The 57,671-nt window shown below is 32.2% G+C and carries 39 protein-coding genes and 1 pseudogene (2 of these 40 running past the window's edge); 29 read left to right on the top strand and 11 right to left on the bottom strand.

Annotation, left to right across the window (positions count from 1 at the left end):
* Window positions 1–633: the 3' portion of a zinc-dependent metalloprotease gene (locus RH82_RS03250; RefSeq protein ID WP_052158188.1), read on the top strand. It extends 2,091 nt beyond the left edge of the window; 633 of the gene's 2,724 nt are visible here — the last part of the coding sequence; its start codon lies beyond the left edge, outside the window; its stop codon occupies window positions 631–633.
* 100 nt (window positions 634–733) lie between these two features.
* On the opposite strand, the gene RH82_RS03245 is transcribed toward RH82_RS03250, so the two are convergent.
* Complete coding sequence (locus RH82_RS03245; protein WP_034058006.1) at window positions 734–1,258, bottom strand: hypothetical protein; 525 nt, start codon at window positions 1,256–1,258, stop codon at window positions 734–736.
* A gap of 228 nt (window positions 1,259–1,486) precedes the next feature.
* Between RH82_RS03245 and uvrA the strand changes: the two are divergent.
* From uvrA to RH82_RS03190, 11 genes and pseudogenes are all read left to right on the top strand, one after another.
* A pseudogene (uvrA, locus tag RH82_RS03240) lies at window positions 1,487–4,323 on the top strand (excinuclease ABC subunit UvrA).
* Between the two features lie 136 nt (window positions 4,324–4,459).
* Window positions 4,460–5,149: an LOG family protein gene (locus RH82_RS03235; RefSeq protein ID WP_034058003.1), complete on the top strand. Its 690-nt coding sequence runs from the start codon at window positions 4,460–4,462 to the stop codon at window positions 5,147–5,149.
* Between the two features lie 233 nt (window positions 5,150–5,382).
* A complete protein-coding gene (locus tag RH82_RS03230; RefSeq protein WP_052158187.1) occupies window positions 5,383–8,220 on the top strand; it encodes a gluzincin family metallopeptidase in 2,838 nt (945 codons plus the stop codon).
* A gap of 162 nt (window positions 8,221–8,382) precedes the next feature.
* Complete coding sequence (locus RH82_RS03225) at window positions 8,383–10,794, top strand: alpha-ketoacid dehydrogenase subunit alpha/beta (protein ID WP_034058001.1); 2,412 nt, start codon at window positions 8,383–8,385, stop codon at window positions 10,792–10,794.
* Window positions 10,795–10,915: 121 nt separating this feature from the next.
* Window positions 10,916–12,106 carry a cytochrome-c peroxidase gene (locus RH82_RS03220; protein ID WP_034058000.1) on the top strand — a complete coding sequence of 397 codons (1,191 nt, stop codon included), beginning with the start codon at window positions 10,916–10,918 and terminating at the stop codon, window positions 12,104–12,106.
* An 81-nt stretch (window positions 12,107–12,187) separates the two neighbouring features.
* A complete protein-coding gene (locus RH82_RS03215) occupies window positions 12,188–13,780 on the top strand; it encodes a class I SAM-dependent methyltransferase (RefSeq protein ID WP_034057998.1) in 1,593 nt (530 codons plus the stop codon).
* Window positions 13,781–13,911: 131 nt separating this feature from the next.
* On the top strand, window positions 13,912–15,105 hold the full coding sequence (locus tag RH82_RS03210) for a hypothetical protein (protein ID WP_156112400.1): 1,194 nt from the start codon (window positions 13,912–13,914) through the stop codon (window positions 15,103–15,105).
* A gap of 2 nt (window positions 15,106–15,107) precedes the next feature.
* Window positions 15,108–16,556 (top strand): hypothetical protein, encoded by a 1,449-nt coding sequence (locus RH82_RS03205; RefSeq protein WP_034057993.1) that lies wholly within the window; start codon window positions 15,108–15,110, stop codon window positions 16,554–16,556.
* Between the two features lie 197 nt (window positions 16,557–16,753).
* On the top strand, window positions 16,754–17,017 hold the full coding sequence (locus RH82_RS03200; protein ID WP_034057992.1) for a DUF202 domain-containing protein: 264 nt from the start codon (window positions 16,754–16,756) through the stop codon (window positions 17,015–17,017).
* On the top strand, window positions 17,017–17,505 hold the full coding sequence (locus RH82_RS03195) for an AAA family ATPase (RefSeq protein ID WP_034057990.1): 489 nt from the start codon (window positions 17,017–17,019) through the stop codon (window positions 17,503–17,505). Before RH82_RS03200 ends, RH82_RS03195 begins: the two co-directional genes overlap by 1 nt.
* 65 nt (window positions 17,506–17,570) lie before the next feature.
* Window positions 17,571–18,041, top strand: a complete 471-nt coding sequence (locus RH82_RS03190) for a hypothetical protein (RefSeq protein WP_034057988.1) — start codon at window positions 17,571–17,573, stop codon at window positions 18,039–18,041.
* Between the two features lie 62 nt (window positions 18,042–18,103).
* Here RH82_RS03190 and RH82_RS03185 read toward each other — a convergent pair whose 3' ends face one another.
* Genes RH82_RS03185 through holA form a run of 3 tightly spaced genes read right to left on the bottom strand, consistent with a single transcriptional unit; the run spans window position 18,104 to window position 19,952 of the window.
* Complete coding sequence (locus RH82_RS03185) at window positions 18,104–18,466, bottom strand: cupin domain-containing protein (protein ID WP_034057986.1); 363 nt, start codon at window positions 18,464–18,466, stop codon at window positions 18,104–18,106.
* Between the two features lie 6 nt (window positions 18,467–18,472).
* Window positions 18,473–18,934, bottom strand: coding sequence for a DinB family protein (locus RH82_RS03180; protein WP_034057984.1), 462 nt, complete (start codon window positions 18,932–18,934; stop codon window positions 18,473–18,475).
* Window positions 18,935–18,947: 13 nt separating this feature from the next.
* Entirely contained in the window at window positions 18,948–19,952 is a 1,005-nt protein-coding gene (holA, locus tag RH82_RS03175) for a DNA polymerase III subunit delta (RefSeq protein WP_034057981.1), read from the bottom strand.
* Between the two features lie 117 nt (window positions 19,953–20,069).
* Here holA and RH82_RS03170 point away from each other — a divergent pair, with 117 nt between their 5' ends.
* From RH82_RS03170 to RH82_RS03150, 5 genes are all read left to right on the top strand, one after another.
* Window positions 20,070–20,522 carry a type I restriction enzyme HsdR N-terminal domain-containing protein gene (locus RH82_RS03170; protein ID WP_034057979.1) on the top strand — a complete coding sequence of 151 codons (453 nt, stop codon included), beginning with the start codon at window positions 20,070–20,072 and terminating at the stop codon, window positions 20,520–20,522.
* A complete protein-coding gene (locus tag RH82_RS03165; RefSeq protein ID WP_034057978.1) occupies window positions 20,515–21,141 on the top strand; it encodes a DUF998 domain-containing protein in 627 nt (208 codons plus the stop codon). Before RH82_RS03170 ends, RH82_RS03165 begins: the two co-directional genes overlap by 8 nt.
* Window positions 21,138–22,127, top strand: coding sequence for a glycosyltransferase family 2 protein (locus RH82_RS03160; RefSeq protein WP_034057975.1), 990 nt, complete (start codon window positions 21,138–21,140; stop codon window positions 22,125–22,127). The genes RH82_RS03165 and RH82_RS03160 overlap by 4 nt, the downstream gene beginning before the upstream one ends.
* Before the next feature lie 93 nt (window positions 22,128–22,220).
* Entirely contained in the window at window positions 22,221–23,078 is an 858-nt protein-coding gene (locus tag RH82_RS03155; protein ID WP_034057972.1) for an OmpA family protein, read from the top strand.
* Window positions 23,079–23,255: 177 nt separating this feature from the next.
* Window positions 23,256–24,608 carry a cytochrome-c peroxidase gene (locus tag RH82_RS03150; RefSeq protein WP_034057970.1) on the top strand — a complete coding sequence of 451 codons (1,353 nt, stop codon included), beginning with the start codon at window positions 23,256–23,258 and terminating at the stop codon, window positions 24,606–24,608.
* A gap of 395 nt (window positions 24,609–25,003) precedes the next feature.
* On the opposite strand, the gene RH82_RS03145 is transcribed toward RH82_RS03150, so the two are convergent.
* Window positions 25,004–25,624 (bottom strand): L-threonylcarbamoyladenylate synthase, encoded by a 621-nt coding sequence (locus tag RH82_RS03145; RefSeq protein WP_034057969.1) that lies wholly within the window; start codon window positions 25,622–25,624, stop codon window positions 25,004–25,006.
* On the opposite strand from RH82_RS03145, the gene RH82_RS03140 reads away from it, so the two are divergent.
* Complete coding sequence (locus RH82_RS03140; RefSeq protein ID WP_241147998.1) at window positions 25,616–26,530, top strand: alpha/beta hydrolase; 915 nt, start codon at window positions 25,616–25,618, stop codon at window positions 26,528–26,530. The genes RH82_RS03145 and RH82_RS03140 overlap by 9 nt on opposite strands.
* A gap of 126 nt (window positions 26,531–26,656) precedes the next feature.
* Here RH82_RS03140 and RH82_RS03135 read toward each other — a convergent pair whose 3' ends face one another.
* The gene (locus RH82_RS03135) at window positions 26,657–29,026 is read right to left on the bottom strand and encodes an ATP-dependent helicase (RefSeq protein WP_034057966.1); all 2,370 of its coding nucleotides are present in this window, start codon (window positions 29,024–29,026) and stop codon (window positions 26,657–26,659) included.
* A 151-nt stretch (window positions 29,027–29,177) separates the two neighbouring features.
* On the opposite strand from RH82_RS03135, the gene RH82_RS03130 reads away from it, so the two are divergent.
* From RH82_RS03130 to RH82_RS03110, 4 genes are all read left to right on the top strand, one after another.
* Window positions 29,178–32,189 carry a sensor histidine kinase gene (locus RH82_RS03130; protein WP_034057964.1) on the top strand — a complete coding sequence of 1,004 codons (3,012 nt, stop codon included), beginning with the start codon at window positions 29,178–29,180 and terminating at the stop codon, window positions 32,187–32,189.
* Window positions 32,182–32,826: a response regulator gene (locus RH82_RS03125; RefSeq protein ID WP_034057962.1), complete on the top strand. Its 645-nt coding sequence runs from the start codon at window positions 32,182–32,184 to the stop codon at window positions 32,824–32,826. The genes RH82_RS03130 and RH82_RS03125 overlap by 8 nt, the downstream gene beginning before the upstream one ends.
* Window positions 32,827–33,035: 209 nt before the next feature.
* Entirely contained in the window at window positions 33,036–36,035 is a 3,000-nt protein-coding gene (locus RH82_RS17650) for a sensor histidine kinase (RefSeq protein WP_156112398.1), read from the top strand.
* A gap of 1 nt (window position 36,036) precedes the next feature.
* Window positions 36,037–36,684 (top strand): response regulator transcription factor, encoded by a 648-nt coding sequence (locus tag RH82_RS03110; protein ID WP_034057958.1) that lies wholly within the window; start codon window positions 36,037–36,039, stop codon window positions 36,682–36,684.
* A 110-nt stretch (window positions 36,685–36,794) separates the two neighbouring features.
* Here RH82_RS03110 and RH82_RS03105 read toward each other — a convergent pair whose 3' ends face one another.
* Entirely contained in the window at window positions 36,795–44,249 is a 7,455-nt protein-coding gene (locus RH82_RS03105; RefSeq protein ID WP_162182443.1) for a BspA family leucine-rich repeat surface protein, read from the bottom strand.
* Between the two features lie 691 nt (window positions 44,250–44,940).
* Between RH82_RS03105 and RH82_RS03100 the strand changes: the two genes are divergently transcribed.
* Together RH82_RS03100 and RH82_RS03095 are read left to right on the top strand one after the other, a co-directional pair.
* On the top strand, window positions 44,941–46,509 hold the full coding sequence (locus RH82_RS03100; RefSeq protein WP_034057953.1) for an FMN-binding glutamate synthase family protein: 1,569 nt from the start codon (window positions 44,941–44,943) through the stop codon (window positions 46,507–46,509).
* Between the two features lie 150 nt (window positions 46,510–46,659).
* A complete protein-coding gene (locus RH82_RS03095; protein WP_034057950.1) occupies window positions 46,660–47,181 on the top strand; it encodes a DUF7935 family protein in 522 nt (173 codons plus the stop codon).
* Window positions 47,182–47,274: 93 nt separating this feature from the next.
* Here the strand turns inward: RH82_RS03095 and RH82_RS03090 are convergent, their stop codons facing one another.
* Window positions 47,275–48,201: a patatin-like phospholipase family protein gene (locus RH82_RS03090; RefSeq protein ID WP_034057949.1), complete on the bottom strand. Its 927-nt coding sequence runs from the start codon at window positions 48,199–48,201 to the stop codon at window positions 47,275–47,277.
* Window positions 48,202–48,289: 88 nt separating this feature from the next.
* Window positions 48,290–50,257, bottom strand: a complete 1,968-nt coding sequence (locus RH82_RS03085) for a M1 family metallopeptidase (protein WP_241147997.1) — start codon at window positions 50,255–50,257, stop codon at window positions 48,290–48,292.
* A gap of 260 nt (window positions 50,258–50,517) precedes the next feature.
* Here RH82_RS03085 and RH82_RS03080 point away from each other — a divergent pair, with 260 nt between their 5' ends.
* Window positions 50,518–51,279, top strand: a complete 762-nt coding sequence (locus RH82_RS03080; protein WP_034057944.1) for a universal stress protein — start codon at window positions 50,518–50,520, stop codon at window positions 51,277–51,279.
* A 78-nt stretch (window positions 51,280–51,357) separates the two neighbouring features.
* Here RH82_RS03080 and RH82_RS03075 read toward each other — a convergent pair whose 3' ends face one another.
* Together RH82_RS03075 and RH82_RS03070 are read right to left on the bottom strand one after the other, a co-directional pair.
* A complete protein-coding gene (locus RH82_RS03075) occupies window positions 51,358–52,629 on the bottom strand; it encodes a peptide-N-glycosidase F-related protein (RefSeq protein ID WP_241147996.1) in 1,272 nt (423 codons plus the stop codon).
* Between the two features lie 39 nt (window positions 52,630–52,668).
* Entirely contained in the window at window positions 52,669–53,004 is a 336-nt protein-coding gene (locus RH82_RS03070; protein WP_034057942.1) for a hypothetical protein, read from the bottom strand.
* Between the two features lie 139 nt (window positions 53,005–53,143).
* On the opposite strand from RH82_RS03070, the gene recG reads away from it, so the two are divergent.
* The 4 genes from recG to RH82_RS03050 form a co-directional block, all read left to right on the top strand.
* On the top strand, window positions 53,144–55,246 hold the full coding sequence (recG, locus tag RH82_RS03065) for an ATP-dependent DNA helicase RecG (RefSeq protein WP_034057941.1): 2,103 nt from the start codon (window positions 53,144–53,146) through the stop codon (window positions 55,244–55,246).
* Window positions 55,247–55,249: 3 nt separating this feature from the next.
* Window positions 55,250–56,323, top strand: a complete 1,074-nt coding sequence (locus RH82_RS03060) for a flavin monoamine oxidase family protein (protein ID WP_034057940.1) — start codon at window positions 55,250–55,252, stop codon at window positions 56,321–56,323.
* 169 nt (window positions 56,324–56,492) lie between these two features.
* Entirely contained in the window at window positions 56,493–57,074 is a 582-nt protein-coding gene (gene miaE / locus RH82_RS03055) for a tRNA-(ms[2]io[6]A)-hydroxylase (RefSeq protein ID WP_034058024.1), read from the top strand.
* Between the two features lie 85 nt (window positions 57,075–57,159).
* Window positions 57,160–57,671 carry the beginning of a DUF5018 domain-containing protein gene (locus RH82_RS03050; protein WP_034057939.1) on the top strand. It continues 982 nt past the right edge of the window, so the window shows 512 of its 1,494 coding nt (coding positions 1–512); its start codon is at window positions 57,160–57,162; its stop codon lies off the right edge, out of view.

Genomic DNA, 57,671 nt, shown 5'->3' with positions numbered 1-57,671 from the left:
ACTACACTAATTACAGATGTTAGAATAAGCGCAAATGTCACCCATTCTTACATAGGAGACTTAATTATGCAATTACAAACGCCTAATGGAGGTGGTTTTTCTAATTTATGGAATAGAAGCTGTAACGACTCACAATATGGAAACATTGATATCACTTTTAAAGATGGGGAAGCTCCAATTGTATGTGCTTCTCCAACAGCAGGAACGTATGCACCTACAAATCCAATGACTGGATTTACCGGAAATAATCCTTCTGGAACATGGGAATTAATATTTGTTGATTTTTTTAATGGTAACACTGGTGTTGTAAATGAATGGTCGATTGAGTTATGTACAACATCAGCAACTATAATTACAGAAACTTTAGACCTTGATAGTTTTGAATTTAATAATTTCTCACTATATCCTAATCCTAATAATGGAGACTTTTCTTTAGCATTCAATTCTAACTCAGGAAAAGATATTAATGTTAATATTTTTGATATTTCTGGAAGAATTGTATATGAAAATATTTATGATTCAAAACCTAATTTTAACGAAACCATTGCTTTAGAAAATGTAAGTTCTGGAATGTATTTAATAAAAGTTACAGATGGAGATAAAACGGTAACTAAAAAATTAATTATAAAATAATAAATTTTATACTCAAATTAAAAGCCTTAAATTATATTAAATTTGAGGCCTTTTTTTTTTGAAACTTGGTTTTTTTTTTAAGATTACCACATACTTTACACTATTTACTCTTCTGCCCAACAAACTGCTGTTCCTTAACCTTAAACAACACATTAAACGTAGTTAAACTACCATAAACACGTGTAATATATTGTTGCAAATCTATCTTTTCTTGTTCTTCAAGATTACTAGAATTCACTTTTTGTTCCATAACACGTAAACGATCGCGAACCATTGTGATTTTGTGAAAGAAATCGTCAATCTTAATTTCCTTACTTTTTAAGTTGGTGTCTCCTGGTTCTAAAATAAGCTTACCACCTTTCCATTTGTCGCCAATCGTTATAACTTCAGAAACATCGCTATATTTCTTAAGCAATCGCATTAGGCTTTGCTCTACATCGAAAAAACTGACTTTATCAACTTCATCTTCAGTCGCTTCAATAATTTCAAAATCTTCGTCAAGCGAAATCGTTTCTAAACCATTGTCAATAAACGTTACCCAATAATGTTCGTTATCGACATTTGTTACGACTCCTTTTCCGTGTTCTTCGTGGCTAATTCTTGAGCCTATTCCTAGTATTTGCATCAACTGTATGTTTATTATTTCCGCGAAAGCGAAAAGTATTTAAAATTGTCTTATAATAAATTCCAAATAAAGAGCAGAATGGTATTATATTTAAAATCGAAGTTAAAAATTAAATACTAAAAATAGTATTCAATTTTAATAAAATCCTAACTAATTCCATTTCAGAAAGAAGTGTAAAAACCTTAACTTCGCAAATCTGTTTAAAAACAGCAGAGTTTTGCAATTACTATGACAAATTTTGAAGAAAACATTGTGGTACAAGGTGCCAGAGTTCATAATCTAAAAAACATAGATGTAACCATTCCGCGAGAAAAACTAGTAGTCATTACTGGTTTATCTGGTAGCGGTAAATCGTCTCTTGCTTTCGATACTATTTATGCTGAAGGCCAACGCCGATATATCGAAACATTTTCGGCTTATGCTAGACAGTTTTTGGGTGGTCTAGAACGTCCTGATGTTGATAAAATCGACGGACTATCTCCTGTTATCGCTATTGAACAAAAAACAACTAGTAAATCGCCACGTTCTACTGTTGGGACTATTACAGAAATCTACGATTTTCTGCGTTTATTTTATGCGCGTGCTAGTGATGCGTACAGTTACAACACTGGCGAAAAAATGGTGAGTTATAGTGACGAACAAATAAAAACGTTAATAATAGAAAGCTATAAAGGCAAAAAAATAAATATATTATCACCTGTTGTGCGTTCTAGAAAAGGACACTATCGTGAATTGTTTGAGCAAATTGGGAAACAAGGCTTTGTAAAAGTGAGAACCGATGGCGATATCAAGGATATTGTTAAAGGCATGAAGCTGGATCGTTATAAAATGCATGATATTGAAATTGTAATCGATAGACTTAAAATTGATGATTCTATTGCAAACGATAAACGCTTAGAAGAAAGCATAAACACAGCGATGTATCATGGTGACGATGTGTTAATGGTTATAGATCATGACACTCAAGAAGCACGTTATTTTAGTAGAAATTTAATGTGCCCAAGTTCAGGTGTTTCATATCCAAATCCTGAACCAAATAATTTTTCTTTTAACTCACCAAAAGGAGCTTGCCAAAACTGTAATGGTATTGGAGACTTATACCAAGTGAATGAGAAAAAAATTATTCCAGATGATTCATTATCTATTAAAAATGGAGCTTTAGCGCCTCATGGACCAGAAAAGAAAAGTTGGATTTTTAAGCAATTAGAATTAATTGCCGAACGCTTTAATTTTAAAATGACCGATGCTTACAAGGATATACCAAAGGAAGCTAAACAAATTATACTCTATGGTGGTAACGAAAAATTCTCTGTAGATAGTAAATCGCTTGGTGTAAAAAGAGATTATAAAATTGATTTTGAAGGTGTTGCTAATTTTATAGACAGTCAGTATAAAAACGCTGAATCAACCTCTTTAAAACGATGGGCAAAAGAATACATGGACAAAATAGAATGTCCTGTTTGCGAAGGTTCTCGCTTGAGAAAAGAATCTTTATACTTTAAGGTTGCTGGAAAAAACATTGCAGAATTAGCGAATAAAGATATTGTAGATTTAGCAAAATGGTTTAATGGATTAGAAGAAAACCTTTCAGAAAAACAAATCAAAATTGCCGAAGAAATAATAAAAGAGATTAAAGCCAGACTTCAGTTTTTATTGGATGTTGGTTTAACTTACCTGTCCTTAAACCGAAGCTCGAAATCACTTTCTGGTGGAGAAGCACAACGTATTCGTTTGGCTACACAAATAGGTTCTCAATTGGTTGGAGTACTCTATATACTTGACGAACCAAGTATTGGTTTGCACCAACGAGATAACGAAAAACTAATTAATTCTCTTGTTGCACTTCGCGATATTGGAAATTCGGTTATTGTTGTAGAGCACGATAAAGACATGATAGAACGTGCAGATCATGTAATCGATATTGGACCGCGTGCAGGAAAACATGGTGGCGAAATTATTAGTCAAGGCACACCAAAACAATTACTAAAGGAAAAACGTTAACTGCGGAATACCTTAACGGTAAAAAGAAAATAGAAATACCAAAAACACGTCGTGAAGGCAATGGAAAGTTTATTGAACTAAAAGGCTGCACTGGTAATAACTTAAAAAATGTTTCGGTAAAATTACCTTTAGGAAAAATGATTGGTGTTACAGGCGTTTCAGGAAGTGGAAAATCTACTTTAATTAATGAAACCCTCTATCCTATTCTTAATGCTTACTATTTTAATGGTGTAAGAAAACCAATGCCTTATAAAAGTATTAAAGGTTTAGAACATTGTGATAAGGTTATCGATATTAATCAGTCACCAATTGGAAGAACTCCAAGAAGTAATCCTGCAACTTACACAGGTACTTTTAGTGAAGTTAGAAGTCTTTTTGCTAAAATTCCTGAAGCTATGATACGTGGTTATAAACCTGGTCGTTTTAGTTTTAATGTTACTGGTGGGCGTTGCGAAACTTGTAAAGGAGGAGGATTAAGAGTTATAGAAATGAATTTCCTTCCAGACGTATATGTAGAATGCGAAACCTGCCAAGGCAAGCGCTTTAATCGCGAAACATTAGAGATTAGATATAAAGGTAAAAGCATTAGCGATGTACTAAACATGACTATTAATGAAGCTGTTCCATTTTTTGAAAACATACCTAAGATTCATAAAAAACTTAAAACCATTAAAGATGTTGGCTTAGGTTATATTACGCTTGGTCAACAAAGCACAACACTTTCTGGAGGTGAGGCACAACGTATAAAATTAGCGACAGAATTAAGTAAACGCGATACTGGAAACACCTTTTATATTTTAGATGAACCTACAACTGGGTTACATTTTGAAGACATTCGTGTTTTAATGATTGTTCTTAATAAGCTAGCAAATAAAGGTAATACTGTTTTGATTATAGAACACAATCTAGATGTTATTAAAACCGTAGACCACATTATTGATGTAGGTTACGAAGGTGGACAAGGTGGAGGACAAATTATTGTAGAAGGCTCTCCAGAAAAAGTAGCAAAACATAAAAAGAGTTATACTGCACATTTTTTGAAGAAAGAATTGAATCAAAAATAATGTCACACTGAGCTTGTCGAAGTGTTAAAAAAAGAACTAAATTAGCACGCTTGATTTTAAGCAAAAAATAACAACATAAAATTTCTAGAATTTACACTGATTACTGTCAAAATCCGGAAATGTAAAACATAAAAAAATGAGAAAAGAACAACATCACAAAGGTTGGAATGAGAAAAAAACTAACGATTCGTGGGCCATCTTCAAAATTATGGGAGAATTTGTTAGCGGATTTGAAAAAATGAGCCAAATTGGTCCTTGTGTTTCTATTTTCGGATCTGCTAGAACTAAGCCAGATCATAAATATTATAAATTAACCGAAAGCGTTGCTAAAAGTATTTGCGATGCTGGTTATGGTGTTATTACAGGAGGTGGACCAGGTATTATGGAAGCGGGTAATAAAGGTGCGTATTTGGCTGGAGGAACTTCGGTTGGATTAAATATCGTTTTACCTTTCGAGCAGCATGACAATCCATATATCGATAAGGATAAAAGCCTAGATTTCGATTATTTCTTTGTTAGAAAAGTAATGTTTGTAAAGTACTCTCAAGGTTTTGTAGTGATGCCTGGAGGTTTTGGAACTTTAGACGAATTATTTGAAGCCATTACCTTAATTCAAACTAATAAAATTGAAAAATTTCCTATTATATTGGTTGGTACAGATTTCTGGTCTGGATTAATGGATTGGGTTAAAGAAACCATTTTAGAGAAGTTTGGAAACGTTAGCGCTAAAGATTTAGATTTAATTCACGTGGTAGATACAGAAGATGAAGTTGTAAGTATTTTAGATGCTTTCTATAAAGAATCGGGCTTAAGTCCTAACTTCTAATACTCAATTATATTCTCAAATCTTGAAAAGTGAAATTTAATAATTCCTTTTTTTATTACTTTAAAATCTCACGAATCGCATTAATATATAAAGCACCTGCGATAAGTGACTGTAAGCATTTCTATTAACGAAAATAATTAATTAAATGTTAATACAACTTCATATTCAAACGGAATGTATTATGTTGCATTAAATGGTGTAAATGTTAAATCTTTAAAGTTGCTAAAAGTAAATTGAATCTAAATTTCACTTCCTTTATATTTTGTCTATTTCTGTGTTTTTCTGTTTATAGCCAGAACAAACTTGATATTAATGCGACTTTCGATCTCGAAAAGAAAAGCATCAATATCGAGCAGGCTATAACGTATTATAACACTTCAAATATTGCTCTAGACACCATTTATCTAACAGATTGGAGTCATAGCTATTCAGCCAAAAATACACCTTTAGCAGAGCGCTTTGCAGATGAGTTTAAAAACACCTTTCATTTTGCGAAAAATGAAGATCGTGGATTTACAACCATAATTTCAATTAAAGAAAACAATACAGAATCTACTTTTTCACGCTTAGAAAAGCAACCAGATATTATAAAGGTCACGCTAAACCAACCTCTGCTGCCAAACGAAAGTTACACACTTAATCTCGTTTATATTGTACAGGTGCCAAACGATAAGTTTACGCGTTATGGTATTACAGATGAAGACGATTACAATTTAAGATACTGGTACATTACTCCTGCTGTATTTAATGGTAAATGGCAATACTTTAGCAACAAAAATTTAGACGATGCATTTGTACCTAAAGCAGATATTAGTTTAAAGGTTAACTACCCAAATAATTATTCTTTAATAAGTGAATTAGATGAAGAATATACAGAAGACATCAACGGAAATGGAACAAGGCTCACTATTCTTAAAGGAAATAATAGAATAAATTCTAAGCTGTTTTTAAATAAAAAAGATACTTATGAAAGTGTAGAAACCGATTATTTTACTGTAGAATCTAATATAGATGAAGAAAATTTAAAACCTACTGAAATAGCAGTTGTTACAGATAAAATCGCCAGTTTTATTAGTGAAAATCTTGGGGATTATCCGCATAAAAAAGTGCTTATAACCAAAATCGACTACAAGAAAAGCCCAATTTATGGTTTAAACTTGTTACCCGATTTTGTGCGTCCGTTTTCTGATTCGTTTCAATACGAATTAAAAATATTAAAGTCAACTTTACATAATTATCTTGAAAACACATTAATAATAAACCCAAGAGAAGACCAGTGGTTAATAGACGGTATTCAAACGTATTATTTAATGAAATACGTTGATGAAAATTATCCAGATATGAAAATTTTAGGCAATCTCGCTGATATTTGGGGCGTGCGTGCGTTTCATGCTTCAGACTTAAAATTTAACGATCAATACAATTTTTTATACATGCATATGGCACGTTCTAATTTAGATCAACCATTAGATATGCCTAAAGATTCGCTTCTAAAATTCAACAAAAATATCGCCAATAAATACAAAGCAGGCGTTGGACTAAAATATCTTGACGAATACATGGATACTAATTCCATGAATAAAATGCTAACTCAATTTTTAAAAGATAACAAACTTGAAGCTACAACTACTGAAGCCTTTAAAGACTATTTAGTACAACACACAGATAAAAATATTAATTGGTTTTTTGATGATTATGTTGGTAGCAGTAAAAAAATAGATTTCAAAATTAAATCTGTTGAAAAAACAGAAGACTCTCTAACTATAACTATTAAAAACAAAAAGAATCATTTAATGCCAGTGTCTTTATTCACTATTAAAGACGATAGTGTTTTATCAAAGCAATGGATTGAAGGTTTTAAAGGTTATAAAACAATTACAATTGCAAATAATGAAGCAGATAAGCTCGCACTAAATTATAACACTACTATTCCAGAAATGAATTTAAGAAATAACTGGAAATCTTTAGGAGGGTTTTTAGCTAATAACAAACCTCTTCAATTTAGATTATTTAAGGATATTGAAGACCCTAATTATAGTCAAGTGTTCTTTATGCCAGAATTTGGTTATAATTTTTACGATGGAATTACACCTGGCTTGAAACTATATAATAAAACACTCTTAACTAAGAATTTTTTATATCGAGTAAGCCCCAAATACGCTATAAAAAGCAAACAATTGGTTGGTAGCGCCTCTGTAAGCTATGCAGACCGTAGAGAGCATTCACGAAATTACTACACTAAATATGGCCTTGGAGGGGAATACTACAACTACGCTCCTAACCTATCATACACCTCTTATACTCCTTTTATAGATTTTAGATTTAGAGATCCAAATAATTTGAGAGATAATAGAAGAAGCTTCTTAAAATTTAGATATGTAAATATCGATAGACAGGTTGATCTAACAGGAGAATTTGAAACTGAAGGCGAACCTAAATACAGTGTTTTTAATATCAAATATGGCGAAAGAGATCCTAATTTAAAAAACTTTAGTTCTTGGGATACAGACTTACAACTGGCAAAAAACTTTGGTAAATTATCGGCGACAGCAGAATTCAGAAAACTTACCGAGGGCAACCGGCAATATAATTTACGCTTATTCGCTGGAACCTTTTTGTATAACAAAACGTATGAAACTACAAATTTCTTCAGCTTTGCTTTAGACAGACCAACAGATTATTTGTTTGATTATGATTATATAGGGCGCTCTGAAGAAGCAGGATTATTTAGCCAGCAACTCATTGTTTCTGAAGGTGGATTTAAGTCACAATTAGAGCCAGCTTTTGCAAATCAATGGATAACAACGGCTAATGGAAGTACAACCATTTGGCGTTATATTATGGCTTATGGAGATCTAGGGCTAGTAAAAAGCCACAACAACAATCCTAAATTTGTTTACGATGCTGGAATACGTCTAAATTTGGTTGAAGACTATTTCGAACTGTACCTTCCTGTGTATTCTAATTTAGGGTGGGAAATAGCACAACCTAATTACGATCAAAGTATTCGATTTATAATTACTTTATCACCTAAAACTTTATTAAGTTTATTTACCAGAAGATGGTATTAAAAACCTGAGTAATCTTCAACGAATTTTCATTTAAATACATTATTATGAATTATTCGCAGTTAAATTGTTGAATTATTAAAAACTTAGCAATTTTTTAAGATAGTTTCATATTGCAAAAACGACTTTTATTTGTTAAATTTGTGTTCACAAAAACAGACAACTATGAGCACAAATTCCGACTTAAAAAAAGAGTTATCCTTTAACGATTTTAAAGCGCAAGTTTTAGAAGATTATAAGATTGCTGTTACAAGTCGAGAATGTAGCTTACTAGGTCGTCGAGAAGTTTTAACTGGGAAAGCTAAGTTTGGAATTTTTGGAGACGGAAAAGAAGTACCACAACTCGCTTGGGCAAAAGCTTTTGCTAATGGAGACTTTAGATCTGGTTATTACAGAGACCAAACCTTTATGATGGCCATTGGTGCATTAGATATTCAAACCTTTTTCTCAGGTTTATATGCAAATACAGATATCGCTTTAGAACCAATGTCTGGTGGTCGCCAAATGGGCGGGCATTTTTCTACTTTTAGTTTAGATGAGAATGGACAATGGAACAATCTTACAAAACAAAAAAATTCAAGCGCAGATATTTCTCCTACAGCAGGACAAATGCCTAGACTCTTAGGTTTAGCTCAAGCGTCAAAAATTTACAGAAATGTAAAAGGAATTGATGCTACTAAATTTTCTGATAAAGGAAATGAAATTGCATGGGGAACAATAGGTAATGCGAGTACAAGTGAAGGCTTATTCTTCGAAACTATTAATGCTGCTGGTGTTTTACAAGTACCAATGGTTGTTAGTGTTTGGGATGATGACTATGGCATTTCTGTGCACGCAAGATACCAAACAACAAAAGAAAACATCTCTGAGATTTTAAGCGGTTTCCAACGTGATAATGAAGCCAAAGGCTACGAAATTCTTCGTGTTAAAGGCTGGGATTATGTTGCACTTATTGAAACCTATCAAGAAGCTGCTAAAATATCAAGAAAAGAACATGTGCCTGTTTTAATACATGTTAATGAATTAACACAACCACAAGGTCACTCTACTTCTGGCTCTCACGAACGCTATAAAGATAAAGAACGTCTAGATTGGGAAGCAAAAATGGATTGTAATGTTCAGTTGCGTAAGTGGATGATAGAAACTGGAATTTCTACAGACGAAGAATTAAATCTTATAGAAAAGGAAATTAAAAAAGCTGTTCGAGAAGGCAAAAAAGCAGCTTGGAATGCTTACTTAGATCCTATTTTAAATGAACGTAACGAGATTTCAGCAATTATAACACAAGTAGCTGCATCAAGTGTAAATAGAGTGTTTATTGAAAAAATAAATAACGCTTTAATGGCCATTGCAGAACCTGCTCGTAAAGATTTAGCTTCAGCGGCAAGACGTGTTTTACGCTATTTAGTTTCAGAAACATCTCCAGCCAAAACACAATTAATACAATGGATTGATACATATTTTAGTATCGTTCAACCAAAATACAGCTCTCATTTACATAACGAAACTGCTTCTGCAGCTCAAAACATAAAAGAGATCAAGCCCATTTACGATGGCAGCAATGAAGAAGTTGATGGTCGTGTGGTATTAAGAGATAATTTTGATGCTATTTTTAGCAAATATCCAGAATCATTAATCTTTGGTGAAGATGCTGGGAATATTGGTGATGTAAACCAAGGATTAGAAGGTTTACAAGAAAAATATGGTGAATTACGAGTTGCAGATGCTGGAATTCGCGAAGCCACTATTATAGGCCAAGGTATTGGTATGGCAATGCGTGGATTAAAACCAATTGCAGAAATTCAATATTTGGACTATATCATGTACGCACTTCAAATAATGAGTGATGATCTTGCTACTGTACATTACAGAACTAAAGGACGCCAAAAAGCACCTTTAATTGTACGAACTCGTGGTCACAGACTTGAAGGTATTTGGCATTCTGGATCTCAAATGGGAGGCGTTTTAAACTTAATTCGTGGTATTCATGTTTTAGTACCAAGAAATATGACTAAAGCTGCTGGTTTTTATAACACCTTGCTAGAAAGTGATGAGCCGGCCTTAGTAGTAGAATGTTTAAATGGTTACAGATTAAAAGAAAAAAAACCTACCAATTTCGGAGCGTTTAAAACACCTATTGGTGTTGTAGAAACTGTAAAAGAAGGTAACGACATAACTATTCTGTCTTATGGTTCTACCCTAAGAATTGTACAAGACGTTGCAAAAGAGTTATTACAAGTTGGTATAGATGTCGAAATTATTGATGCGCAATCTTTATTGCCCTTCGATTTAAACCATGATGTTGTAAAGAGTTTAGCTAAAACAAATCGTTTAATGGTAATAGACGAAGATGTTCCTGGAGGCGCTTCAGCATATTTATTAGATGAAATATTAAACAAACAAAACGGTTACCAATATTTAGATAGCGCTCCAAAAACATTAGCTGCAAAACCACATAGACCTGCTTATGGTACAGATGGTGATTACTTCTCTAAACCTTCAGCTGAAGATATATATGAAGCTATTTACGATGTAATGCACGAAGATAATCCTAAAGATTATCCTAAATTGAGATAAATTATTTTAAAATCATATCGGTCTAATTATCAAAATTTCATACTTTATATCAAAATTAAAATAATTTCAATTAAACCTTTTTAAAATAATCTTGTCATAAGTAGTATAAAACCCAACTACTATGAAGAGATTATTTTTTTTAGGCCTTATTTTCACAATAATAAGTTGTGCTAGTGATGATGCACAAAATACTGAAGATCCTCAAACTCAAGATCAAGATCCTACATTCGATTTTTCTAGCGTATTAGATATCGATTTTGATAATTTATTTAACTATAGCGAACAGCTTATTCCAGTATATATTACTAAAGATAATACGCCTGCTAGTAATATGATAAACGATGAAGTAGCAACTTTAGGTCGTGTACTGTTTTACGACAAAAACCTCTCGGTAAATAACACCATCGCATGTGCAAGTTGCCATAAACAAGATTTAGCGTTTGGTGATGACAACTCTCAAAGTATTGGCGTGGACGGCGTCACCGGAAGACACTCAATGCGATTAATAAATTCAAGATTTTCAAATGAAAATAAATTTTTCTGGGATGAACGCGCGAACTCCTTAGAAATACAAACAACAATGCCAATTCAAGATCATATAGAAATGGGATTTAGTGGAGAAAATGGCGATTTGGGTTTTGAAGACTTAATAGCGAAACTTCAAACTACAGAATATTATCCAGATTTATTCAATTTTGCATTTGGCAACACAGAAATTAATGAAACTAAAGTGCAAAATGCTTTAGCTCAATTTATAAGAAGTATACAATCTTTTGATAGCAAGTTTGATGAAGGACGAGCTCAAGTACCAAATGATGGGCAACCTTTTCCTAATTATACAACAGAAGAAAACCAAGGCAAACAGTTGTTTTTGCAAGCACCAAATTTCAATAACCTAGGTTCACGTATTTCGGGTGGTGTTGGTTGCGCAGGATGCCATCAAGCTCCAGAATTTGATATAGACCCAAATTCCTTAAACAATGGTAATATTGGCAATGCAAATGGTATAGGTACAGATTTCACAATTACAAGGTCTCCAAGTCTTCGAGATGTTGTTAAAATAGATGGCACAGCTAACGGGCAATTTATGCATATTGGAGCTAGTAGTAACTTAGCGACAGTACTAAACCACTACAATAACATAAATACTATCGCAAATCCAAATTTAGATCCGAGATTAAGACCAAGCGGTATCGGACAACAATTAAACATGACGCAAGAAGAAATGAATGCCGTAATTGCCTTTATTAGAACTCTAGGAGGCACAAATGTTTATACAGATGAAAAATGGAGCAATCCTTTTATAAATTAACTATGTAGCATATTTATAGCACTTAAAAGCGTTTACTTTTAGTAAGCGCTTTTTTTATATCTTTAAATCAAACTAAAAAAAATGCTAACAAAAAAAGATAAAGCACAACTTAGAGGTAACATATTTAGACATCTTGATGGTATAGCCACAGCAACTACGACATTTGCGTTGTATAAAAAAGGTGTTTTAGATTTTATTCTGAATAATAAAACAGTAGAGTTATCTACAATTGTTTCACACTTTAAAGCTAATGAAGGTTATTTAAATATTGCCCTTAGAGTTTTGTGTTCTCAAGGCTGGCTAACGCAAGATATTAAAAATAATACTGTAATCTATTCCACTAATAAAAACAGCGAAACGGCTTTTAAAATAGCACATCTTTACGAAGATGCTGTAAATGTATTAAACTACGCTGTTCGCTTTCCTTACGAAGGTATTGGAAGCGATGCTTTCATCGTTTTAGAACGTATATTTAAAAAATACAGCGTAAATTATGGCTTACAGAAGCCAGAAGAAAACACCGTAGAACACCAAATATTAAAACATATCGAAGGTTGCATAGTGGCTCCGATTACGGTGCTATTAGGAGTCAATGGCTTGTTTCATAAATACTTTATGGATGCCTCTTTTTCTGCTGAAGAATACCATAAAGATCCAGAAAGTTTTAAGAAAATATTAGATTTCTTAAGTTATTTAGGATGGTTTAAAAAGAAGAATGGAAATTACCAATTTACAGATCGTGGTCTGTTTTTTGCTAAGCGCGCTTCTGCTTATGGTGTGACTGTGTCCTATTTGCCAACATTCTTGCAATTAGACGAACTACTTTTTGGTAATCCATTAGTACTAAAATCTGCCGATGGTGAAACCGAAAAACATGTACATCGCGAAATGAATGTTTGGGGAAGCGGTGGCGCACATTCTACTTACTTTAAAGTTATAGATCAAGTTATTATTAAGCTCTTTAATAAACCCATAGAACAACAGCCTAAAGGTATTCTTGATATGGGTTGTGGTAATGGTGCTTTTATTCAGCATATATTCGATGTTATAGAACACCAAACGCTGCGTGGTAAATTGCTTGAAGAGTATCCATTATTACTTGTTGGAGCAGATTTCAATAAAGCTGCACTTAAAGTAACGCGAGCCAATTTAATAAAAGCTGATATTTGGGCTAAAGTAATTTGGGGAGATATTGGTAGACCAGATTTATTAGCACAAGATTTGCGTGAAGATTATAATATAGAATTGAAAGATTTACTAAACGTGCGAACCTTCCTTGATCATAATCGTATTTGGGAAGGGCCAAAAACACCTTCTAATCGTGTTAGCAAATCAACAGGAGCATTTGCTTATAAAGGTAAACGTATTAGTAATAATTTGGTGGAAGATTCTTTATTAGAACATTTACAAAAATGGAAGCCTTATGTCGAGCAATTTGGATTGCTAATTATAGAATTGCATACTATAAGTCCAGAACTTACAGCTAAGAACATTGGTAGAACTGCAGCTACAGCTTACGATGCGACACATGGTTACAGCGACCAATATATATTGGAAGTCGATGTGTTTAATACAGTAGCAGAAGAAGCTGGTTTAAAACCAGAAGCAAATCATTTTTCAAGGTTTCCAAATAGCCAATTAGCCACAGTAAGCGTTAATTTACTAAAAGGATAAAAAATATTAACATGCAAAATATTGAAAACCACTTCTAAAATAAAGCTATAAAATAATTGTAGCTTAATTTTTGTATTTTCGCTGGCTGTTTACTATCGTAAAAAACTACTAAATATTTTAAATTTTACAAAATGAAAAGAAATCACCTTTTAATGTTCGCTTGTATAGCTATTTCTATAGCCTCTTTCGGTCAGCGTGCTATGTCTGAGAAAATTAGTTATTTTAATGTTAGAACACCTAACAATCCCTTAGAGGAATCTATTAAAAGTTACAACGTAATTGTTGAGACACCTTATACACTTACTGTAGAAGAGCTAAACATACAATCTTTAGCTGACTTTGAAACTGAGAAAGCAAATTACACCACTATTGTTGAAGAAAGTGAAGCTGAATTTGATGCACATTTAGCAGGACATGATGAGGAAGTTAAAAAAGCAGAAGCACGCTACGATAAAGAAATGAAAGATTTTAAAAGCCTATCACTTTTAGAGCGTTTAACAATAACAGATCAAGGTAAAAAACCAAGATTAACTGTACCTGCAAAACCAAGATATGTTAAACCTAGAGAACCTATTTACACGAAACCAAACTTAGACGATCATCTTATTTTTGATAACCAAGTATTGGCAGATAACGTTGAGTTAATGGGCTATGAAAAAGGTAACGATCTTTTAATTCTCATTAATATTACAAAAATGGAATTTCAGGATAATGGCGGACAAACATTCTACGCACAACCAACAAACCTTAAAGTAATGAAAGGTGCTGATATTATTGGCGAGAAAAAATTTGATGAAGAGTTTAAATTTTTAACATCTTCAAATAGTAACACCATTAATTTAGACCGTTATGAAAAAAGTAACGTCAATAAAATAATGACGTCTATTGGTAAATATCTTGATGAAGAGTATGGGTTTATTCCTGTAGCATCTTCTATCACTATAGAATTTCCGAAAAACAAAAAAAGAGAGTATGATGTTTTAGAGAATGCTAAAATTAAAGCAATTTCTGCCTATAGAAAGATGAAGAAAAACGCGTCTTCAGAGACAAGAGAACGTGCTATATCTGGACTTATTTCGGTTAGAAATCTATGGAAATCTGAACTTGAAAAAGTAGATTACAAAAACAAAAAAGCAACAATGAATAAAGAGGTTGCAAAAATGATTTTATTTAATTTAATGCGTGTCGATATAAGTATAAAAGATAAAGCTCAAGCCGAAGAAACGTTAGAAATAATGCAAGATAGACGCATTGATCTTGATTTGAATTATGATGAAAAAGCAACATTTACAAAACTTGAAGAGCAAGTTTATAAATTAAAATAACTATGAAAAAAATAATATTATCCTTAATTACTTGCCTTACTATTGGCTTTGGTTTTGCTCAAGTATTTAATACAGAACATAGCACACACTTTAAAAAAGAAAGCGAAAAGGACACTTATAAAATTGTGTTTCCTTCTGCTTATGGTTTTACAACCTTACATCATTTAGATAATGTGATGATGGATAACACCAAAGCTATGGTTCTAACAAAATACGATCAAGACATGAAAGCTGGTGAAAGCCTTACTTTTAACTTACCAAAATTAGGATTGCGTGCTGCAGACTTGCAAGAAGTTATAGAAGTTGATGGCAAACTTATTTTTTTATCAAAAGTTATGGATAAAAAATCTGCTAAACATCAAGTTAATGCACAAGTGTTTAGTGAGAAAGGAAATAGTGTGAGTGACAATAAAGTGTTATCTTCTTTTCCTATCCAGAAGTATTCAAAATCTGGATTTTACAAGATAGCGATCTCTCCAGATAAAACAAAATTTGCCATTGTTGCCAATATGCCTTTTGTTAAGAAAACAAAAGAAAAAGTGATGATTTGGGTGTACGATATGGAGTTAAATTTACTTTGGGAACAGACTAAAACACTAACATTCGATAGCAGAAAGTCTTATAGAGAAGCTGTTTTTTTACAAAACTCTGGTCTTGTAGTCATGAACAAAACTGTTGATGCTTTCAAAAAAAGTCGAAATAATAAATTATTGACCTTTAATGGGAAAAGCGTTGAGACCTTAGATTTTTCTTCGGAAGGTTTTATACCAATGGAAATGGAACTTATTGATGTTAACGGCCAATCAATGCTTACAGGGTTTTTCTGGAATGGTAAAAAATCAGTCGTGAAAATAAACAGTAAAGAAGGAAACAACAATGATGGTGCTTTTTTATACAATTTAGGCACAAATAATCTTATAGGAATTCATGAATGGAGCGACACCTTAAATGCTAAAGACTTAAAAAGTCTTCAAGTTGTTGATGTTAAGGTTAAAGGGGACGATATTTTTATGATTGGAGAAAAGTATTTATACGATAGTGAGTTTAGAAAAACTGGCAACACAACAAGTACAGATTTAGACTATTTCTATACTTATGGCTCTAGTGTTATTGTAAATTTTGATACTAAGGGTACTTTAAAAAGTTTCACTCCTTTATTTAAGTCTGAAAAATTAAAAAATCAAGCTAAAGAAAAAGGATCTCTATCTACTTTGTTTTTAGAAAACGGATTACGTGTTTTTTCAAATAACGATAGACACATTACATTTAGCACATTTTTTACAGACAATAAAGGCACATTTAACAGACCTTCTGTGATTCCTTATCAAAGTGGAACATCTACTATTCCTTTTGTGATAACAAAAACGGTTAGAGAAGTAAAGGATTATGCTATGGTATATTACATTACAAATTATGGAGATCGTTATTGGTTTAATAAAATGACTTGGTAATATTATAACCAATCTTTAAATATTAAAAAAAGCTAGTTAGATTATTTTTCTAACTAGCTTTTTATTTTTTTTATGTTTTTATATTGAAATGCATTTCAATTGATTAATTTTAAATTTATATTAAAGATACGTTCTCTTTTAATTTAATACTTAAAATGAAAGCAGTTTCTTTAATCTCAATAAGAGAAGGATAATTTATGATAAACGAAAACGATTTAACTACAAGAGATTGGTTAGCCATAGAACGCACTAAACTAGCTAACGAACGTACTTTTTTAGCTTATTTTAGAACGTTTGTGGTCTTTTTAGGTTCTGGAATAACAATACTTAAGCTAGAATTTTTAACGGACCTTAAAACTTTCGGGATTATATTAACCATTATTTCTCCTATAATTTTAATTATTGGAATATTAAGACTCTTTAAAGTGAAACACACGATAAAGAAACATTACAAAATATAATGATACATTTAATAGTTGGTAATACAGGTTCTGGGAAAACGACATATTCTAATCAATTAAAAAAGGAAACTAAAGGAGTCGTTTTTTCTATTGACAAGTGGAATAACACCTTGTTTTTAAAAGATAAGACTGAAACCGATGGTTTACAATGGTTTTTAGAACGTATTGAACGCTCAGAATCAATAATTTTAGATTTAATTTTACAACTAAAAGAAAGTAAAACAGACGCCATATTAGACTTAGGCCTTTCAAAATTTGAACATCGTGAAAAATTCAGAATTTTTGCAATAGATAATGCTATTGAAGTGAAACTTCATTTTTTAGATATACCTAAAAGTACAAGAAGAAAACGTGTTTTAAATCGTAATATTGAAAAAGGTCAAACGTTTGAATTTGAAGTTACAGAAGCCGATTTTAATTTTATGGAAACTTGGTTTGAAACACCAAGTAAAGACGAATTAGAGAAAGGAGTACACGTAAGGTTATAAACCAAACAGATCCCTTTTTTATTAAGAGATTTCTGTCTTCTCGGAAATAAAAAAATAAACATGTAATGAAAGCAGTATCAGTAGTCACCATAAGGAAAGAACTAAAGCACAAGTCGAGTGAAGAACTTGCAGAGCTTTGTTTGCGGTTATCTCGTTTTAAAAAGGAAAACAAAGAACTACTCACCTATTTACTTTTTGAAGCAGACAGTGAAGCTGGCTATATTGAAACCGTTAAAGAAGAAATAGACGAACAGTTCGACATTATTAATACCGATAGTTATTTCTATATAAAAAAGAGTGTTCGGAAAATTTTAAGAAACACCAAAAAGTACATTCGCTATTCGCTTAACAAAGAAACAGAAGTAGAACTTCTACTCTACTTTTGTAAAAAGTTGAAAGCTATGAAACCTTCTATTTCAAGAAACACAACGCTCACCAATATTTACGATCGTAATATTGAGGCGATAACTAAGAAGATTGTAAATCTTCATGAAGATTTACAGTACGATTTTAATATGGAACTGGATGAAATGTGATTATTAAATATTTAAAAATCACTTTTTAATGGTAATCATTAATAACTTAATCTCATCGAATACTACTTAGACTCTACAATTAAAAACACCGCGGTACTATCTCCAACGTTAAGCACTTCGTGCTCACTTAATTCTGTTTTAGACCAATTAGTTCCTGTTTTAACTGGAACATTTCGTATCCCTTTTACATCTGTAATCTGGAAAGTACTTCCTGCTAACGTATAACCAAAATGTGGATTATGGTAGTGTTTTTCGTGCCCCACATTTGGAGGAAAAACACATTTTAAAATGCGTTGTTTTTTCGTTTCACTTAAAACCTCGCATACTTTCTCTCCATTCCAACCTACTTCATAAGGATCAGGAAGATTTTGGGTTGGTTTACAAGAAAACAGTACAATAACAAGAAGAAATAATAAGTTTTTCATTTGTATTTAAGTTTTAAGGAAATTTTCTATCTGTAGACGATGTCTTAATATGTGTACTATTGCATGTTCTAATAATTGCTCAACATCGTAAGTTACATGCCATCTGGTTTTAATTTGAAACTGCTCTAATTCTTTATCGGTATAAAAGCTTATCTTCTCTAAAATGGCTTGAGTATAATCTAGCATTTTATCAAGTTCATCTATTGCCATTAAAGGATTAACAATAACTTTTTCGTACGCTAACCAAGTACTATCTTGAGTTATAGAATCTATATAATTTGCATAAGTATATCCCGAATTAATACAATGATTTACTACTGCTAAAATAGATTTACAATCTTCATCTGTAGTTTTATAATCTCTAATTTCAGAAAAGTCTTTTTCCGTTATATGAGAAAGAATATCTTTTAACGGTGCAGTTGCCCTTGTATATTCTATCATTATGGCAACAAGCATTCTATTCTTCATTTAAAAGAATGGTTTAATTTAAAACCCTAACTAGCATTTCCTTCAATAAATCTTTCTGTGGTATCGCATTGGCATTTACACCTTTACTTTTTACATCAAACTCTCTCAATACTGCAATAATACCACTCACTTTTCGCATTGGAAAATTTCGTGCAGCATCCAAATATTCAGTTACAAAATAGGGGTTAACACGCAATGCAGAGGCAACACTTCTTGGCGATTTATCACTCATACCATGTAAATGTAATAATTGAGAAAAGAAATTAAACAGTAACGAAACCGTCACTACCATTGGGTTATCTTTTGGATTCTCACCAAAATAATTCACTATTTTAAAAGCCTTTACATCATCACGAGAACCTATTGCTTTTCGTAATTCGAAATTATTATAGTCTTTACTAATACCAATATTTTCTTCAATATGCAATGGAGATATTTCGGTGCCTTGTGGTAAAACGATTTGAAGTTTTTCTAATTCATTATTAATTTTACTTAAATCTGTACCCAAAAACTCTACTAACATTTGTGATGCTTTTGGAGCTATTTTATAACCTTTTGTAGATAATGTTCTTCTTATCCAATCTGGCACTTGATTGTCGTAAAATTTTTTACTCTCGAAAACAACACCTGCTTTTTTTATAGCTTTATAAACTGCCTTTCGCTTATCTACGCTTTTGTATTTATAGCAAATAACCAAAACGGTGGATGGCTGTGGATTTTTAGCATAATCTGCCAATTTATCAATAGTACGCGATAAGTCTTGAGCCTCTTTTACGATAACCACTTGTTTATCTGCCATCATTGGAAAACGCTTGGCATTACCCACGATGTCTTCTATTGTAACATCACGACCATACAAGACCATCTGATTAAAACCTTTCTCTTCTTCGGCTAAAACAGTATCTTGAATAAAATCTGAAATTTTATCAATATAATATGCTTCTTCACCCATTAGTAAATAAATAGGTGCAAGTTTCTTATTCCTTATGTCTGTAACTAGTTTTTTAACTTCGTCCAAAGTAGTTCAAATTCCAAATTAAATAATTCCAAATCCCAAATTGAACGAATAAAAAGCCGTTGTAATTTGGTTTTTGATTGTTGAAGCTTAACTTTGAAAAAACAATAAATTGCTTTGATGCAAGCACTCAATTTTCCAAAGTTTACGTTTCGTTTCAAAAATAGCGAAAATAAAGTATCTATATTCGATGCTATTCGTAAAAAATTTATAATCCTACAACCCGAAGAATGGGTAAGGCAGCATTGCGTGTACTATTTAATTGAAGTAAAAGGCTATCCTAAATCCCTTATTAACGTTGAAAAAGAACTAAAAGTCAACGATTTAAAGAAACGTTATGATATTGTTGTTTTTAATACAGATGGTAGTATTCACTTAATTGTAGAATGTAAAGCACCAAAAATAAAAATTAAACAAGATACGTTCGACCAAGTGGCACGTTACAATTTGGCTTTAAATGCAACCTATTTAATGGTGACTAATGGATTAAATCATTATTATTGTGTTATGGATTTTGAGGCTGAAAAATATGAGTTTTTGGAAGACATCCCTAATTATACTTCAAATGAATAAAACAGTTACTTTTTGGTCCGGAATTATTGGTACACTTTTATTTATTGTATCATCAATTTTAGGTGGAGCTCTAATTCCTGGTTACAATCACATACAACAATTTATTAGTGAAAGTTATGCTATAGATACAACATACGGAATTTACATTAGACTTTTTGGCTATATTCCAACTGGTATTTTTATAACAGCTTTTGCTTTTTCTGCATTAAAATTTTTACCAAAATCCAGTTTAACAAAAATAGGCTTGATATTATTTGGTGTTTTTTATGGCGCTGGGACAATTATAGTTGCCATTTTCCCTTGTGATGCTGGATGCAATAGAGCATTAATTAACCCGAGTATTTCACAGTTAATACATAATTTCTCTGGTGGCCTAACCTATTTAGTTGTCCCTATTTGCCTAATTTTAATAGGAATTAGCGCAAAAAAATGGGGCAATGGGAAAAGAATCGCAATGTTATCTATTATCTGTGGAATCGTTGCTATTGTTTTCACTCAGCTTCTTGTTATTAACTCAGAAAGTAATTACATAGGATTTTATCAAAGACTGGTTGAAAGTTGTATCTTATTTTGGTTAATTAACTTTGCACTTTATATAAAAACTAAAACAAACACTTGAAAACAGCTGTAGTCATATTAAATTGGAATGGAAAAGCACTTTTACGAAAGTTCTTGCCTTCTATTATTGAACATTCTCAAGACGCAACTATTTATGTTGCAGATAATGCTTCTACAGATGATTCTATTAGTTTTATTGAATCTGATTTTCCTGAAGTGAAAATTATTAGAAATAAAGAAAACGGAGGTTATGCTAAAGGTTATAATGACGCCTTAAAGCATTTAGAAGAAGATATATTCTGCTTAGTTAATAGTGATATTGAAGTTACAAAAAACTGGCTCACTCCTGTTATTGACACATTTAAAACTGAAGACAATACAGCCATTATTCAACCTAAAATATTAGACTACAAAAAGAAAACATACTTTGAATATGCTGGCGCAGCTGGCGGTTTTATAGACAAATATGGCTACCCTTACTGTCGTGGTCGCATTTTTGAGGAGATTGAAGAAGACCAAGGACAGTACAACGATAACACTAATATTTTTTGGGCTTCTGGTGCCTGTTTCTTTATTAGAAAAGAGGTTTTTAATGCTTTAAATGGTTTTGACGAATCGTTTTTTGCGCATATGGAAGAAATAGATTTATGCTGGAGGGCATTCAATTTGGGCTTTACTTCCAAGTACGTTTCACAATCTATAGTATATCATATTGGTGGCGCAACACTAAGTAAAACGAATCCAAAAAAAACATACCTAAATTTCAGAAACAGCCTTGCAACTTTAACCAAGAATGCTTCTGGTAATCTTTTTGTATTACTATTTACTAGATTGACTTTAGATGGATTAGCCGCTATTAAATTTTTGTTTGAATTAAAATTCGCACATATTTTTGCCATTTTAAAAGCACATATTAGTTTTTATGCCATGTTACCTATGCTATTAAAACAGCGTAATATGCTTAAACAGAAAACCAATTATTACAAAACAAAATCTGTTGTATGGTCTTATTTTGCTACTAAAAATAAGTATTTTACAAATTTGTAGCACTTTTAGCAAAAGTTTTGTTAATCCTTTTTTTAACATATTAAAATTGGCTATTTTTGACTTGTTTAAATTTAATTTTAACCGATAACAATTATGAAAAAATTATTAGTATTTAGTGCTATTACATTACTAGTCTTAAGTTCATGTGTCTCTAAAAAAGATTTCATAGCTCTTGAAGAAAAGCAAAAAAACACTCAAGATCTTTTAAACACTTCAACAGTTAAACTAAATAAATGTCTTGCTGATGAAGCTGCTGCTTCTGCTCGTTTAGAAGAACTTAAACAACGCGTTGCAGATATGAGGGTAAACAATAAAGCCTTAATAGAATCGTCTAAAGACATGACTGTTTTAACAACTCAAGGTGCCAAAAATCTTGAAAAATCTTTAGAAAGCATTAAAGAGAAAGAATTAAAAATTTCTAGATTACAAGATGCAATAACTAAAAAAGACAGTGTTACTTTAGCCTTAGTTACTAGTTTAAAGAAAGAAGTAGGATTAAATGATGATGACATTGAAATTAACGTTGAAAAAAGCGTGGTTTTTATCTCTCTATCCGATAAGCTATTATTTAAAACAGGAAGTTATAATATAAGTAGTAGAGCAAATGAAATTCTTGGAAAAGTTGCCACTGTAATTAACAGTAAGCCTAACTTTGAAGCAATGGTTGAAGGCCATACAGATAATGTACCTTATAAAAAAGGTGTATTAATTGATAATTGGGATTTAAGTGTAAAACGTAGTACTGCAATTGTAAGAGCTTTACAAAATTTAGGTGTAAAACCTGAACAGTTAATTGCTGCTGGACGTGGAGACCACTTACCTTTAGTCGCTAACGACTCTCCAACAAATAAAGCAATAAACAGAAGAACTAAAATCTACATTCTACCAAAAATCGATCAATTCTATGAAATGATTGAAACGGAAATGAAAAATTTATCTGAAGAAAATTAATCTTTAGGATTATATAAAATTGAAAAGCCCAATCTTTAGGATTGGGCTTTTTTATGCTTAATAACTACCTAGTTGACTCAATTCTATAGAGACATTATGTACTTTTATCTAAAAAAAGGACATTGTTAACAATTAAAAAACTAGATTTAAATGCTACAATAAAAATCGAGACGAAAAATGCTACACAACTGTTTATATAAAATTCTAAGCTTTATTTTAATTCTTATTATTTTCTCGTGTGAAAACGAATCTTCTTATGAAGATATTTCTACAATAGATAGTGAGTTATTAAGCTTAATTGATAACAATTCCATGGGTATTGGTTCAGGTTATTTTTTACTTCCAAGCGCTAACGATTATGCAGCTATACCTCAAGACCCATTAAACCCTATAACAACAGCTAAAGTTACTTTAGGAAAAATGTTAGTTCATGATACTGCAACTGGAGGGAATCCTAAAATGGATAGTGAGACAGGTGCCTATTCCTGTGCTAGCTGTCACCCAATGGCCTCAAGTTTCTATTCTGGAAATACTCAAGGTATTGGTGAAGGCGGTTTTGGTTATGGTAATCAAGGAGAAACTAGGATTCCTAATCTTAATATGCCATTAGACTCTGTAGATATTCTTCCAATAAAAGTACCTACTCTTTTAAATGTAGCTTATCAAAAAGTGATGTTATGGAATGGTGCTTTAGGAGGTACAGATATTAATACACCGTATACAAATTTACATCTTGAGACTATTCCTGAAAACGTATTAGGATATGAAGGTCTTGAAGTACAAGGAATGAATGGCCAAACAGCGCACAGGTTAAAAATTGACTTAGATTTTGTCAATACTCATGGATATAAAGCTATGTTCGATCAAGCATTTCCAGATATAGATGAAAATGAGCGTTATTCTAAATTAACAGGAGGATTAGCTATTGCAGCTTATAACCGAACGCTATTATCTAACGAAGCACCTTGGCAATATTGGCTAAGCGGTGATTACAACGCCATGTCTATCGAAGAAAAAAGAGGTGCAATTCTTTTTTTCGATAAGGCTAATTGTGTTAGTTGCCATACGGGGCCTGCTCTTAAATCTAATGCCTTTTATGCATTGGGTTTAAACGATATGAACGCGACTAATAATATAGTTATTAATGAAGACCAATTAAATACAATGCGAAAAGGCAGAGGTGGTTTCACGAATAATCCTGAAGATAATTTTAAGTTTAAAGTACCGACTATATACAATCTAAAAGGTAATTCTGTTTATGGACATGGTGGCTCGTTTACAACATTAAAAAACATTATTAGCTACATTGCTTCTGGACAAAAAGAAAATGAGTTAGTCCCAAATACTCAATTAGCACAAAGTTTTATAGATGTTGACTTAACGCAGCAAGAAATTTTAGATTTAACATCGTTTGTAGAAAACGCACTTTATGATGCTAATTTGGAGCGTTATGTTCCAGAATCTGTTTTCTCGGGAAACTGTATTCCAAATGGAGATTCTCAATCTCAAATAGACTTAGGTTGTAATTAAACACATAATAAAAAAAACTAATAGTAGTACTCATCAGCATAAGTAAAAACTGTAATTTCATTTCCTGATGGATCTAAAAATGAAAATCTACAACCTCCTGGGAAAGAAAAAATATCAACTTTAATTTTCCGCTAGTTTCAATAATATTTCGCTTAGTTTCAATTAAGTCTCCGTTTTAAATTATAACGAAAGCACCAAAACCTATTGCTTGTTTTGTTTTTATTTTTTGAAACCAATATCTAAGCCTGATTACGTTTGAAAAAATAAAATATAATTTTTACGATAATCTTGGAATTTACAACCACATACTTTACTATAGAATTCTTTAATAGCCTTTAAAGCGTGTGCTATAAATTCAATATAACTTATAATATTAATATATTTAATTTTTCATACTAGAATATATCCAGACTCCCTTTACCTTCTCTAATCACCAAAGGTTCATCACCAGACAAATCTACAATTGTAGATCCTTCATTTCCACCATAACCACCATCAATAACAAGATCGACAAGGTTTTTCCACTTTTCGAGAATTAACTCTGGATCTGTGGTATATTCTAAAATTTCGTCTTCATCACGAATAGATGTAGACACTAAAGGATTTCCCAAAGCTTTTACAATTTCTAAGGTTATATTATTATTAGGAATACGAATACCAACTTCTTTTTTCTTTTTAAAAACTGATGGTAATGACTTTGAACCAGGTAAAATAAAAGTATACGGTCCAGGTAATGCACGTTTTAAAATTTTAAATGTACTAGTACCTATTTGCCTTACATGATCGCTTAAGTTACTTAAATCATGACAGATAAAAGACAGCTTAGCCTTTTCAAGCTTCACGCCTTTAATTCTTGCAATGCGTTCTAAAGCTTTATTATTATTAATATCGCAACCTAAAGCATAAACAGTATCAGTAGGGAAAATTACCAATCCGCCGCGTTTTAAGACATCGACCACCTTCTTAATCTCTTTAGGATTTGGATTCTCTTCGTAAATTCTAATAAATTGTGCCATAATACGTACCTTACATTAACATTTACTAAAGTAAATACTTATTTGTTTATGAAAAAATTATCTTTTCGTTTTTTATTTATTATACCGCTATTTATTTTAAACTTTTCTTGTTCTGAAGATTCTGATAACACAACAGAACCGCAAGAGACAGAAACTACCGTTATGGCAACCCAAATGCTAAATGTATCTTATGGTAACGATAGCGCTCAAGTTTACGATATTCACCTGCCAGAAAACAGAAATAAAAACACAAAAATCATTATTCTTGTTCATGGCGGCGGTTGGACTTCTGGTGATAAAACACATATGAATACTTATAAAACTAATATTCAAGAAGACCTACCAGAATATGCTATTGTTAATATAAATTATCGCTTAGCATCGCAAGGTGTTTCTCCTTTTCCAATGCAACTTAACGATATTACAGCTGTAATAAATCATTTAAAAACAAACCAAAGTGAATACATTATTTCTCAAGATTATGGGTTTTTTGGTGTTAGTGCAGGCGCACATTTAGCAATGCTATGGAGTTATGATTACGACACACAGAACAACATTAATATGGTTGCTAGTATTGTTGGACCAACAAATTTGGCAGATCCAGCCTATTCGAGTATTATAAATCCAGGCTTTTTGTTTTTTGGAGTCACACCATCTAATGATTTTTTAGAACTTTATAGTCCTTTTCATCAAGCAAAAAATACTTCACCTCCAACAGTATTATTTTATGGTGGCATGGACCCATTAATACCAAATTCGCAAGGTGCAGATATGGATGCTAAATTAACAGATTTAGATATTACGCATGAGTTTACTCTTTATTCAAATGAAGGGCATGGTTGGTCTGGAGAGCATTTATTGGATACTTGGACAAGAGTGAAAGCCTTTATTACAACGCATCACTAGTTAATGTAAGCTGACTAATATTGGCCCGGATCTCATAAATAAAGAATCTTCAAATAATTCAATTGAAAATTCTTTATCTGAGTTAATAAGTTCAAATGTATCTTTATACGAACTATTCCTTAACATTTAAATTCTACGTGTACGTATAGGCTGTAACTTCGCAAAACGTAGTAATAATTTCTTTTTACCACCAAATTCAAAGTCAATTTCTGCTTTTACATCTCCGCCTTTACCTTCAATGCTTAACACCTCTCCTCTACCAAACTTTAAATGTTTTACTTTCAATCCAACAACAATATCTTCAGTATTTATATTTGCACTTGCACTTGTATCTGCATTTGTTGGAGCTTCAATATCTGAAGCTTTTTTTAATTTTTTTGGTACACTTATCTCGAAGTTTACAGGTTCTTTCTTTTTTGCCACTTTCTTTTGAAATTTAGGTTGTACTGCTTTTTTAAATCTTATTTTATTTGGTGCTACATCTCCAAAAATATCTGATGATAACATTGGATTGATGCGACGCTCTTCTATTGGTGTTATAATGTCTAAAAACTCATCTTCTATTTCCTCAATAAAACGACTTGGTTCAGAATCTACTAGTTTTCCCCAACGGTAACGAGACAATGCATATGTTAAATACGCTTTCTTTTCTGCTCTGGTCAAAGCTACGTAAAATAATCGACGTTCTTCTTCTAGTTCGCTTCGCGTACTCATACTCATTGCGCTTGGAAACAAATCTTCCTCTAAACCAACCACAAAAACATGATTAAATTCTAAGCCTTTAGAAGAGTGAATTGTCATTAGTGCTACATGGTTTGGATCGCCTTTATCGCCATCTAAGTCTGTTGCCAAAGCGACATCTTCTAAAAATTCTGCTAAATCATCTTTAGAATCTGCAATTTCTAGTTGACCTTCAACAAAATCTTTTATACCATTTAATAATTCTTCAACATTTTCAAGTCTCATTACACCTTCTGGTGTTCCATCTTTATTAAATTCTCTAATTAAACCCGTAGTTTTAGTAACATACTCCGCTAAATCAAAAGCATTAGCCGTTTGGTTCATGACTTGGAAACTTTCAATTAAAGTAACAAAGTCTCTTAATTTATTTTTTGTACCATTATTTATATTAATAGTAATGGTATCTATTTCCTTTAACAAACCAAACATTGTTTTCCCGGTTGCATTTGCTGCTACAACTAATCTATCTATTGTTGTCTGACCAATACCACGTGGTGGAAAATTGATGACACGCTTTAAGGCTTCTTCGTCTGAAGAATTAAGTATTAAACGCAAATATGCCGTAACATCCTTTATTTCTTTACGCTGGTAAAAAGATGTTCCTCCATAAATACGATACGAGATATCGCGCTTACGCAAGGCGTCTTCCATGGCACGAGATTGCGAATTGGTACGGTACAAAATAGCAAAATCACTATTTAGTAATTGATTGGTCATCTTTTCCTCCCAAATGGTACTTGCTACAAAACGGCCTTCATCTCCATCTGTTAAAGAACGATTTACTTTTACCTTTGGACCCTCTTCATTTGCTGTCCAAACTATTTTATCAAGTTTTGTTTTATTATGCTCTATTACCGAATTTGCTGCACCTACAATATTTTTTGTGGAGCGGTAATTTTGTTCTAAGCGATACATTTTAACGTCGTCATAATCTTTCTGGAAATTTAGAATATTACTAATATTAGCACCACGAAAGGCATAAATACTTTGTGCATCATCTCCAACAACACAAATATTTTGAAACCGATCTGCTAAAGCTCTAACAATAAGGTATTGCGAATGATTTGTATCCTGATACTCATCTACCAAAATATAGCGAAATTTGTTTTGGTATTTTGCTAAAACTTGCGGAAAACGCGTTAATAATTCGTTTGTACGCAGCAACAAATCATCAAAATCCATTGCTCCTGCCTTAAAACAGCGATTAACATATTCTGCATAAATATCTCCCATTTTTGGTCGTCTAGCCATCACATCGGCTTCCATTAATTCTGGGTTTTTAAAATATGCTTTTACAGTAATTAAGTTGTTTTTATATGAAGAAATTCTACTATAAACCTGTTTGGTTTTATAAATATCTTTCTCTAAGCCCATTTCTTTAATAATAGAACCTAAAAGCTTTTGAGAATCTTGTGTATCGTAAATAGTAAAGTTACTTGGAAAGCCTAAATGGTGTCCTTCAAAACGAAGAATTTTGGCAAAAACAGAGTGAAATGTTCCCATCCATAAGTTTTTTGCTTCACCATCGCCAACAATTTCGGCAATTCTGCCTTTCATTTCTTTAGCTGCTTTGTTTGTAAAGGTAAGTGCGAGAATATTAAAAGCATCTATACCTTGACTCATTAAGTAAGCAATACGATACGTTAACACTCGTGTTTTTCCAGAACCTGCTCCAGCAATGATAATCATTGGTCCATCTTTTTGAACTGTAGGCTCGTATTGTGCTTCGTTTAACTGACTTAAGTATTTTTCCAATGTAGTATCAAATTTAAAAGGTTAAAAATAACTATTGTGTAGCTTTTAAAGCTTCGGTTTTATTAAAAATTATAAACAATTAATAAGAAAATGATAATTTGTTTTTTTTAGATATCTTTACATTGCTTTTATTTAAAAAAAACAAGCTTCTATGAATAAAAGTATCTTATACTTACTTTTCATTTTTTCTTTAGCAAGTTTTGCGCAATCTAACAAACTGTACCAGAAAACATATACCAAACAAGACGGTATAGAAATGGATAGAATTTATACTTTATGTTATGATAACGATGGCTTTTTATGGTTAGGTGGAAGTAATTATGACGATAGAACTATTATTATTAGCGAAAAAAAATTAGCACTACAACGCTTTAATGGAAACAGCTTTCATTCTATTAATTTACCTGATTTTGAAAATGCAATAGAACAAGTACAACAGCTATACAAAAGAAAAGATGGTAAGTTTTATGTCTCTACAAAATTGACTAAAGGCTATGGTTTACTTCTTTTTGACCCTTTTACTTCAAAATATGAAACCTTAAATTTTGGAGGTTTAGATTTTAATTTAGATGGCTTGTCTAAAATATTTTCCTATAAAAACGAAGATTATCTATTAATACAAAAAGGAACAAAAGTTTCTATAAAAAAACTAGCCATAGATTTATCTTCAACTCAACTCTTTAGCTTCACTGTCATTGAAAACAAAGTTTTAATAGATAGCTCAAGCAGGTTGCTTTTTTTTAAAGACTTCATCATGATTTCTGATGACAACTTCAACGTTAAAGTTTTTGATTGGAATGGTGAATTGTTAAAAGAATTAGACTTGATTAACACCTACAACTTGACAAAAGACTCAAAAACAGTTATTGATGAAGCTTTTGTAAAAGAAGGTGTTACCTATTTATTTTTAAATAAAAACCCAAATCTTTATAAAATAGATGAAGCATTAAAAAACCTAATTCCAGTTAAAAACATTAGTTTACCGAACAAGCATCTTAACACTTATAATGATAGTTTGGGTAATGTTATTATTTTTGCTTCTAATAATGATGCACTAACCTTTAATAGTTATAGCAGTAATCAATTTGAACAAAATTATCTTATAAATTTTGAAGACATAAATGGTATTACTGTATTATCAAAAAACTTAACTAAAGATGTTTGGTTGAGTACAAATGGAAAACTTCATTATTATAAATTCCCTAATAAATCAATTAAAAACTATTTACCCGATTTAGAATTTAGAACCATTAAACCAATAGATTCTATAAACTATCTAGTTGCAAGCGAAATGAATGGTTGGTTTAAAATCAATCCCAGTAAAGATAAAATTGAAACATTTCCATTAACACTAAATAACAAACCATTTAAATCTATTGGATCGCGTAACTTTATTTTTGAAAACAACATTTTATGGTCTCATGGTGATGGTGGAATTATTAAAGTTAATATAAAAAACAAAACACTTAAAAGCTTTAAACATTTTCCTGTAATATGCATGGAAAAAATTAACGATAGTATTATTGTCTACGGTACTAAAAGGTATCGTTTAATGCAATTCAATACACAGACTAAAGTACATTCTTCATTAGTTAATACCGACTCGCTTTACCTCTTCGATATTCAGTATAAAAAACATAGTAATCTCATTGTAGCGGGAACAGACAAAGGCTTATTAACATACAATTTAGAAACTAAAGCACATACACTTTATAATAATAATAATAATAATAAAACAGACTTAGAAGACCCATATATTTTAATGTTAGACTACCATAAAGACTATGGTTATTTATTGGGTACGAGAACTGGGCACATTGTAGCCTTTAATGCTAAAAAAGAAAGCTTTACAACAATTTTTAAAGACGATTTAAAAGCGGGTATAGCTACTATATTATTTGATAAAGAACTTTGGTGGATTAACACTTTTAATGGTTACATCGCTTTTAATCCCAAAACTAAAAGCAAAATACGTTTTTCTGAAAAAGATGGTTTTAGTCACTACGAAGCTAATCGTTATAGTGCTTTAAAAACCAAAGACGGCTTCTTTGTTGGCACACTAAAAGGTCTTAATTACTTTAAACCTTCAGAATTAAAAACAGAAAATGATTCTGCTTCATTAACCCTTTTAAAAATCAATCAATTTAACAATGCTGAAGAAACTTTTAAAAACACCTATGACCGCAGTGTCTTTAGTAAAAACACGGACATTACATTGCCTTCTGAAAACAGAAGACTAGAAGTAGGTTTTGGACTTAAAAATACTGATGCTGTTTATAAAGGTTATAATTACCGATACCGTTTAAATAATAAAGGTTGGATAGCTTTAAAAGATCAAAACGAAATACAATTTCCCAATTTAGCTGCAGGAAATTATACTTTAGAGATTGAAGCTCTAAACTTTTCCGGAAAAAAAATTGCCAACGCATTAATAATAAATATTTATAGCACAGAATTTTTCTATAAAAAATGGTGGTTTTTCACCATTATATCTTTATCCATAATAAGCTTTCTATTATGGTTATTACAACAAGCAAAAAACAGAAAACGACGCCAAGAAGAATTTTCTCAAGGCCTAATTAAATCTCAAGAAGACGAACGCAAACGCATCGCTAGAGAATTACATGATAGTATTAGTCAACAACTCACCTTAATTAAAAGGAAAGCACAAAACACGAATCAAGAGGAAATTAAAGTTCTTACTCACAATACGCTAGAAGAAGTTAGAGCCATTTCTTATGGCTTATATCCTCCATTATTAAAACAATTAGGATTGAGTAAAAGTATAGAACAACTAATTCTAGAAGTAGATGAACAAACTAATTTATTTATATCTGGAGAGGTTGATAAAATTGACACTTATTTTAATGAAGACCAAACTCTAAATTGTTACCGCTTTATTCAAGAATGTGTTAATAACTGCTTAAAACATGGCGATGCAAAGGCATTATCAATAAGCGTGTTAAAAACAAATGATTACATTAAAATTAGTATTCAAGATAATGGCAAAGGTTTTGATGTTACCCGCGCTAAAAAACAAAACAGTCTTGGTTTAAAAACCATTTATGAGCGTATTCGAATATTAAAAGGAGAGTTAACAATCGAAAGTAAACCTAATCAAGGCACACTAACTACTGCAAAAATCCCATTAAAAAATGGCTAAAAATTTAAATATCATAGTAGCAGACGATCACCCAATGCTTTTAAAAGGCCTAACAGAAGAACTAATAACAAATGGATATAATGTTATTTCTACTGCCGAAAATGGAGCAATTGCCTTGGAGCTTATTACCAAACTAAATCCAGACATTGCTCTTTTAGACATAGAAATGCCTTTGCTTGATGGCTTTGAAGTCATTAAAAAATGTGAAGGTAAAGGCCTAAAAACTAAGTTTATTATATTGACGACCCATAAAGGAAGTCGCTTTGTTTATAAAGCGAAAACTTTAAATATTTCAGGTTACCTATTGAAGGACGAGCCATTTATTGAAATTCAAAACTGTATTAATGCTATTAAAAATGGCAACACTTATTTTAGTACTACTTTTAATACCGTTTTTGAAACCGAAATTTCCCCAGAGTTAGAAAAGATGAAACGTTTATCGCCCTCCGAAAGAACAATTGTTAGACTTATTGCACAAGGAAATTCATCTAAAGACATTTCTGAATCCCTTTATATTTCTTTAAGAACGGTACAAAAACACCGCACAAATATTCTAAATAAACTTGATCTCGAGTCCAACTTAGAATCTCTTTCTGTTTGGGCAAATAACCATAAAGATATAATACTCTCATTATAAGCACATAACACATATTCAAAACTACGTACTGGTACGTAGTTTTCGACATACATACGTATTGTTTAATTCTAACAAGCGTTATATATTGTAAATGCTATTAATACTTTATTATATATATAAAACCGTCTTCAATATTATTGAAGGCGGTTTTCTTTTTTTTAGATATCTTTACTTCTGTATTTCTTAAAAAAATAACCAATTTAGTCATAATGAGTAAAAGTCTTTTATACTTTATATTATTATTCTCTATTTTTTCCTTTTCCCAATCCAGTAGATTAAACAAGAAAACCTACACAAAAAACGATGGCTTAGCATTAGATTTAATAGCTACCCTGTGTTTGGATAATGATGGTTTTTTATGGCTAGGTGGCGTTAATTATAATGTGAGGACTATTGTTTTAAATAAACAGAAACTAACATTACAACGTTTTGATGGCAATACATTTCATAACATACCCTTACCTCTTTTAGAACAGCCAATAACTAAGATATCACAAATCTATAAACGAAATGATGGTAAGTTCTACATAAAAGCAGTAACATCGTTTGAACATATTCTATTTTTATTCGATCCTGTAACGGCAAAGTTTACGAGAATAAAAACAAGTAGTTACAGTTCGGGTGCCACACAACTCTCAAAGGTTTTTAAATACCATTTTAAAGACTATATTTTATCACAAAAAGAACAAGAAATAACAGTAAATATAATTCTCAAGGATCTTAGTTTAAAGCCTGTATTTAGTTTTACTAATAACGAGAATGAATTTTTAATAGACTCTTCTACTCAATTTATTTACTTTAAAGACTATTGTATAATTGGAGATGACAGTTTCCCTATTATGATGTTCGATTGGAAAGGAAATTTATTAAAAACAATGGGTTCAAATTCATTTAAAACTACAAATCAATCTAAATACTGGATAACAAATTTATTTAAGGCCAATAAGACTTTCTATTGTTTTATAAATAATAGCTCTCAGTTACATTATATAAATGAAAAAACTAAAGAAATTTTAATTTGCAGCACTACAAACAAAACCTTAAGTAAAAATTTTATTGAAACTTATAATGATGATTTAAAAAACCATCTTATTATATCTTCCATTAATAACAAACTCCGTTTTGATACTCTGGACGACGCTGGTTTGAAGACTATTTATGAGGAAAAAGAATACAGTACCGTTAAAGGCTTTATTGCTACATCTAAAAATATAAATGAAGATTTATGGGTGACGTACAATAATGAATTACATTATTATAGATTTCCAAAAAAACAAATAAAAAACCACCTCAACTCCCATAGCATTAGAGCTATAAGTGCATTAGATTCTACTAACTATATAATAGCAACCGAGGAATCCGGATGGTTTAAATTAAACACTTCTAAAAATACAATTAAGCCTTTAGCATTAAAAAACAAAGACAATGCCTTTACGCCTATCTCAACTAGAAACATTTTTAAAGAAAACAACATTATATGGAGTAATAGCGAAGCTTCTATTTTGAGAGTAGATACCAATACATTTGAGACAGAAACTTATAATCAAAAACCTGTAAATTGTTTAGAGCGTCCCAATGATAGTACTATTATTTATGGCACAACTAATTATAAGCTTATGCAGTTTAATACTAAAACTAGAACTCATAAACCACTCCTTAAAACCGACTCCTTAGATATTATTGACATCGCAATACTAAAAAACAGCAACTTAGTTGTTGCAGTAACCGACAAAGGATTATTAACTTATAATTTAAAGACTAAAGCGCATCATTTTTATAATAGTAAATCTAAACTGGAAGACTCCTATATTTTAATGTGCGACTACCATAAAGATTACGGTTATTTACTAGGAACAAGAAGCGGGAAAATAGTAGCTTTTAATGCTGACAACGAAAGTTTTACAACTTTATACCAAGATGATTTAAATGCAGGAATTGCAAGCATTCTTTTTAATAATGATATCTGGTGGATTAACACCTTTAATGGAGTTGTTTCTTTTAATCCAAAAGACAAAATAACAACACGGTTTTCAGAAAATGAAGGTTTAAGTAATAATGAAGCCAATAGATATAGCGCCTTAAAAACAAAGGATAAAGCCTTTTTAGTGGGTACCATTAAGGGCCTTAATTATTTTAGACCTGAAGATTTAAATATAAAAAAAGATTCGGCAGAATTGGTATTGCTTAAAGTGAATAAATATGATAAAGCCTTAAAAAAATACACAACCAATTTTAACCGTTTAGATTTAGAATCTAACAAACCCATTATACTACCTTCAGAAAACAGAGCTTTAGAGCTTATTTTCGCTTTAAAAAAGGCAAATAAAGTTACAGGAAACTACTACTATAGATACCGTTTAAACAAGAAAGAATGGATAGAATTAAAACATCAAAATGTAATACAGATTCCAAATTTAGCAGCTGGAGATCATAATTTAGAAATTGAAGCATTAGATTTTTCAAGAAAGAAAATAGCAAACACATTAAATCTAACCATCGAAAGTAAAGAGTTCTTTTACAAAAATTGGTGGTTTATTTCGTTAATTTCTATTGTCATTATTTCCACTTTATTATGGCTTTTAAAACAAGCACAAATTAAAAAAACCCTTCAAGAAAACTTTTCACAAGGATTAATACAATCTCAAGAAAATGAACGCAGTAGAATAGCAATAGAATTGCACGATAGTATTAGCCAGCAACTTACTTTGATTAAAAGAAAAGCCCAAAGCATAGATCAAGAAGAAATAACAACACTTACTCATAATACCCTTGAAGAGGTTCGTGCGCTATCTCGTGGTTTATATCCGCCTTTACTAAAACAACTTGGCTTAACGGAAAGCATTGATCAATTGATTTTAGATATTGACAAACAAACCAACCTATTTGTTTCTTCAGAGATTAATAAAATAGACACCTATTTTAATGAAGAACAAGCCCTCAATTGTTATCGTTTTATACAAGAATGCATTAATAATATTTTAAAACACGCAGACGCTAAAGCACTATATGTAAACATTATAAAAGAGCACAACTTCATTACAATAACAATTGAAGATAACGGAAAAGGATTTGATCTTACCAATGCGAAAATAAAAAACAGTTTAGGACTTAAAACAATTTATGAACGTATACGTATATTAAAAGGCGAATTAACCATCGACAGTAAATTAAAAAAAGGAACAAAGATTACAGCTCAAATACCACTATAAAATGTCTAAAGAAATTAAAATTATAATAGCAGACGATCACCCTTTATTATTAAAAGGTTTAACGGAAGAATTAGTATCCAATAACTATAATGTTATTGCTACTGCTACAAATGGTAAAGACGCTTCAGAACTTATTTTAAAGCATAACCCAGATATTGCCATTTTAGATATCCAAATGCCAATACTTAACGGTTTTCAAGTGATAAAAGAATGCAGAAACATAAACTTAAAAACCAAATTTATATTACTTACCTCCCATAAAGAAAAACGCTATATTATTAAAGCTAAAACATTAAATATTTCTGGTTATTTACTAAAAGATGAACCTTTTAACCAAATAGAAAATTGTATCGAAGCCTTGGGTAATGGCGAGAACTATTTTAGTAAAACATTTGACGCTGTTTATGAAAACCAAATCTCACCTGAGTTAGAAAAATTTCAAAAACTATCTCCTTCAGAGCATACAATAATAAGATTAATTGCTAAAAAGTATACTACAAAAGAGATCGCCGAATCCTTATTTATTTCCGTAAGAACGGTACAAAAACATAGAACTAATATTATTACAAAATTAGAATTAAAAACGAGTATAGATGCCCTTTTTAATTGGACTACAGAGTATAAAGAACTTCTTTTTATAGAAGAATAGCTGTAAGCTATAAGTATTTGAGTTGGATTCATAAAAAAAGGAACTGCTTTTAAAATTAGCAATTCCCTTTTAAAATGTATTAATAACGACTTAAATTAATTACACTGTAATTAGTTTTCTGGCAGTTGTTCTTGTATTCTATACGTACTAAAGTTTAAAAAATTCCCTGGATGCGAAAGGGTGTTTTGTAATATAAAAGGCGAGTCTGGAGATGCTCCACTATATTGAATACTTCCATTCATATCAACATCATTTGTATTATATTCTGAAAATGAATAGGTCGGGAAATTTAAAAAATTTCCTGGATTATTTAACACCGTTGATAAAATATTAGGTACATCTGGCGTTGCACCTGTATATTGAACGTATTGATCTCCATTAGTGTTTCCAGACCAAAGTGCTAACTTATTTGGTGAACCTACAATAATAGCTTGCGCATTTGAACCGTAGGTAAATTGGTTATTGACACCTATAATATCGGTAAAATCTAATAAAATCTTAGACGCATCTAGTGTAACCGCATTTTGGGTCATAACACCTAAATGGTTACGATGCTTCACGACCACATAATAATTACCAGTCGCGAAATTTAGGTCTAAATCTGAAACACCATCAATAGCAACAACATCGCCATCACGCTGCAGTAATGCAGATTGACTGGCTGTAGTAATTGAACTATTAGTAGCATCACGAAATTCAACAAAAACCCAGTCTACAATGTCATTATTTATTGGCTCTAAACCTGAAGTTCCTCCAGCATCGAACACTGTTAAGTCTGCCACTAAAGCATCTGTATAAGGACTAGTTGTTGGTAGTAGATTGTTTACACGTAAATCGTCACGCATTAAAGATTCTTCACCAGTATTAGGATTTAAAGCAGCACCTTGTAAAACTACTTTTATAGCAACTTCTGCACAATTACTGCCTGCATCTGTAATTGTCCACGAATATAGCGGGCTATTTAGAATATCGCGTGCGTCTTTGCCAGCACAAAACTTACTATTACCACCGTTAAAGTCAGTAAAAGATGGCACCCTTAATTCTTGTCCAGTTACTGTACTCCAACCTATTAATGTATTGTCGTAGTTAGCAGTAGATAGTGTTGTTTGGGTAAACATATCAGCCATACCACTAGGTGCAATACTACTTATATCCCAAGCTCCAAGGTCTTGATCAAACGAATTAGCACTTCTAAACATCTCAGACATATCTGTAACAGCACTAACATCCCAAGTACTTAAATCTTGATTAAAAGCTGTAGCTCCCCAAAAGGCTTTTTCCATATTAGTAATGGTACTCACATCCCAACCACTAATATCTTGATTCATTGCAGTTGCATCTCGAAAAATACTTGATAAAGAAGTAGCTTGCGAAAGGTCTGGATTATCGGCTGCATTAACTACCAAATTAAGACACCCATCGAAACTGTCTGCCATACTTAACCAAGCTTGGCTTCCCCATTGCTCTATAGATAGAATTTTACGTCTATCACCTGCAAATGCAAAACGTATGTGTGGAAAATCGCCATATATTTTTACGGTGTAGGTTCCTGCGTTAGCATATGTATGTGTCATACCTGCTGTTACATTAGCATTACTAGTTCCATCTCCCCAATACACCGTATAGTTATACGTTTCAGAACTCGAGACCGGTATTGTTATTTGCGTATTATTTGTGGGTCCTAAGTTATTTGTTTTCCAAGTACTAATAAAAGGTCTAGAACAGTCTAAACCACCATCTGTAATAGACCAAAAGTAATTAGTATTTAGACTCGCATGTTCGATAGCACTGTTACAATACCTACTATTACCACCATCAAAACTGGTAAAAGTAGGGACTTTAATTTCTGAACTACTTAGAGTGTTCCAGCCAATTAAAGTATTATCATAATTGGTTGGTGATAATAATACTCCAGCAAACATAGTAGCCATACCGTTAGGTTCTATACTACTAATATCCCAAGACCCAAGATCTTGATCAAACGAACCCGCATTTTCAAACATACTAACCATGCCTAAAACATCACTAACGTCCCAATTATCAATATCTTGATTAAACGCAAAGGCATTTTTAAACATAGAGTCCATACGTGTAACTTTACTAACAATCCATCCACTAATATCTTGATTAAAGGCAATGGCATCAAAAAACATACCACCCATATCATCAACATTACTAACATTCCAAGTACTTATATCTTGATTAAATGCTGTTGCTCCATAAAAGGTTGAAACCATATTTGTAATTGTGCTTACATTCCATCCACTTATATCTTGATTCATAGAAGTAGCTTCTTTAAATATGCGATAAAAAGAAGTGGCCTGCGAAAGATCTGGATTATCTGTTGCACTAATTACTAAATTATTACACCCTTCGAAACTTCGTTCCATACTTGCCCATTGTTGGTTTCCCCATTGTTCTATAGATAGAATTTTAAGTTTATCGCCCGTATTTGCAAAACGCATGTGTGGATAATCGCCATATATTTTTACGATGTATGTTCCTGGTAAATCATACGTATGCACTCTACTCCCAGTAACGTTGGTGTCTGTTTGTCCATCTCCCCAATCAACAATATAATTATATACATATGAACTTGATGTAAGTTTTGGTATTCTTATACTATTATTATTTGTTTGGCCTGTATTATTTGTTTTCCAAGTACTTATAAACGGTAAACAATCTATGACTTTGCCATCATCTGTAATAGTCCAGTTGTGAGTAGTATCTAAATTAGTTCTTGCGGCTTCTCCACTGCAATACTTACTGTTTCCACCGCTAAAAGTAACACCTGTAGGTATTGCTGTTTCCGAACCGCTTAAGGTATTCCAACCTATTAACGTATTATCATAATTTGATAAAGACAAGGCTGCATTATTAAACATATTTGCCATACTTGACACACTACTAATGTCCCAATCTCCAAGATTATGATCGAATACCGTTGCATTCGCAAACATGTTATTCATATTTAAAACATTACTTACATCCCAAGTGCTTAAATCTTTATTAAAGGCTGTAGCGCCAAAAAAAGCAGCTGTCATAGATTCTACATTACCTACGTCCCAAGTGCTTATGTCTTGATTCATAACAGTAGCACCACGAAAAATATTTATAAATGAAGTAACTTCTGAAAGGTCTGGACTATCTGTTGCATTAATAACCATATTTGTACAACCATAAAAACTACCTTGCATACTTTTCCATACTTGGTCTCCCCATTGGTCTACAGAAAGCAACTTTTCCTTATCTCCAGTGTTTCCAAACCAAAAAAGAGGAAAATCTCCATTAATAGTTACTGTATAGTTACCAGCAGTAGCATAAGTATGTGTTATAGTTCCTGTAACATTACTATTGTTTGTGCCATCTCCCCAATTAATATTAAAATTATAAGAATCTACACCGTTTGTAAGGATTCTAATGCTATTATCATTAGTAACGCCTTCATTATCTGTTTTCCATGTGGTTATAAATGCTGAAGAACAATCTTTACCACCATCTGTAATAGTCCAACTGTGTGTAGTATCTAAATTAGTTCTTGCGGCTTCTCCAAGACAAAAATTACTATTTCCACCACTAAAAGTAATACCTGTTGGAATAGCTATTTCTATACCGCTTAAGGTATTCCAACCTATTAACGTATTATCATAATTTGTTAAAGACATGGCCATGTCTAAAAACATTGAAGTCATACTTAGCATGCTACTAATATCCCAATCTCCTAAATTTTGATCAAAATCTACAGCTCCACGGAGCATCTGGTTCATAGACTCTACTTTACTTACGTTCCATCCTCCTATGTTTTGATTAAAATCTACTGCCTCCCTAAACATCTGGTTCATTGCCATTGCTTCACTAACATCCCAAGTACTTATATCTTGGTTAAATGTAGTAGCTCCATAAAAGGCTTGACTAAAACTTGTTACTGTACTTACATTCCAACCACTTATATCTTGATTCATAGCTTCGGCGCCACGAAAAACACGGAAAAAGGAAGTCACCTCTGAAAGGTCTGGATTATCGCTTGCATTTATAACCATATTTGTACAACCAGAAAAACTATTTTCCATACTTTCCCATACTTGGCTTCCCCATTGGGCTACAGAAAGTAACTTTTCTGGATCTCCAGAACTATTAAAATGAATCTGAGGAAAATCACCAGTTATCTTTACTGTATAGGTTCCCGAAGTAGCATACGCATGTGTTATAGCATTAGTTACATTACTATTAGTTGCGCCATCTCCCCAATTAACGTTATAATTATAAGGATCTACACCATTTGTTGGAATTGTAATACTATTAGCATTAGAAACACCTGGATTATCTGTTTTCCATGTGGTTATAAATGCTGAAGAACAGTCTTTCCCACCATCTGTAATCGTCCAATTGTGTGTTGTATCTAAATTTGTTCTGGCGTCTTCTCCAATACAGAAATTACTATTACCTCCGCTAAAAGTAATACCTGTTGGTATTGTTGTTTCTGCACCACTTAAAGTATTCCAACCTATTAAGGTATTATCATAATTTGATGAAGACAAGGTTACATTTGTAAACATAGAAGCCATGTTTGCTATACTACTAATATCCCAAGATCCTAAATCTTGATCGAATGCATTAGCACTTCTAAACATACTGCTCATATTTAAAACATCACTTACATTCCAGTTACTTATATTTTGGTTAAAATTAGATGCACTCCTGAACATATATGACATATTTTCGACACCACTAACGTTCCAACCGCTAATATCTTTATTAAAAGCTGTAGCGCCATTAAACAGGTATCCCATATTAGTAATACCACTTACATTCCAAGTACTTATATCTTGATTAAAAGATGACGCATTCCAAAACATACCAGCCAAAGAAGTGACTCCTGTTAGGTCTGGATTATCATTAGCATTTACAACTAAATTACTACACCCATAAAAAGCCCTAAACATACTAGTCCAATTTGTGGATCCCCATTTTTCTACAGATAGAATTTTTTCTTTGTCTCCCGAATTATTAAAATAAATTTGTGGAAAATCTCCAATTATCTCTACAGTATAAGTCCCTGCACTAGCATAGGTATGCGTAATACTTGCGGTAACATTATAGTCTGTTTGTCCATCTCCCCAATTTACATGATAATTATAAACACCAGAACTTGCTATTGGTATTGTAATACTATTATTTCCTGAGGCTCCTGGATTATTTGTTTTCCAAGTGGTTTTAAATCCATTAGAAAAATTACAATTTGAATTAATTATGGTAACATCTTCCATATCTACAGGACATTCGTCGTTGCCCCAACGTACCCATAAGTCTTTGAGTCCAGGAGATAAGTTAAAGAGTGTTTTACTACCATTTGAGTTGTTTACCAAATAAGGATACGTATTTCCTCCATCTATACTAAATTCAATCTGTGTTCTGTTTATTGTCGGCGTCCATGTTAAAGTTACGCTTCCATTATTATTAATGCAGTCTGAAGTTGTAGAACTAGACACAGAAGCTAGTGGGGTATTATTTTCATTAACAGTTATATCTCCAACCTCGTTAACACAAGAATCATCACCATATCTTGTAAAAACACTATACGTTGCAGGTGTTATACCTGTAATGGTAGCAGATCCTATATCGTCATCATAATGGTAAGGATACGAAGCACCACCGTTGATACTAAATTCAATGCCACCGCGATCTAGGCTATCTGGAAATGTAAATGTAATTGTACCATCATTATTCTCACAAGCTGTTTCTGCGGTAGCAGATAATGTTGCAGTTGGTAAAGGCTCTAAAGTTAAACTCTTAGGCGATGAGATTACTGATGTTGCACAAGAATTAGTAACAACGCATCTGTATTCAGAATTATTCATACTTCCAACAATAACAGGAATAGTAAGTTCATGAGTATTAGAATTACTATAGGACGAATTATTAGTTGAAATATTTGTCCAACCTCCATCGTTTATTTGCCATTGAAAAGATGTTCCATAATTTGAGGTTACTGAAAAGGAAGCAGATTCACCTACACATTCAAAAACATCTGAAGGTTGAGAGGCGATATCTGGATTATTACAACAAATACTTCCAGCATATGTTGTCATCACGGGTTCGCCACATACAGAAGTAGTGGTGCTTTTATTCATAACGTAACTAGCGCCATTTAAGGTTTCTGGAGTTAAAGTTGTAAGACTTTCACCTGTATTTAAAGCATAATACATAACATCGTTTTGTTGTCCTACATGACCCAATTGTTGTGCATGACCCAATTCGTGAAGCGCTACAGTTTCAAAACTAAACTTGTTAGGGTCTCCTGGGTCTCCAAAGCCATAATACCAACTTATATCGCTATTAACCACAATATCAATCTCCTTAACATACCATTCCACTGAATTCCCAACAAAACATCCACTATACCAACTAAACGCTGTAGCTAAGTTACTAGCACTTCCACCGCCAGCAATAATTTGTGCTGAGGTATTATACATTACAGTATTAGTATTATCTGAAGCAACTGCATTTACTGATGTATTTCCTGAGCTTTCAAAATTAACTCCAGAACCACAGTTCCAGGTTGCTAAAGCCCTATTAAAAGATGCTTGCGCATTAGTAGCACTAAAGTTAGGCGCAAATTTAAATTGATAACCTCCATTAGCATCCTTAGCTCTTAAGTTTATCTCATAACTATTTGGTGTACCCGGAACTAATTCATATTCCGTGTTAAGATGCGCCCAGTTTACAGTTAGAATTTGACTGTTGCTACTTGTTATATTTACGTTATTAGATTTTTTTACTCGAAATTGCCCAGTACTTGCACTAGAAATCACTTTTACTCTGATAAAAGTATTGTTCCATGATATAATATCACTATCCAAGGCAGAAACCCAAGTTGCCCCTCCGGTATTGCTATCTCTAAATTGCACTGTCCCTTGAGAGCTACCAAAACCTGTTCCAATAATATTAAACACATCACTAACTCCAGCATTTATAGTAGTTGGACCAAATCCAGTAATAACATCAGCCTGACTTTCATTATTATTCTGAAATAAATTTACCGATTTTAAAACCGTTAAGTTTTTACCAACTTTAGATTCTATGTTTGCATATAATTGTTGTTCTACTGAAGGATAGCGTTTAAAACCATCATTGGCAGAACCATCAGAAGTATCATAATTTATAAATCCTTGTGCACCTTCCACAGTGGTTAAAAAATTGCCTCTTTGGGTTAAGGACACTGGTGAATTCTTCAAAACAAATAGGCCTATATCACCAATATTTAGTTTTAAAGCATTACTAACATCTAATCTGTTAAGACCAACAGTCCCTCCCATTGTAATAATATCTACGGTTGCATTATTAAATAACACGCCTTTAAAGTTTTTAAAAGGCTGTATTGTATTAACAGTATAAATATTTTGACGCTTGGCATCCCAAAAACCTTGTTTCGAGATCACTTCGCCTTCAATAATAATTGATGCTTTATTAATTCTTTCTGTTAAGGATACCTCTTCTACCATACATTGTGAAAATGCAATGTGACTTACTAGAATGGCTAGGACAATTAGTAGTTTATTTTTCATGGATACTTTAATAAAACGTGTTGAAAATGGGTTGTTTATTTCTACAAAATATAACATATAAACCAATACAGCTCTACAACAACCGCAATTTACGTAGGGTACGTAGCGTCTTAAAAAAACATAACCACTTAGAAACAAGCCCTTTAATTGATGAATTATTTTATGAGCACGATTAGCCAGTTCTTAAGATAATTTCTTTTAATAAAGACTTAAATAAGACTAGAAATACTGAATATATCAATGTGCTTAAACCAAGTTTATTTTAATACAAAACCCATTATTACGTGCTAGTAATTTCATAAATTTTTGCACTTACGGTATAGAAGAGCAGTTATCCGAAAAATACAAATTTCTATAGCCTTGATGTTTAGTATAAAAAAGTTTAAAACATGCTCAAACTCACGTCCAACCAAAATACATATTCCATTTAAAGAACCACATAAAATGCATAAACACCACATTATAAACAAATTAATAATTATAAAGCATTACGTACTAGTACGTAGTTTTCGACATACATACGTATTGTTTAATACTTAAATACGTTTTATATTGTAAGTGCTAATAATCTATCTAATTATATATAAAAAACCATTGTAACTTTGTTATAATGGTTTTTCTTTTTTTAAATAATTAGTTTAGCACCAAAATTATAGATTATCCTTATTTTTGAAAAAACCTTTCAAAACCTATGGATACTTTTCTAACCTTTTTATCTGGCATTACTTGGTGGCTATGGATTATTATTGCCTTAGCAATATTAGCACTTCGTGATATTATACAATCAAGGCATACCATAAGTCATAATTATCCAATTGTTGGTCACATTCGTTATTTATTTGAAAGCATTGGCCCAGAAATTCGTCAATATTTTGTAGCAAACAATAGAGAAGAACTACCTTTTAATCGCATAGAACGTAGTTGGATATATGCTTCCGCTAAAAGCGAAAACAATTACGAAGGTTTTGGTACAGATCGCGATATTTATGCGCATCAGCATATTTTTATTAATAATGCCATGTTGCCTTATAAAGTTGCAGACGACCATATTAATGCTAAAGACAAATACTTTTTACCATGCGCAAAAGTTATTGGCGCGCATAACAAACGTAGAAGACCCTTTCGTCCAGCCTCAGTAATTAATGTTTCAGCAATGAGTTTTGGCTCTTTGTCTGCAAGAGCAATCGACTCGTTAAACAAAGGCACAAAAATGGCCGGTGCTTACCACAATACTGGAGAAGGTGGTTTATCTCCTTACCATAGTAATGGTGGAGATGTTGTATTTCATTTTGGAACAGGCTACTTTGGTGTTCGAGCAGATGATGGTGGTTTTTCAATGGAAAAAATGAAGAAACTGGTGGAAGATAATCCGTTTATTCGTGCTATCGAACTAAAACTTTCTCAAGGTGCAAAACCAGGGAAAGGTGGTGTACTACCGGGCGCGAAAATAACGCAAGAAATTGCGGATATCCGTGGCGTGGAAGTTGGTAAAACAGTATTATCTCCTCCAAACCATAAGGCATTTACTACCATTCCAGAAATGGTAGATTTTATAGAAGCTATAGCCGAAGAAACAGGATTACCTGTTGGTATTAAGGCTGCCATTGGAAAACTAGAACAATGGGAAGAGCTAACAAATATTATGAAAAACACCGGTAAAGGTCCAGATTTTATAACTGTAGATGGTGGCGAAGGCGGCACTGGTGCTGCGCCTCCAAGTTTTGCAGATCATGTAAGCTTACCTTGGGTGTATGCTTTTGGTGATTTATATAAATTGTTTCAGAAAAAGGAATTAGAAAAACAAGTGGTTTTTATTGGTAGTGGTAAATTAGGTTTCCCTGGCAAAGCTGCTATGGCTTTTTCAATGGGAGTTGATGTTATTAATGTTGCGCGGGAAGCCATGATGAGTATTGGTTGTATTCAAGCAAAAGTTTGCCACACAAACAAATGCCCAAGTGGCGTTGCTACACAGAGCCAATGGTTGCAACGTGGTATAGATGTACCATTAAAATCTGAACGTGCTGCACAGTATTTTAAAACCTTTAGAAAAGAGTTTATCGAAATTACACATGCTGCTGGTTACGAGCATCCTTGCCAGTTTAAAATGACAGATATTGAAATAAATGTAGATGACCACAATTTATCTTCAGAGTTAAGTGTAACATACCAATACAACAAAACACCCGTACCTTTTAAGGGTATGCAATCTTTAAAAGATTGTGAGCATTTAGGAGGTTATAAAGCACAAAGTAAGGCTTAACAACAAAGTGAATTAATTGTATGTTGATTCCAATTGACAAATCAACTTTTGGTTATCACTTAGCAGAAAACAGCTTTGATTCAATTATCGGTTTTCTTGTGCACTAATTAAAAACGTATTATGTTTGTTAAAAACTAAAAACGAAAATATATGGGAGATCAATTAATTAATCTATTACTATTTGCTGTACCTTCTTTAATTGTTGGCGCATTAGCTTTTATGTTTTTTAGAGAACATGTAGAGAACGAAAACAATAGGCGTAACTTTTTAATGCTTAAAGACCTTAAAAAAGAATCCCTACCTCAACGTTTCCAGGCATACGAAAGGTTTTCATTGTTTTTAGAACGCATTTCACCTAACAAATTATTAACCAGAATTGCACCTGTATCTTCTAACAAACAAGATTACGAAAACCTCTTGGTCAACAGTATAGAACAAGAGTTCGAACACAATTTATCGCAACAAATCTATATTACAGATAATTGCTGGAGTATTATTAATGCTTCTAAAAATGCAACAGTTCAACTTATTAGAAAAGCAGCTTTGAATGATAAAGTAGATTCTGCCGATAAGTTAAGAGAGTACATTTTAACAGACATGATAGACAGAACTCCACCAAGCAGTGCTGCCTTATCATACATTAAACAAGAGGTAAGTGAGCTTTGGCAATAGCCAGAAAATTAAATATATAAAGAAAGCAATATCCCAATGATTTGGCTGTTTTTTTTTAGACAATTCTTTATTAAAAATTACTACTCTACAATTTTATACATTAGGTTTTATTGGCACTGTCGAATTTAACGGATTACTTTCCCCATGTTTTTCTTGAGCATATAAAAACCCTTCCCTCCACCACTTTTCCATTAAAGTCTTATTAAAAATAAGCGAGTTTTCTGTCAATTTTGTTGGAGTATAATACAAATTAAGCTTAACATTCCTATGCTTAGCAGCCAATTTTCCAATAGTAATATCTCCTCTTTCTACCTGGTCTAACAAGTGGCCAAAGAGGTTAATCATTAAAGAAAATGGATTTTTACCCAATACTTTATTGTATTCTAGATTTTCACTTTCTAGTATAATAGCATCTATTTCTGTTGCGCCTCTATTTATGGCTTCTCGAATGGGAACAACACAGCCTAAACCACCATCTGCATACTCAAAACCATTACGTTTTACTAAAGACATAAACGGAATATAATTACATGAAATCCAAATCCAATCGCAGAATTCTTCATAACTAAAATCGTTAATAGATTTGTATTCTGTTCGGTTTTTAGAAAGGTTAGCAACCGTTACAACCACATCTTCTTTTTCTTTACGAATGCGATTATACTCTTCTAGCGTAAAGTTTTTTCTAATTAACTTTTTTAAAGATTTACTCTCGCCAAACGTTCGCCTTCTCTTTATAAATTGAAGTAAGGTATTAAAGTAGTTTATAGACACATACTCTCTACCATTTTTCTTTTTTATAATGAAAGGATTAATACTAAAAATAGAATGTTGGTTTACATGGGTAAACACATCGTACAATTTTCCAATATCGTTTGAAGCTAGATGTGGAACCAATAAACTTCCAGTCGAAGTCCCCAAAAACATATCGTATTCTCGCCCTTCATGCTCAATAAGATATTGTGCAACTCCTCCAGCAAATGCGCCTTTACTTCCTCCTCCTGAAATTACTAGTGCTTTCAATTATTGTTGTTTTTTATTTCCGAAAAGACGGAATTCTCATTAAATTAATCTTTCGAGTTAGCAGTTTGGTAAGCAACGTCATTTAGAATTACTGTTCTTTTAGTTGCTCTTGCAAATTAGCAATTATCTCTTTATATTTTTCTTCTTCACTTAACGATTTTAATAAATCGCGTGCAAAACTCTTAAATCTCCAATTATGGTGAGCTGTTGCATCAATTAAATTTATTAATGTTTCAATATTAAAAATCTGTAGATTATTAATAAAAGAAAATGCATTTTGTCGTGTTTGGAAACTATATTTAGACGAAGTGTAATCGCTTAATTCTTTTATATAAACGGTGTTGAATCCTGAATTATATTCGGGTGTTAATAAGGCTAAAGCCAACCATAAAGTTCTTACATTTTTATCGTTAAAACCAACGACATCTTTTGTAGCATCTAAGTACTTAGCTCTATCTTTAGGGAACTTAGACCATAAATTTGATAATGCTATTTCTATTGTAGTATAAGATGCATCTAGTAATAATGTTTCGCTCTCTTTCTTAAAACCATCTGGACTATGCTTAGCTAAAAGTTGACGTATTTTTATTTCTTTAGAATTAAAAGCTTCCTCAATTAAATCTTTATAAGTAGGGTAATCTGGCTTCTTTAAAGCTTCGCTTAATACAGCAAGTCTTTCAATATAAAATCCTTTTGGCAACTCATGAACTAAACTAGAAGGAATAAACCCATTTTTGTCTGTTCTATAGCTTAAATAAGGTGTATGCTCTATTGTTTCTAAAAAAGCAATGCTTTCGTTTTTCTTTAAAGTAGCTCTCATTTTTGAAATTGGCAACTCTTTTGACAATAACCAATCCTTTTCAAAATCACTTAAATCTTGTCCTGAAATTTTTTCAACTTCAGAAATAAAATCATTAGTTTCTACATTTTTATAAGCATGCTTATTCAAGTAATTAATCACTGCCTTTTTAAACACCTGCTCTCCTACTCTTTCTTTTAAAACATGTAAAGCCCAAGCTCCTTTTTTGTAAAAGGTTATACTACTCGCTTTTGGATCTAGCAACGCAGTTGCTTTGTCTTCTTGCTCTTGAACTATGAGCTGTTTCGCATATTCGTAAAGTCTATTGTAATAATAATCTTCACCAAAAATATCGCGTTCTGCGAGCAAAGCATAATAAGTTGCGAAACCTTCTTGTAGCCAATGGTGTTTACCTTCGGTTGCAGTTACAAAATCTCCAAACCACTGGTGAGCGAGTTCATGAGCATTTACGTTTACATAGTTTTTATCTACAAAACTAGTTTTATCAATCATAAAATCGTCACTAAAAATAGTAAGACTTGTATTTTCCATTCCTGAGTATAAAAAATCTTTTACAGGAACCTGTTTATAGTTTTGCCAAGGAAATGGAACACCAATTTCTTCTTCCAAGAAATCGAACATTTGTTTTGTGTAGCGATACGTTGGTTCTACTTTAGCCGAATCTTCAGGATAATAATAGAGTTCTAATGGAATTCCACTTTTAGAGGTGATTTCTTTTTTATCGTATTTACCAATAGCTAATGCTACGAGATAGCTTGACATTGGTTTTTGCATGTTGAAATGCCATTGAGAAATGTTTACCGCACCTTCTCGTTTTATCAACTTTCCATTTGCAATTACTTTATAATCTGCGTAGTTAACAATTGAAAAATCAAACTCAATTTTATCGTTTGTATCATCAATACTTGGTAACCAGTTACTAGTAAACTTCCCTTGACCTTGAGTCCAGATTTGCCAATCTTCATTCCTTTTAACAAAGTACATTGCTTTTTTAGGATAAGCTACATAGTTGAAGGTAAGAGAATAAGTTACATTTTTTCTAAATTTAGATTTAAACCAAACCTTCTTTAGGTCGTTGATAAATTCTATTTTTTTATCATTTAAAAGAACATCCTTAAACTTCATATTTATAGCGTCAATATAAATTGAATCTATATTCTCCAAGATTTCAAATGAATATTTCACTTTTCCAGACACCTTTGTTGAGTCTGGAACAATTACTAACCTCGCATTCACTGTCTTAAAATCTACATATTCAACCTGTTGGGCTTCCGAAGAAAAGCAAATAAAAATAATTAAAACAAAAATCAAGTATCTCATATAAGGATTAAATCAAGTATCAGACCAAAATACAATTTTTTATAATTCTATGAGTTCGAATACGCAGCAATTCAGTGTACAATAAATAACTACCCTAAAACGAAATATTAGCAAGAATGTGATGAATTCCTCTAAATAAACTACTTTTGCACAAAATTTGAAAATATTAAATAATAATGAAGACCTTTTTAGTACCTATTAGCTCACTTAAAGAGAAAAAAGCAACACTTATTTATGCTATCGACTTTGCAAAAGCGGTTGGAGCAGAAATGATATATGGTATTCAATTAACAGAAATTGATGAGCAAGATCATTTAGAAGAAATTATCGCTCATGCTAAAAATCAAGGTGTTGATATTAATTTTCGCTTTTTCGAAGGAGAAACTTTGGAATACATTAAAGAATTCTGTGTAGATTTTAACGTGGATTTAATTGTAGCTTCTGCAAGGACTCCAAAAACTAACGAGAAACTATATTTAGACGATTTATCTGGTAGTATTGTGAGAAAAACAGATATGCCCGTTTTATTAATTCCGGAAGATTATAAATTTGAAGCAATAGCTACTGTTTTAACAGCTATAAAATCTGGTATAATAAAAGCTGAAGATGCTACAAAACCAATTGAAACTATACTTTTACAACTTAAAGCTCAGATGACGCTTTTACAAGTTAAAACACCAGAATATTTACCTGAAGACTTAATGTTCGATAAAGATTTAGCTATTTTAACTTCAAAATATTATTCTACTGAAAACGCAACATTATTCCAAGGCTTATTAGAATACATTCACGTTGTAGAACCAGATCTTATATGCGTTTTTAGACGTAAACGTGGTTTCTTTCAGAAACTATGGAGCGAAACTTTACACGATAATGGTGTAAGTAAATCTGATTTTGAAAGCAGAAAACCACTTTTAGTGCTTAAAGGAGAACAATAAAATATAGTAGAACTTTATATAAATCAAAAGACCATTTTTTTCACGAAATAGTGGTCTTTTTGTTTTACTCTATTACTATTAATCTATCACATTCGGTGCAGTAATTACCGAATTACTTTTTACAACTACATATGTTGATGTCGCATAATAAGCACTTCCGTTTGCTCCGTTATTTACCCAATCTTCAAAATCATATTCAAAAGTAAAAGTACTTCCAGCCATTGGAGAAGTTAAATTATCTATTCTTGTTGGTACTGCCATTCCAGGACACCAACCTGCTCTATCCGGAGTCCAATTTCCAGGATTTTGATTGTTTACAGGATTAGATGCACAACCCAAAGGCCCTAGATAATGACTAAAAGCATTACTTCCATTTATTTTAATATCGTGTGTTCTGTAACACCATTCTGCACAAGGTCTTCCTCCTGCATCATTTGGTGTTGCGTGGCCCCAACCAGAAATAGCTGTTCTTAAATGTGTACTTTCTGCATTGCCAGGAACACTAATTTGTTTGTCTAAATCTAAACTATACCTTACGCCGTAAGGCACACCATCTATAGAATTAGCATGATAGCCTAAAACCTCAGAAACTGCATAATACGGATAATCTGGAGTCCCTTCAATATAATCAAAATCTACAGAAATTAAATCTGCTTTAGAAGTCCAATTCTCAATATAAATTCTTAATTCTACAGCTCCGGACAATAACCCTTTAAAGTCAGTAACGTCGAATTCTAAACCTCTATCTAATTGCTGTGTTCCTGTCCAATATGGTGTAATATAACGACCAATTTCAAACCAACTTCCTGTTACTTGGTCTTTTACTTTAATATTAGCAAAACGGTCCCAATCATCGCAACCAGAAGTAGGACAATCTATTTGCACAAACATTTTAATTTGCACAATATTAGTTAAATCTGCAGACAAATTAAATGTTTGGGATGCAGATTGATTAAAACCTCCTCCAAAACCCAAAGCTTGTTTATTAAATGAGACATAATTTTGTATTACAGGAATTCCATTACCTTCTACATCAATGACAGCATCCGTAGTGTCTTGATTAGACATGGTTATCGTTCCTGTTCCATTACCAACTACACTTGGACTAAAACGCACATAAACAGTTGTATTATCATTTACTATTGCAGCAGGGACTTGTAAAGAAGAAGTATACGTAACATTATCTAGGGATACATTAAAATCTGTGCTTGCAGAAACGGTAATATCTGACACCAGATTATCTCCATTTACATTAATGTTTTGTTCTACAGCATTTTCCAAAACCATAACATCACCAAAATTATTAATTGTACCAAATACATTTATTATTGGAGTAATACTAACACCCATACCTATTAATGCTAATGTGATTACTGTAGCCTGAGAACTTTATAAAGTTAAATTACCTGTTGTATTACCAATGGCATCCTGTGCAGGTGAGAACCTTACATAAATAATTGTGTTTCCAGCGTTTCCAGACGCTGCATTAATAGTTACTGCGTTACTAAAACTAGCATCATCAAGAGATAATTGAAAATTTGCAGATGTAGAAAGCGATATATTTCCTGTTAAATTGGTGCCTTTAACTTGTAAACTTTGTGAAACAGAATAACACAAAACATCGACATCCCCATATTTTAAAATACTTCCAGTAGATATTATTTGCGCTGATGGCGTTACAGTTTGAGAATCGTCATTACTACTACAATTAATAATAAATAACATTCCAATAATTACGGTAACTATCTCAGCAACTTTAATTAACTTGGTTTTTTCATTTTTAATTATTTTAAAGGCTGCACGAATTTAAGAAAAATTCTATTTTAATTTGATAAATCATGTATTTTAGTTTTTTATTTGAAAAATGGCTACTAATCTTCAAACTTCAATAGATTATCTTAAAGGTGTTGGACCAAATCGTGCAGATTTGCTTCGCAAGGAACTTGGTATTCATACCTATCAAGACCTCATCAATCTATTTCCAAATCGTTATTTAGATCGCACGAAATACTATAAAGTAAATACACTACATCAAAACACTGCAGAAGTTCAAGTTATTGGAAAAATAACTAGTTTTAAAGAAATTTCTCAGAAAAGAGGAAAACGTTTAGTTGCTACTTTTCAAGACGATACAGGCACTATGGAATTGGTATGGTTTCGTGGCCAGAAATGGATTAGAGAAGGGCTAAAAACAAATGTGTCTTATGTTATATTTGGGAAGGTAAATAGTTTTGGGGGCAAGTACAATATGGCACATCCAGATATTGAATTATTGTCTGAACACGAGCAAAGTTTGCGCTCATCTTTACAACCTATTTATCCTTCTACAGAGAAGTTATCTACAAGAGGAATCACCAATCGCATGATGATAAAAATCATGCAAAATCTCTTCATAGAAACTGGTGGGAAATTTGTAGAAACACTCTCTAAAGACCTCCTGGAAAACCTTAAATTAATTCCTAAATCTGAAGCTCTTTTTAACATTCATTTCCCTAAGAATTCCGACTTACTTTTTAAGGCTGAATTTCGACTAAAATTTGAAGAATTATTTTACATACAGTTACAATTAATTCTGAAAAATTTAATCCATAAATCTAAGATAAAAGGATTTCCTTTTGAAACCGTTGGAGCACATTTCAATAGCTTTTTCAAAAACCATTTACCGTTCGAATTAACTGGTGCGCAAAAAAGAGTTCTGAAAGAAATTAGAGCAGATATGGGTAGTAACGCCCAAATGAATCGCTTATTACAAGGCGATGTTGGATCTGGAAAAACAATTGTAGCATTGATGTCAATGCTTATAGCACTTGACAATGGTTTCCAAGCATGCTTAATGGCACCTACTGCTATTTTGTCAGTACAACATTATAATGGATTAGAAGAACTATGCAAAGAACTAAATATCAGCATTAAACTGCTTCAAGGTTCAAGTAACACTTCACAACGTCGTGAAATCCATGAAATGCTCGAGAATGGCGAATTAGACATCCTAATTGGTACGCACGCTCTACTTGAAGATAAGGTGATATTTAAAAATTTAGGCTTAGCAATTATAGACGAGCAACATAGATTTGGCGTAAAACAACGTTCAAAATTATGGAAAAAAAACACCTTCCCTCCTCACGTTTTAGTAATGACTGCAACACCAATTCCACGTACTTTAGCAATGTCTGTTTATGGTGATTTAGACATCTCGATTATAGACGAATTACCACCTGGAAGAAAGGCCATAAAAACAGTCCATAGATACGACTCAAATAGACTAAAAGTTTTTCAATTTATGCGTTCAGAAATCAAGAAAAAAAGACAGGTTTATATTGTCTATCCATTGATACAAGAAAGCGCACAAATGGACTACAAAGATTTAATGGATGGCTATGAAAGTATCTCTCGAGACTTCCCTACTCCAGAGTATCAAATTTCTATTGTACATGGCAAAATGAAACCTGCAGATAAAGAGTTCGAAATGCAACGTTTTATAAAAGGTCAAACACAAATAATGGTTGCAACAACTGTAATTGAAGTTGGCGTAAATGTACCTAATGCTTCGGTAATGATTATCGAAAGCGCAGAGCGTTTTGGCTTATCGCAATTACACCAATTAAGAGGTCGTGTTGGTCGTGGAGCAGAACAAAGTTATTGTATTTTAATGACGAGCCATAAACAATCTGAAAACAGTAAAAAACGTATTCAAACCATGGTAAGAACTAATGATGGTTTCGAAATTGCTGAAGTTGATTTAAAACTTCGTGGGCCTGGTGATATTACAGGAACACAACAAAGTGGCATTTTAAATCTTAGGATAGCAGATATTATAAAAGATAGCGACATTTTACAACAAGCTCGTTTTTCGGCTAAAAAGGTTTTAGAAAAAGACCCATCACTTGGTCACGAGGAAAATGCTGTGATTTTGGAAACCTATAGACAAATGAGTAAGTATAAGAATATTTGGAACTACATTTCGTAATCTATGAAAACAATAAAAACTGATGTACTTATTATTGGTGGTGGCTTAACTGGTTTAACACTCGCCTACTTACTTAAAAGCATAAATATCAAAGTTAAAGTTCTCGAGGCCAACAGTACTATTGGCGGTAGGATTAATACAAAACACAATACCAATCAAGCCCCAATAGAATTAGGCGCTACTTGGTTAATAGACCAACAATTTAATGCTTTAGCATTGTTAAAAGAACTTGGGATCTCTGTTTTTAAGCAACATTATGGCAACACGGCTATTTACCACCCTAACAAAACACAAGCTGTTCAGCTGGTGGAACTACCTGAAAACAACTTAGTAAGCTATCGCGTTACAAATGGCACGTATTCTATTATTAAAAGTCTATCAGAGAGACTTTCAGAAAACACGATTACATGCAACCAAAAGATTCTCACTATAAAATTGCTCGCTGATGACTTAGAAGCAAGCAGTAACGACACAACATACTATTGCAAGCATATTGTATCTACGCTTCCACCATTATTATTTTCAAAAAAAATAGCTATAGAACCTGCTTTACCACAAGACTTTCAAGAGCTTTTATTAAAAACCCATACTTGGATGCATAATTCTATTAGGATTGGCTTTACTTATAAAACGCCTTTTTGGAAATCAAAAGACACTAGTGGCACAATTTATAGTAGCGTTGGTGTTATTCAAGAATTCTACGACCATTCTAATGCTAACAGCAACCTATACGCATTAAGCGGTTTTATGAGCTCAGCGTTTTCAAAAAACAAAAAAGAAGAACGAAAAAAACTAGCTTTAAAGCAATTACAAAGTTATTATGGAGATCAAGCTTTAACTTTTGAAAGCTATGAAGAATGTGTATGGGCAAACGAAAAATACACTACCAGTACTAGTGACCGTTTTATAATACCACAATCCAATAATGGTCATCCCTTATTTCAAAATACATATTTAGACAACAAACTATTTATTGCTGGAGCAGAAACAAGCCCTGTATTTCCGGGTAAAATGGAAGGCGCAATTACTAGTGCGCAATTCGTTTTTGAGAAGCTAAAAGCTATTTATCACAATTAGTAGATTTTCTCAACTCGAATAATTCGACGAAGGAAAACGGTATCGAGAACCTTAAATATTTCTATTGCTTATTGATACAAAATTCTAAAATAAAAATTTCACTAGAAGTGACAAGCATAAATTATATCTATAATAATTATCTTTACAAAAAAAACAGTAAACTATGAGCATGCTTCACTTAAAACTTGAAACCGATCCGCGTTGGGTAACTATTGTAGAAAGTAATATTGAAGAAATATTAACAGACCATGCTTGGTGCGAACAAAAAGCAGCAACTAACGCTATTACCATTATTACGCACAATAGCGAACATCCAGAATTGGTAACAGAACTTTTAAAACTTGCTAAAGAAGAATTGGAGCATTTTGAAATGGTGCATGACATTATTAAAAAACGAGGCTATACTCTAGGTCGCGAGCGCAAAGATCATTATGTCAATCAGTTGTATAAATTCATGAATAAAGGTGGCAGCAGACAGCAAAGCTTTGTAGATCGTTTATTGTTTTCTGCTATGATAGAAGCGCGAAGTTGTGAACGTTTTAAATTACTTTCTGAACGTATTAACGATGAAGAATTATCAAAGTTTTATCACGATTTAATGATTAGCGAAGCCGGACATTACACCACTTTTATAACTTTTGCTAGACAATATGGAAAAGATATTGATGTAGACAAACGCTGGCAAGACCTTGTTGCTTTCGAAGGAGAATTGATAAAGAGTTATGGCAAGAGTGAAACTATTCATGGCTAGAAAACACCTCTCCAGTGACTTGTATAATTCTGTAATTAGGCGTAGCTTCCCTTTTTGAAAAAAAAATATAAAAAATATAAAAAGTATGAAATTTAAGTTTTTAGTCCTGTTAGCAAGCCTTTGCCTAATTTTAAATTGTTCTAAAGACGATGAGACCATTGTATTGAGCAGTGAAAACAAAATCTTATCCTTCAAAATAGAGAATAATGGTGATGTTTTTAATGGAATTATTAATCAAGACTCAAAAGCCATTACTGTTGTTGTAAATGATTTGGATATTTCTAATCTAATTTCTCCAGAAATTACGATCTCAAACAAGGCTATAATAACACCTTCAGCTTCTGTTTCCTTTAATTTTAGTATTCCTGTAGCGTTTACTGTTAAAGCAGAAAATGGAGACGAAGCTATTTATACCGTAACAACAATTAGAAGTGATAGTAAAATTTTATCATTCAATATAAGCCCTAACGGAACTGAATATATAGGCGTGATTGACCATACTAATAATACTGTTTCAATAGAAACAATGGGCATAGAAATAGACAACACACTTATTCCAAATATCTCAATTTCTCAAGGAGCGACAATTAACCCTAG

It is taken from the genome of Lacinutrix jangbogonensis (genome assembly GCF_000797445.1).
GTDB classification, from domain to species: Bacteria; Bacteroidota; Bacteroidia; order Flavobacteriales; family Flavobacteriaceae; genus Lacinutrix; species Lacinutrix jangbogonensis.
Note: the sequence above shows the minus strand (reverse complement) of the source record. Positions and strands in the feature narration are given on the sequence as shown.

Excerpts from the sequence above, each read along its gene's own strand:
- RH82_RS03095 (WP_034057950.1), top strand. The coding sequence starts at position 46,660 with ATGGGAGATCAATTAATTAATCTATTACTATTTGCTGTACCTTCTTTA.
- RH82_RS03210 (WP_156112400.1), top strand. The coding sequence starts at position 13,912 with ATGAAAAGAAATCACCTTTTAATGTTCGCTTGTATAGCTATTTCTATA.
- RH82_RS03190 (WP_034057988.1), top strand. The coding sequence starts at position 17,571 with ATGAAAGCAGTATCAGTAGTCACCATAAGGAAAGAACTAAAGCACAAG.
- RH82_RS03170 (WP_034057979.1), top strand. The coding sequence starts at position 20,070 with ATGCAAGCACTCAATTTTCCAAAGTTTACGTTTCGTTTCAAAAATAGC.
- recG (WP_034057941.1), top strand. The coding sequence starts at position 53,144 with ATGGCTACTAATCTTCAAACTTCAATAGATTATCTTAAAGGTGTTGGA.
- RH82_RS03100 (WP_034057953.1), top strand. The coding sequence starts at position 44,941 with ATGGATACTTTTCTAACCTTTTTATCTGGCATTACTTGGTGGCTATGG.
- RH82_RS03185 (WP_034057986.1), bottom strand. The coding sequence starts at position 18,466 with ATGAAAAACTTATTATTTCTTCTTGTTATTGTACTGTTTTCTTGTAAA.
- RH82_RS03195 (WP_034057990.1), top strand. The coding sequence starts at position 17,017 with ATGATACATTTAATAGTTGGTAATACAGGTTCTGGGAAAACGACATAT.
- miaE (WP_034058024.1), top strand. The coding sequence starts at position 56,493 with ATGCTTCACTTAAAACTTGAAACCGATCCGCGTTGGGTAACTATTGTA.
- RH82_RS03180 (WP_034057984.1), bottom strand. The coding sequence starts at position 18,934 with ATGAAGAATAGAATGCTTGTTGCCATAATGATAGAATATACAAGGGCA.
- RH82_RS03220 (WP_034058000.1), top strand. The coding sequence starts at position 10,916 with ATGAAGAGATTATTTTTTTTAGGCCTTATTTTCACAATAATAAGTTGT.
- RH82_RS03205 (WP_034057993.1), top strand. The coding sequence starts at position 15,108 with ATGAAAAAAATAATATTATCCTTAATTACTTGCCTTACTATTGGCTTT.
- RH82_RS03225 (WP_034058001.1), top strand. The coding sequence starts at position 8,383 with ATGAGCACAAATTCCGACTTAAAAAAAGAGTTATCCTTTAACGATTTT.
- RH82_RS03200 (WP_034057992.1), top strand. The coding sequence starts at position 16,754 with ATGATAAACGAAAACGATTTAACTACAAGAGATTGGTTAGCCATAGAA.
- RH82_RS03155 (WP_034057972.1), top strand. The coding sequence starts at position 22,221 with ATGAAAAAATTATTAGTATTTAGTGCTATTACATTACTAGTCTTAAGT.
- RH82_RS03075 (WP_241147996.1), bottom strand. The coding sequence starts at position 52,629 with ATGGGTGTTAGTATTACTCCAATAATAAATGTATTTGGTACAATTAAT.
- RH82_RS03070 (WP_034057942.1), bottom strand. The coding sequence starts at position 53,004 with ATGTTATTTATTATTAATTGTAGTAGTAATGACGATTCTCAAACTGTA.
- RH82_RS03125 (WP_034057962.1), top strand. The coding sequence starts at position 32,182 with ATGGCTAAAAATTTAAATATCATAGTAGCAGACGATCACCCAATGCTT.
- RH82_RS03145 (WP_034057969.1), bottom strand. The coding sequence starts at position 25,624 with ATGGCACAATTTATTAGAATTTACGAAGAGAATCCAAATCCTAAAGAG.
- RH82_RS03165 (WP_034057978.1), top strand. The coding sequence starts at position 20,515 with ATGAATAAAACAGTTACTTTTTGGTCCGGAATTATTGGTACACTTTTA.
- RH82_RS03215 (WP_034057998.1), top strand. The coding sequence starts at position 12,188 with ATGCTAACAAAAAAAGATAAAGCACAACTTAGAGGTAACATATTTAGA.
- RH82_RS17650 (WP_156112398.1), top strand. The coding sequence starts at position 33,036 with ATGAGTAAAAGTCTTTTATACTTTATATTATTATTCTCTATTTTTTCC.
- RH82_RS03130 (WP_034057964.1), top strand. The coding sequence starts at position 29,178 with ATGAATAAAAGTATCTTATACTTACTTTTCATTTTTTCTTTAGCAAGT.
- RH82_RS03235 (WP_034058003.1), top strand. The coding sequence starts at position 4,460 with ATGAGAAAAGAACAACATCACAAAGGTTGGAATGAGAAAAAAACTAAC.
- RH82_RS03105 (WP_162182443.1), bottom strand. The coding sequence starts at position 44,249 with ATGAAAAATAAACTACTAATTGTCCTAGCCATTCTAGTAAGTCACATT.
- RH82_RS03245 (WP_034058006.1), bottom strand. The coding sequence starts at position 1,258 with ATGCAAATACTAGGAATAGGCTCAAGAATTAGCCACGAAGAACACGGA.
- RH82_RS03080 (WP_034057944.1), top strand. The coding sequence starts at position 50,518 with ATGAAGACCTTTTTAGTACCTATTAGCTCACTTAAAGAGAAAAAAGCA.
- RH82_RS03150 (WP_034057970.1), top strand. The coding sequence starts at position 23,256 with ATGCTACACAACTGTTTATATAAAATTCTAAGCTTTATTTTAATTCTT.
- RH82_RS03110 (WP_034057958.1), top strand. The coding sequence starts at position 36,037 with ATGTCTAAAGAAATTAAAATTATAATAGCAGACGATCACCCTTTATTA.
- RH82_RS03060 (WP_034057940.1), top strand. The coding sequence starts at position 55,250 with ATGAAAACAATAAAAACTGATGTACTTATTATTGGTGGTGGCTTAACT.